The 54,976-nt window shown below is 65.5% G+C and carries 54 protein-coding genes (2 of these 54 only partly in view); 36 read left to right on the forward strand and 18 right to left on the reverse strand.

Features of this window, described 5'->3' with window-relative positions:
* Both ACYVHH_RS12850 and metG read right to left on the reverse strand, forming a co-directional pair.
* Nucleotides 1-313: the 5' portion of a YoaK family protein gene (locus tag ACYVHH_RS12850; RefSeq protein ID WP_460565568.1), read on the reverse strand. It extends 431 nt beyond the left edge of the window; the window shows 313 of its 744 coding nt (coding positions 1-313); the start codon lies at nt 311-313; its stop codon lies off the left edge, out of view.
* A gap of 12 nt (nt 314-325) precedes the next feature.
* Nucleotides 326-2,431, reverse strand: a complete 2,106-nt coding sequence (gene metG, locus ACYVHH_RS12855; RefSeq protein WP_460565569.1) for a methionine--tRNA ligase — start codon at nt 2,429-2,431, stop codon at nt 326-328.
* 114 nt (nt 2,432-2,545) lie between these two features.
* Here metG and apbC point away from each other — a divergent pair, with 114 nt between their 5' ends.
* Nucleotides 2,546-3,637, forward strand: a complete 1,092-nt coding sequence (gene apbC / locus ACYVHH_RS12860; RefSeq protein ID WP_460565570.1) for an iron-sulfur cluster carrier protein ApbC — start codon at nt 2,546-2,548, stop codon at nt 3,635-3,637.
* A 17-nt stretch (nt 3,638-3,654) separates the two neighbouring features.
* A complete protein-coding gene (locus tag ACYVHH_RS12865) occupies nt 3,655-4,092 on the forward strand; it encodes a PACE efflux transporter (RefSeq protein ID WP_460565571.1) in 438 nt (145 codons plus the stop codon).
* Nucleotides 4,093-4,103: 11 nt separating this feature from the next.
* Here ACYVHH_RS12865 and ACYVHH_RS12870 read toward each other — a convergent pair whose 3' ends face one another.
* A complete protein-coding gene (locus ACYVHH_RS12870) occupies nt 4,104-5,726 on the reverse strand; it encodes a benzoate-CoA ligase family protein (protein WP_460565572.1) in 1,623 nt (540 codons plus the stop codon).
* 34 nt (nt 5,727-5,760) lie between these two features.
* Nucleotides 5,761-7,335, reverse strand: a complete 1,575-nt coding sequence (locus tag ACYVHH_RS12875) for a 3,4-dehydroadipyl-CoA semialdehyde dehydrogenase (protein WP_460565573.1) — start codon at nt 7,333-7,335, stop codon at nt 5,761-5,763.
* A gap of 190 nt (nt 7,336-7,525) precedes the next feature.
* On the opposite strand from ACYVHH_RS12875, the gene ACYVHH_RS12880 reads away from it, so the two are divergent.
* The 11 genes from ACYVHH_RS12880 (at nt 7,526) to ACYVHH_RS12930 (ending at nt 20,050) form a co-directional block, all read left to right on the forward strand.
* Entirely contained in the window at nt 7,526-8,449 is a 924-nt protein-coding gene (locus ACYVHH_RS12880) for a helix-turn-helix transcriptional regulator (RefSeq protein WP_460565662.1), read from the forward strand.
* 131 nt (nt 8,450-8,580) lie between these two features.
* Entirely contained in the window at nt 8,581-10,242 is a 1,662-nt protein-coding gene (gene boxC, locus ACYVHH_RS12885; protein ID WP_460565574.1) for a 2,3-epoxybenzoyl-CoA dihydrolase, read from the forward strand.
* 91 nt (nt 10,243-10,333) lie between these two features.
* Nucleotides 10,334-11,761 carry a benzoyl-CoA 2,3-epoxidase subunit BoxB gene (boxB, locus tag ACYVHH_RS12890; protein WP_460565575.1) on the forward strand — a complete coding sequence of 476 codons (1,428 nt, stop codon included), beginning with the start codon at nt 10,334-10,336 and terminating at the stop codon, nt 11,759-11,761.
* On the forward strand, nt 11,761-13,053 hold the full coding sequence (gene boxA / locus ACYVHH_RS12895) for a benzoyl-CoA 2,3-epoxidase subunit BoxA (RefSeq protein ID WP_460565576.1): 1,293 nt from the start codon (nt 11,761-11,763) through the stop codon (nt 13,051-13,053). The genes boxB and boxA overlap by 1 nt, the downstream gene beginning before the upstream one ends.
* 89 nt (nt 13,054-13,142) lie before the next feature.
* Nucleotides 13,143-13,406 (forward strand): helix-turn-helix domain-containing protein, encoded by a 264-nt coding sequence (locus tag ACYVHH_RS12900; RefSeq protein ID WP_460565577.1) that lies wholly within the window; start codon nt 13,143-13,145, stop codon nt 13,404-13,406.
* Nucleotides 13,403-14,752, forward strand: a complete 1,350-nt coding sequence (locus ACYVHH_RS12905) for a type II toxin-antitoxin system HipA family toxin (protein ID WP_460565578.1) — start codon at nt 13,403-13,405, stop codon at nt 14,750-14,752. Before ACYVHH_RS12900 ends, ACYVHH_RS12905 begins: the two co-directional genes overlap by 4 nt.
* A 160-nt stretch (nt 14,753-14,912) precedes the next feature.
* Complete coding sequence (locus ACYVHH_RS12910) at nt 14,913-15,854, forward strand: patatin-like phospholipase family protein (protein ID WP_460565579.1); 942 nt, start codon at nt 14,913-14,915, stop codon at nt 15,852-15,854.
* A gap of 187 nt (nt 15,855-16,041) precedes the next feature.
* On the forward strand, nt 16,042-16,653 hold the full coding sequence (locus tag ACYVHH_RS12915; RefSeq protein ID WP_460565580.1) for a DUF3305 domain-containing protein: 612 nt from the start codon (nt 16,042-16,044) through the stop codon (nt 16,651-16,653).
* On the forward strand, nt 16,646-17,311 hold the full coding sequence (locus ACYVHH_RS12920; RefSeq protein ID WP_460565581.1) for a DUF3306 domain-containing protein: 666 nt from the start codon (nt 16,646-16,648) through the stop codon (nt 17,309-17,311). Before ACYVHH_RS12915 ends, ACYVHH_RS12920 begins: the two co-directional genes overlap by 8 nt.
* 29 nt (nt 17,312-17,340) lie before the next feature.
* The gene (locus tag ACYVHH_RS12925) at nt 17,341-19,413 is read left to right on the forward strand and encodes a 4Fe-4S binding protein (RefSeq protein ID WP_460565663.1); all 2,073 of its coding nucleotides are present in this window, start codon (nt 17,341-17,343) and stop codon (nt 19,411-19,413) included.
* 13 nt (nt 19,414-19,426) lie between these two features.
* Nucleotides 19,427-20,050, forward strand: coding sequence for a TorD/DmsD family molecular chaperone (locus tag ACYVHH_RS12930; protein WP_460565582.1), 624 nt, complete (start codon nt 19,427-19,429; stop codon nt 20,048-20,050).
* A 601-nt stretch (nt 20,051-20,651) separates the two neighbouring features.
* Here ACYVHH_RS12930 and ACYVHH_RS12935 read toward each other — a convergent pair.
* Together ACYVHH_RS12935 and ACYVHH_RS12940 are read right to left on the reverse strand one after the other, a co-directional pair.
* Nucleotides 20,652-22,817 carry a sensor histidine kinase gene (locus ACYVHH_RS12935; protein WP_460565583.1) on the reverse strand — a complete coding sequence of 722 codons (2,166 nt, stop codon included), beginning with the start codon at nt 22,815-22,817 and terminating at the stop codon, nt 20,652-20,654.
* Nucleotides 22,814-24,244, reverse strand: coding sequence for a sigma-54-dependent transcriptional regulator (locus ACYVHH_RS12940; RefSeq protein ID WP_460565584.1), 1,431 nt, complete (start codon nt 24,242-24,244; stop codon nt 22,814-22,816). The genes ACYVHH_RS12935 and ACYVHH_RS12940 overlap by 4 nt, the downstream gene beginning before the upstream one ends.
* Nucleotides 24,245-24,654: 410 nt before the next feature.
* On the opposite strand from ACYVHH_RS12940, the gene ACYVHH_RS12945 reads away from it, so the two are divergent.
* From ACYVHH_RS12945 to ACYVHH_RS12970, 6 genes are all read left to right on the forward strand, one after another.
* Nucleotides 24,655-24,876: a formate dehydrogenase gene (locus ACYVHH_RS12945; protein ID WP_460565585.1), complete on the forward strand. Its 222-nt coding sequence runs from the start codon at nt 24,655-24,657 to the stop codon at nt 24,874-24,876.
* Between the two features lie 73 nt (nt 24,877-24,949).
* On the forward strand, nt 24,950-27,919 hold the full coding sequence (locus ACYVHH_RS12950) for a formate dehydrogenase subunit alpha (RefSeq protein WP_460565586.1): 2,970 nt from the start codon (nt 24,950-24,952) through the stop codon (nt 27,917-27,919).
* Between the two features lie 12 nt (nt 27,920-27,931).
* The gene (gene fdh3B, locus ACYVHH_RS12955) at nt 27,932-28,537 is read left to right on the forward strand and encodes a formate dehydrogenase FDH3 subunit beta (RefSeq protein WP_460565587.1); all 606 of its coding nucleotides are present in this window, start codon (nt 27,932-27,934) and stop codon (nt 28,535-28,537) included.
* A 2-nt stretch (nt 28,538-28,539) separates the two neighbouring features.
* The gene (locus ACYVHH_RS12960) at nt 28,540-28,791 is read left to right on the forward strand and encodes a hypothetical protein (protein WP_460565588.1); all 252 of its coding nucleotides are present in this window, start codon (nt 28,540-28,542) and stop codon (nt 28,789-28,791) included.
* Nucleotides 28,792-28,801: 10 nt separating this feature from the next.
* Nucleotides 28,802-29,992, forward strand: coding sequence for a formate dehydrogenase subunit gamma (locus ACYVHH_RS12965; RefSeq protein WP_460565589.1), 1,191 nt, complete (start codon nt 28,802-28,804; stop codon nt 29,990-29,992).
* 7 nt (nt 29,993-29,999) lie between these two features.
* The gene (locus tag ACYVHH_RS12970) at nt 30,000-30,896 is read left to right on the forward strand and encodes a formate dehydrogenase accessory sulfurtransferase FdhD (protein WP_460565590.1); all 897 of its coding nucleotides are present in this window, start codon (nt 30,000-30,002) and stop codon (nt 30,894-30,896) included.
* Between the two features lie 25 nt (nt 30,897-30,921).
* Here ACYVHH_RS12970 and ACYVHH_RS12975 read toward each other — a convergent pair whose 3' ends face one another.
* Complete coding sequence (locus tag ACYVHH_RS12975) at nt 30,922-32,268, reverse strand: glutamine synthetase family protein (protein ID WP_460565591.1); 1,347 nt, start codon at nt 32,266-32,268, stop codon at nt 30,922-30,924.
* 112 nt (nt 32,269-32,380) lie between these two features.
* On the opposite strand from ACYVHH_RS12975, the gene upp reads away from it, so the two are divergent.
* Genes upp through ACYVHH_RS12990 form a run of 3 tightly spaced genes read left to right on the forward strand, consistent with a single transcriptional unit; the run spans nt 32,381 to nt 35,973 of the window.
* Complete coding sequence (upp, locus tag ACYVHH_RS12980; RefSeq protein ID WP_460565593.1) at nt 32,381-33,013, forward strand: uracil phosphoribosyltransferase; 633 nt, start codon at nt 32,381-32,383, stop codon at nt 33,011-33,013.
* A gap of 30 nt (nt 33,014-33,043) precedes the next feature.
* A complete protein-coding gene (locus tag ACYVHH_RS12985; RefSeq protein ID WP_460565594.1) occupies nt 33,044-35,584 on the forward strand; it encodes an ABC transporter permease in 2,541 nt (846 codons plus the stop codon).
* Nucleotides 35,581-35,973 carry a group II truncated hemoglobin gene (locus ACYVHH_RS12990; RefSeq protein ID WP_460565595.1) on the forward strand — a complete coding sequence of 131 codons (393 nt, stop codon included), beginning with the start codon at nt 35,581-35,583 and terminating at the stop codon, nt 35,971-35,973. The genes ACYVHH_RS12985 and ACYVHH_RS12990 overlap by 4 nt, the downstream gene beginning before the upstream one ends.
* 28 nt (nt 35,974-36,001) lie before the next feature.
* On the opposite strand, the gene ACYVHH_RS12995 is transcribed toward ACYVHH_RS12990, so the two are convergent.
* Nucleotides 36,002-36,679 carry a Smr/MutS family protein gene (locus ACYVHH_RS12995; protein WP_460565596.1) on the reverse strand — a complete coding sequence of 226 codons (678 nt, stop codon included), beginning with the start codon at nt 36,677-36,679 and terminating at the stop codon, nt 36,002-36,004.
* 62 nt (nt 36,680-36,741) lie between these two features.
* Nucleotides 36,742-37,416, reverse strand: coding sequence for a RadC family protein (gene radC, locus ACYVHH_RS13000; protein WP_460565664.1), 675 nt, complete (start codon nt 37,414-37,416; stop codon nt 36,742-36,744).
* Between the two features lie 72 nt (nt 37,417-37,488).
* On the opposite strand from radC, the gene ACYVHH_RS13005 reads away from it, so the two are divergent.
* Genes ACYVHH_RS13005 through serS form a run of 3 tightly spaced genes read left to right on the forward strand, consistent with a single transcriptional unit; the run spans nt 37,489 to nt 40,252 of the window.
* A complete protein-coding gene (locus ACYVHH_RS13005) occupies nt 37,489-37,935 on the forward strand; it encodes an FKBP-type peptidyl-prolyl cis-trans isomerase (protein WP_460565597.1) in 447 nt (148 codons plus the stop codon).
* A complete protein-coding gene (ispH, locus tag ACYVHH_RS13010) occupies nt 37,935-38,885 on the forward strand; it encodes a 4-hydroxy-3-methylbut-2-enyl diphosphate reductase (protein WP_460565598.1) in 951 nt (316 codons plus the stop codon). Before ACYVHH_RS13005 ends, ispH begins: the two co-directional genes overlap by 1 nt.
* A gap of 44 nt (nt 38,886-38,929) precedes the next feature.
* Nucleotides 38,930-40,252 (forward strand): serine--tRNA ligase, encoded by a 1,323-nt coding sequence (serS, locus tag ACYVHH_RS13015; RefSeq protein WP_460565599.1) that lies wholly within the window; start codon nt 38,930-38,932, stop codon nt 40,250-40,252.
* Between the two features lie 43 nt (nt 40,253-40,295).
* Here the strand turns inward: serS and gloA are convergent, their stop codons facing one another.
* The 7 genes from gloA to ACYVHH_RS13050 all read right to left on the reverse strand — a co-directional run bounded on the left by gloA (nt 40,296) and on the right by ACYVHH_RS13050 (nt 45,661).
* Nucleotides 40,296-40,709 (reverse strand): lactoylglutathione lyase, encoded by a 414-nt coding sequence (gene gloA / locus ACYVHH_RS13020; RefSeq protein WP_460565600.1) that lies wholly within the window; start codon nt 40,707-40,709, stop codon nt 40,296-40,298.
* Nucleotides 40,710-40,714: 5 nt separating this feature from the next.
* Nucleotides 40,715-41,260 carry a PaaI family thioesterase gene (locus ACYVHH_RS13025; protein WP_460565601.1) on the reverse strand — a complete coding sequence of 182 codons (546 nt, stop codon included), beginning with the start codon at nt 41,258-41,260 and terminating at the stop codon, nt 40,715-40,717.
* Nucleotides 41,257-41,706, reverse strand: a complete 450-nt coding sequence (gene nrdR, locus ACYVHH_RS13030) for a transcriptional regulator NrdR (protein ID WP_460565602.1) — start codon at nt 41,704-41,706, stop codon at nt 41,257-41,259. Before nrdR ends, ACYVHH_RS13025 begins: the two co-directional genes overlap by 4 nt.
* A 39-nt stretch (nt 41,707-41,745) precedes the next feature.
* The gene (gene glyA, locus ACYVHH_RS13035; RefSeq protein ID WP_460565603.1) at nt 41,746-42,990 is read right to left on the reverse strand and encodes a serine hydroxymethyltransferase; all 1,245 of its coding nucleotides are present in this window, start codon (nt 42,988-42,990) and stop codon (nt 41,746-41,748) included.
* 175 nt (nt 42,991-43,165) lie between these two features.
* A complete protein-coding gene (locus ACYVHH_RS13040) occupies nt 43,166-44,032 on the reverse strand; it encodes a transglycosylase SLT domain-containing protein (RefSeq protein ID WP_460565604.1) in 867 nt (288 codons plus the stop codon).
* A 529-nt stretch (nt 44,033-44,561) separates the two neighbouring features.
* Nucleotides 44,562-44,996: a DUF1841 family protein gene (locus tag ACYVHH_RS13045; RefSeq protein WP_460565605.1), complete on the reverse strand. Its 435-nt coding sequence runs from the start codon at nt 44,994-44,996 to the stop codon at nt 44,562-44,564.
* 26 nt (nt 44,997-45,022) lie between these two features.
* The gene (locus tag ACYVHH_RS13050; protein WP_460565606.1) at nt 45,023-45,661 is read right to left on the reverse strand and encodes a trimeric intracellular cation channel family protein; all 639 of its coding nucleotides are present in this window, start codon (nt 45,659-45,661) and stop codon (nt 45,023-45,025) included.
* Between the two features lie 65 nt (nt 45,662-45,726).
* Here ACYVHH_RS13050 and ACYVHH_RS13055 point away from each other — a divergent pair, with 65 nt between their 5' ends.
* The 3 genes from ACYVHH_RS13055 (at nt 45,727) to ACYVHH_RS13065 (ending at nt 47,687) form a co-directional block, all read left to right on the forward strand.
* Nucleotides 45,727-46,485, forward strand: a complete 759-nt coding sequence (locus ACYVHH_RS13055) for a sulfite exporter TauE/SafE family protein (RefSeq protein ID WP_460565665.1) — start codon at nt 45,727-45,729, stop codon at nt 46,483-46,485.
* 55 nt (nt 46,486-46,540) lie between these two features.
* Nucleotides 46,541-47,158 (forward strand): nucleotide-binding protein, encoded by a 618-nt coding sequence (locus tag ACYVHH_RS13060; RefSeq protein WP_460565607.1) that lies wholly within the window; start codon nt 46,541-46,543, stop codon nt 47,156-47,158.
* 73 nt (nt 47,159-47,231) lie between these two features.
* Entirely contained in the window at nt 47,232-47,687 is a 456-nt protein-coding gene (locus ACYVHH_RS13065) for a MaoC family dehydratase (protein ID WP_460565608.1), read from the forward strand.
* Nucleotides 47,688-47,699: 12 nt separating this feature from the next.
* Here ACYVHH_RS13065 and trmL read toward each other — a convergent pair whose 3' ends face one another.
* Nucleotides 47,700-48,161 (reverse strand): tRNA (uridine(34)/cytosine(34)/5-carboxymethylaminomethyluridine(34)-2'-O)-methyltransferase TrmL, encoded by a 462-nt coding sequence (gene trmL, locus ACYVHH_RS13070; protein WP_460565609.1) that lies wholly within the window; start codon nt 48,159-48,161, stop codon nt 47,700-47,702.
* Between the two features lie 10 nt (nt 48,162-48,171).
* Nucleotides 48,172-48,894, reverse strand: a complete 723-nt coding sequence (locus ACYVHH_RS13075) for a ComF family protein (protein ID WP_460565611.1) — start codon at nt 48,892-48,894, stop codon at nt 48,172-48,174.
* Between the two features lie 46 nt (nt 48,895-48,940).
* Between ACYVHH_RS13075 and ACYVHH_RS13080 the strand changes: the two genes are divergently transcribed.
* From ACYVHH_RS13080 to ACYVHH_RS13115, 8 genes are all read left to right on the forward strand, one after another.
* Nucleotides 48,941-49,870, forward strand: coding sequence for a class I SAM-dependent methyltransferase (locus ACYVHH_RS13080; protein ID WP_460565612.1), 930 nt, complete (start codon nt 48,941-48,943; stop codon nt 49,868-49,870).
* 134 nt (nt 49,871-50,004) lie between these two features.
* Nucleotides 50,005-50,487 carry a DUF2244 domain-containing protein gene (locus ACYVHH_RS13085; protein ID WP_460565613.1) on the forward strand — a complete coding sequence of 161 codons (483 nt, stop codon included), beginning with the start codon at nt 50,005-50,007 and terminating at the stop codon, nt 50,485-50,487.
* Nucleotides 50,488-50,600: 113 nt separating this feature from the next.
* Nucleotides 50,601-51,800, forward strand: coding sequence for a cytochrome c oxidase subunit II (gene coxB / locus ACYVHH_RS13090; RefSeq protein ID WP_460565614.1), 1,200 nt, complete (start codon nt 50,601-50,603; stop codon nt 51,798-51,800).
* A 35-nt stretch (nt 51,801-51,835) separates the two neighbouring features.
* Complete coding sequence (ctaD, locus tag ACYVHH_RS13095; protein ID WP_460565615.1) at nt 51,836-53,446, forward strand: cytochrome c oxidase subunit I; 1,611 nt, start codon at nt 51,836-51,838, stop codon at nt 53,444-53,446.
* 11 nt (nt 53,447-53,457) lie between these two features.
* On the forward strand, nt 53,458-53,568 hold the full coding sequence (locus tag ACYVHH_RS13100) for a cytochrome oxidase small assembly protein (RefSeq protein WP_460565616.1): 111 nt from the start codon (nt 53,458-53,460) through the stop codon (nt 53,566-53,568).
* Nucleotides 53,569-53,579: 11 nt separating this feature from the next.
* Entirely contained in the window at nt 53,580-54,191 is a 612-nt protein-coding gene (locus ACYVHH_RS13105; protein ID WP_460565617.1) for a cytochrome c oxidase assembly protein, read from the forward strand.
* Entirely contained in the window at nt 54,188-54,394 is a 207-nt protein-coding gene (locus tag ACYVHH_RS13110; protein ID WP_460565618.1) for a DUF2970 domain-containing protein, read from the forward strand. Before ACYVHH_RS13105 ends, ACYVHH_RS13110 begins: the two co-directional genes overlap by 4 nt.
* Nucleotides 54,395-54,462: 68 nt before the next feature.
* Nucleotides 54,463-54,976 carry the 5' portion of a cytochrome c oxidase subunit 3 gene (locus ACYVHH_RS13115; RefSeq protein ID WP_460565619.1) on the forward strand. The gene runs 368 nt beyond the window's last position, so only the first 514 of its 882 coding nucleotides appear in the window; it begins with the start codon at nt 54,463-54,465; the stop codon falls past the right edge of the window.

Below are 54,976 nucleotides of genomic sequence, written 5' to 3' on the forward strand. Positions count from 1 at the left end.
TCAGCAGTGGCAGGCCAAAGGCGCTTTGCAGCGAATGGCGCAACCCCCAGTTGACCATCCAGGCGGTGGTCATGGCTCCGGCCAGGAAGGCCAGCAACGAGCCCATGCCAGCGATGGCCAGCGTCCAGTGGCCGAGCACGATCTGGTCGGCCACCGAAGAGACCACCCCCGTCATGTGCGAGGTGTACTGCCCCGCCGCCAGGAACCCGCCCGCGTTGGCGGCACCAGCCACGAAGGCCAGCGTGAGCCCCAGGCGCACGTTCGCCTGCTGCGTGCGTTGCACGTCAACCCAGCCGCGAAGCTCCGGGTGCACGCCGCCGTCCGCTCAGTGGATGCGCATGCCTGGCTGTGCGCCAGGCCAGGGGTGCAGCACATAGATGCCGGGCTGGGCTTTTTCGTCGGCATGGCTGGCGGCCAGCACCATGCCTTCGCTCACGCCAAACTTCATCTTGCGCGGCGCCAGGTTGGCCACCATCACCGTGAGTTTGCCAACCAGGTCTTCGGGCTTGTACATGCTGGCAATGCCGCTGAACACATTGCGCGTGCGGCCTTCGCCCACGTCCAGCGTCAGGCGCAGCAGCTTGGTGGAGCCTTCCACCGGCTCGCAGGCCTCGATGCGGGCAATGCGCAGGTCCACCTTGGCAAAGTCGTCGATGGAGATGGTGGGAGCGATCTCTTCGCCGCCGGGCACGGTTTTCTCGGGTTCGGGTGCCGCGGGCGGCTCGAACAGGGCCTCCAGCAGCTTGATGTCCACCCGCTGCATGAGGTGCTGGTACGCGCCGATGGCGTGGCCCGCGCCCAGCGGCGTGGCGGCGTTGACGTAGTTGAGCGGCTCGCACTGCAGGAAGGCTTCGACCTGTGCGGCCAGCGCGGGCAGCACGGGCTTGAGCAGGGCGGTGAGCACACGGAACGATTCGATGCACACCGTGCACACGTCTTGCAGGCGGGCGTCCATGCCCTCTTGCTTGGCCAGTTCCCAAGGCTTGTTCTGGTCCACGTACTCGTTCACGCGGTCGGCCAGGGCCATGGTTTCGCGGATGGCCTTGCCGTATTCGCGTTCGGCCAGCAGTTCGGCCACGCCGGGCACGGCGGTCTGCAGGTGGTCGAGCAGGGCCTCACCGTCGGCCGAGATGGTGCCCAGCTTGCCGCCAAAGCGCTTGGCAATGAAGCCCGCCGCCCGCGAAGCGATGTTGATGTACTTGCCGACCAGGTCGCTGTTGACGCGGGCGACGAAGTCTTCGGGGTTGAAGTCCACGTCTTCCACGCGGCTGTTGAGCTTGGCGGCCAGGTAGTAGCGCAGCCACTCGGGGTTCATGCCCAGACCCAGGTATTTGAGAGGGTCCAGGCCGGTGCCGCGGCTCTTGCTCATCTTCTCGCCGCCGTTGACGGTGATGAAGCCGTGCACGTTGACCTGGCTGGGCGTCTTGCGGCCGCTGAACTGCAGCATGGCGGGCCAGAACAGGGTGTGGAAGTAGGTGATGTCCTTGCCGATGAAGTGCACCTGCTCCACCGCCGGGTCGGCGACGAACTCATCGTAGGACTGCGTGGTGCGCGAGGCTTCATGCCAATGGTTGGCGGCCTGGCCCTTGGCGAAGTGGTTCTTCAGGCTGGCCAGGTAACCGATGGGGGCGTCCAGCCAGACGTAGAAGTACTTGCCGGGCGCGTCGGGAATCTCGATGCCGAAGTAGGGCGCATCGCGAGAAATGTCCCAGTCGCCCAGGCCGCCATTGCCTTCTTCGTCCTTGGTGAACCATTCCTTGATCTTGTTGAGCACCTCGGGCTGCAGGCGGCCGGGCTCGGCGGTCCAGTTCTCCAGGAACTCGATGCAGCGCGGGTCGCTGAGCTTGAAGAAGTAGTGCTCGGATGTGCGCAGCACTGGCGTGGCGCCGGACAGGGCGGAGTAGGGGTTCTTCAGCTCGGTGGGGGCGTAGACCGCGCCGCAGCTTTCGCAGGAGTCACCGTACTGGTCCTTGGCGCCGCACTTCGGGCATTCGCCCTTGATGAAGCGGTCGGGCAGGAACATGTTCTTCTCGGGGTCGAAGAACTGCTCGATGGTTTTGGTGCTGATCAGGCCGTTGGCCTTGAGGTCGAGGTAGATGCGCTGGGCCAGCTCGTGGTTCTCGGGGCCGTCGGTGCTGTGCCAGTTGTCGAACTTCACGTGGAAGCCTTCCAGGTACTGGGCACGCCCGGCGGCAATGTCGGCCACGAACTGCTGCGGCGTCTTGCCGGCCTTTTCAGCGGCGATCATGATGGGCGCGCCATGGGCGTCGTCGGCGCCAACGAAGTGCACCTCGTGCCCGTGCATGCGCTGCATGCGCACCCAGATGTCGGCCTGGATGTACTCCATGATGTGGCCGATATGGAAGTTGCCGTTGGCGTAAGGCAGAGCGGTGGTGACGAAGAAACGGCGTTGTGCGGAGCGCGTGGTCATGTGGTGGGTCCTGACAGGCAAGCCCTCGATTTTAATGAGGGCACTGTGCCCGTGCGCGCCAGACGGTAGACTTCGCAGCCAACACCTACACATAACTGCGGAGTTCCACACCAAATGGCCGTTGACCAACAGGCGCTGCTGCAGGCGCTGCAAACCGTGCAAGACCCGAACACGGGCAAGGATTTCGTTTCCACCAAGGCGCTGAAGAACCTGCAGGTTCACGACGGCGACGTGTCGTTTGACGTGGAGCTGGGCTACCCCGCCAAGAGCCAGCTGCCGGGGCTGCGCAAGGCGCTGATCGCCGCCGCCAAGGGCGTGGCCGGGGTGGAAAACGTCTCGGTCAACCTGTCCGTCAAGATCCTGGCCCATGCGGTGCAGCGCGGCGTGCAGCTGCTGCCGAACGTGAAGAACATCATTGCCGTGGCGTCTGGCAAGGGCGGCGTGGGCAAGAGTACCACCGCCGTCAACCTGGCGCTGGCGCTGGCCGCCGAGGGTGCCAGCGTGGGCATTCTGGACGCCGACATCTACGGCCCCAGCCAGCCGATGATGATGGGCATCGAAGGCCGCCCCGAGAGCGTGGACGGCCAGACCATGGAGCCGCTGGAGAACTACGGCGTGCAGGTCATTTCCATCGGTTTCCTGGTGGACAAGGACGAGGCCATGATCTGGCGCGGCCCCATGGCCACGCAGGCGCTGGAGCAGTTGCTGCGCCAGACCAACTGGAAGGACCTGGACTACCTGATCGTGGACATGCCGCCGGGCACCGGCGACATCCAGCTGACGCTGAGCCAGCGCGTGCCCATGACGGGCGCGGTGATCGTGACCACGCCGCAGGACATCGCCCTGCTGGACGCGCGCAAGGGCATCAAGATGTTCGAGAAGGTGGGCGTGCCCATCCTGGGCATTGTGGAGAACATGGCCGTGCATGTGTGTTCCAACTGCGGCCACGTGGAGCACATCTTCGGCGCCGAGGGCGGCAAGCGGATGGCAGCCGAGTTCGACATGGCCTACCTGGGCGCGCTGCCCTTGAACCTGCAGATCCGCGAGCAGGCCGACAACGGCCGCCCGACCGTGGTGGCCGATCCGGATGGCGAAATCGCAGGCATCTACAAGGCTGTGGCGCGCCAGGTGGCCATCACCGTGGCAGCCAAGGCCAAGGACTTCACCTCCAAGTTCCCATCGATCAAGATCAGCAAGGACACCTGATTTCCCGGAACGGCGCGATGGCTTTGACCCCACGCACCCGCCGCGTTTTGCAGGCGGTGCTTTACGAAACCTTTGCTGTGGCCTTCGTGGCCCCGGTGCTGGCGCTGGTGTTTGGCGAGCCGGGCTGGTCGGCCATCGCCTTGTCGCTCACCATGTCGGGCATTGCGCTGGCGTGGAACTATGTGTTCAACGGGCTGTTCGAGCAGTGGGAGCGCCGCCAGACCGTGAAGGGGCGCTCATGGCAGCGCCGGGCGGTGCACGGCATTGGGTTCGAGGGCGGCTTGGCCCTCATCCTGGTGCCGGTGATGGCCTGGTGGCTGGGCATATCCTGGTGGGCCGCGTTCGTGGCCGACCTGGGCATCCTGCTGTTCTTCCTGGTCTACACCGTGGCCTTCACCTGGACGTTCGACAAGGTGTTCGGCCTGCCCCAGTCCGCGCTGCCGCAGGCGGACTGAGGCTGCTCCGCTCAGCGCTGGGCTTCCAGGTCGCGCAGCCGGAAGCGCTGGATCTTGCCCGTGGCGGTCTTGGGCAGTTCGCTCACGAACTCGATGAAGCGCGGGTACTTGTAGGGCGCCAGCCGCTCTTTCACGAAGGCTTTCACTTCTTCCTCGGTCAAGGCCTGGCCAGCTTTGAGCACGATGAAGGCCTTGGTCTTGACCAGACCGTCGCTGTCGGTCTTGCCGATGACGGCAGCCTCCAGCACAGCAGGGTGCTGCACCAGCGTGGCCTCCACCTCGAACGGTGACACGTAGATGCCGCTGACCTTGAGCATGTCGTCGTTGCGGCCCGCGTAGGTGTAATAGCCTTCGGCGTCACGGGTGTACTTGTCGCCGCTCTTGGTCCAGGCGCCCTGGAAGGTGTCGCGCGACTTTTCGCGGTTGTGCCAGTACATCAGCGCGGCGCTGGGGCCTTTGATGAACAGGTCGCCAATGTCGATGGAGCCGTCGGCATTCGGGGGCACGGGCAGCCCGTCTTCGCCCCGGATCTCCACCTCATAGCCCGGCACGGGCTTGCCGGACGTGCCATAGCGCACGTCACCTGGGCGGTTCGACAGGAAGATGTGCAGCATTTCGGTGGAGCCGATGCCGTCGATGATCTCGCAGCCGAAGCGGGCGGTCCAGCGTTCACCGATGTCGCGCGGCAGCGCCTCACCGGCGGACGAGCACAGGCGCAGCGCCACGTCGGCACGCGCGGGCAGGTCAGGCTGGGCCAACATGCCCCCATAGCCCGTGGGGGCGCCGTAGAACACGGTGGGGCGGCGCCCAGCCAGCTGGGGCGTTTTGCCCGTCAGGCGCTGGAACACGGCCTGTGGCGTGGGCCGCTCGGCCATCAGCACCACACTGGCGCCCACGCTCAGCGGGAAGGTGAGCGCATTGCCCAGCCCGTAGGCGAAGAAGAGCTTGGCGGCGGAGAAGACGGTGTCGTTTTCGGTCAGGCCGAGCACGGGCTTGCCATACAGCTCGGCCGTCCAGTACAGGTTGCCCTGGGTGTGCACCGTGCCCTTGGGGCGGCCGGTGGAGCCTGACGAGTACAGCCAGAATGCAGCTTCGTCTGCCTGGGTGGCGGCGGGCTGGGCGGCGGGGCCCTGTGCGCCGAGCACTGTGCGCAGATCGTGCATGGCGGGGCCGTCATCGTTGCCCGCTTGGGCGGCCGCTGTGCCGGGGCGGGAAATGACGATATGCCGCACTTCGTGGTGGCCCTGGTTCAGTGCGTCCTGCAAGGTGGGCAGCAGCGCTTCAGACACCAGCGCCGCCTGTGCACGGCTGTTTTGCAGCATGTAGGCGTAGTCCTGCGACGTCAGCAGGGTGTTGAGCGCCACCGGCACCACACCGGCGTAAAGGGCACCCAGGAAGCTCACCACCCAGTCGTTGCAGTCGTGCATGAGCAGCAGCACGCGTTCCTCGCGCCGCACGCCCAGCGACTGCAGGGCCGAGGCCATGCGCCGCACCTGGTCGGCCAGCTGGCCGTAGGTGAGCGTTCCCTGGTCGTCGATGAGTGCAAGGCGCTCGGCACGATCGGCATTGCAGCGGATCAGGTGCTGGGCGAAGTTGAATTCGGCGGGTGGCGCGGAAGGCTGTGCATTTTTCATGGTGTCTCCTCTGAGGGTGTCCGGCGCGGTGTGCTCAGTATTTCAGCAAGGCCGCCTGGCTGGCAAGCTGGTCCAGCGCGGCGCTGCTGGCCTGCACGGCGCTGCGGCGGTGGTAGAAGTTCAGCGCGCGCAAGCCGCCCAGCTCCTCGCCGCCGCCAGCGCGGCCCGGGCCGCCGTGCAGCGACTGCGGCATCACGTTGCCGTGGCCGGTTTGCAGGCTGGCCACGTCGGGGCTGATGGCGTGCACCCGGCCATGGCTGGAGCCCAGCTCTGCCGCCGCCTGGGCAATGAAGGCCGGGTCTGCGCTGTAGACCGACACGACGAGCGAGCCTTCGCCACGGCGGATGAGTTCATACGCCTCTTCAATGCTGTCGTAGGTCATCAGGGTGGCCACGGGGCCGAAAACCTCCACCTCGTGCAGCACCTTTGCGCTGGCAGGCGTGCGCGTGCCCAGCAGGGTGGGGCCCACGCAGGCGGCGACGGCGGGGTCGGCATCCACCAGGGCGTGGCTGGCGCCGTCGTGCAGCACCTCGGCCTCGGCACGCAGGCGGGCAATCCCTTCCAGCACGCCGGCGTGCTGCTCGCGGCTCACCAGCGCGCCCATGCGCACCGATTCGTTGCGCGGGTTGCCCACGGTCACCTTGGCCAGCTTGGCGCCAATGGCCTGCGCGGCTGCGTCGTACAGCGCGCGCGGCACCATCACGCGGCGGATGGCGGTGCACTTCTGCCCGGCTTTCACGGTCATCTCTCGGGTTACCTCGTTCACCAGCAGCTGGAAAGCCTCGCTGTCGGCGGCGGCTTGCGGGTCCAGCAGGGCGGTGTTCAGGCTGTCGGCTTCGATGTTGCAGCGCACCGAGCGCTCTGCCACGGCGGGGTGGGAGCGGATGATGCGCGCCGTCTCGGCGGAGCCAGTGAAGGAAACCACGTCAAACGGTTCCAGCGCATCCATCAGGCCTGCGGACGAGCCGCACACTACCGACAGCGCGCCTGCGGGCAGGACGCCCGCGTCCACCACGTCCTGCACCATGCGTTGGGTGAGCCAGGCCGTGGCGGTGGCGGGCTTGACGATAACCGGCACGCCCGACAACAGCGCGGGGGCGGCCTTTTCCCACAAGCCCCAGGACGGGAAGTTGAAGGCGTTGATGAACAGCGCCACGCCCTGCGTGGGGGTGAGGATGTGCTGCGTCTGGAACAGCGGGTCCTTGCCCATGCGGATGCGTTCGCCATCCAGCAGCACGCGCGCGTCGCCCAGCGCGTCCCCCTGCTTGGCGTACACGCCAATGGTGTAGATGGCGCCGTCGATGTCCACCGCCGAGTCCTTGGCGGTGGTGCCGGAGTTGGCGGTGGCGATCTCGTAATAGGCGTCGCGGTTCTTTTGCAGTACCTGTGCCACGGCCTGCAGCAGGGCGGCACGCTCCTTGTAGGTGAGGGCACGCAGCGCCTTGCCGCCTTGCTCACGCGCGAAGCGGAAGCCTTCCTTCAGGTCCAGCCCCTGGCTGGAGACGCGCGCCAGCTCGGTGCCGAGCACGGGGTCGAAAAGCGGTGTGCCAGCGCCGCCGCCGGTTTGCCAGCGGCCGCCAAGGTGGTTGGGTAGCAGTGGAGTGCTCATGGTCATCGATGAATAAGGGCTGTCCGGACTGGTCAGGGGTTGCCAATGGCGGTATAAATGCACTATCGTGCGTGCCATGGAGTATGCACTAAAGTGCATGTTTGTGGTGCCCTGAGATATCAGGGATTTCCCCGAGGGCCTGGCCCCGATCATCTAGAGAAACCGAAGAATGAATGTCATGGAGACTGCCATGGAGCCGGTGAACGCCAGCCTTGGTGCGGCGGATGCGGCCGAGGGAGATGGGCAGCGCAACACTTTTCTGGTGGCGCTGGGCGAGCGTGTGCGCACTCTGCGTTCGCGCAAAGGCATGACGCGCAAGGCTGTCGCGCTGGCGGCCGATGTGTCCGAGCGCCATTTGGCGAACCTGGAATACGGTTCGGGCAACGCTTCCATATTGGTATTGCTGCAGGTGTCACGGGCACTGCAATGTTCGCTGGCCGAGCTGCTGGGCGACGTCACCACGTCCTCGCCCGAATGGCTGCTCATCCGCGAGTTGTTGCAGGGGCGTGACGAGGCCGACCTGCGCCGCGCACGTGTGCAGCTGGTGGAGTTGTTCGGCAGCAGCGGCGTGGACGTGCAGGGCAAAGGTGCCCGTGTGGCGCTCATTGGCTTGCGCGGGGCGGGTAAATCAACGCTTGGGCAGCGCCTGGCAGATGACCTGGGTTACCCCTTCATCGAGTTGAGCCGCGAGATCGAGCAGTTCGCGGGTTGCAGCATCAGCGAGATCCACAACCTCTACGGTGCCAACGCCTACCGCCGCTACGAGCGCCGTGCGCTGGAAGAAGCCATCCAGATCTACCCTGAGGTGGTGATTGCCACGCCTGGCGGCCTGGTGTCGGACTCGGCCAACTTCAACCTGCTGCTGCAGCACTGCACCACGGTGTGGCTGAAGGCGGATGCGGCAGACCACATGTCGCGTGTGGCGGCGCAGGGGGACATGCGTCCCATGGCGGCCAGCCGCGAGGCCATGGAGGACCTCAAACGGATTCTGGAAGGGCGTTCCGCCTTCTATTCGAAGGCGGACCTGTCCATCGACACCAGTGCTCAGCCAGTGGAAGAAAGCTTCCTGTTGCTGCGGCAAAAAGTACGCGCCCTGCTCAAGCAGCCGGTCTGAATCAGGGTAAATACCGAGTCAAATGCACTAAAATGCATTTGACTGCAGAATAATGCCTGCGCTATGATTCGTTCACTGCTGCACTATAGTGCATTCAATGAACCCCGAACCGCCTGACAGAGGAGCCTGACATGAGCCAGAACCCGCGCGTTGACTACCAGACGCACCCGTCCAAGTACCAGCACATCCAGCTGTCTTTCGACGGCGAGATCGCGACCCTGTCGCTCAACATCAATGAAGACGGCGGCCTGCGCCCCGGCTACAAGCTCAAGCTCAACAGCTACGACCTGGGCGTGGACATCGAACTGCACGACGCGCTGCAGCGCATCCGCTTCGAGCATCCCGAGGTCAAGTCCGTGGTGGTGACCAGCCTGCGCGACCGCGTGTTCTGTTCTGGCGCCAACATCTTCATGCTGGGCCTGTCCAGCCACGGCTGGAAGGTGAATTTCTGCAAATTCACCAACGAGACCCGCAACGGCATTGAAGATTCTTCCCAGCACTCCGGCCTGAAGTTCGTGGCGGCACTCAACGGCGCCTGCGCTGGCGGTGGTTACGAACTGGCCCTGGCCTGCGACGAAATCATCCTGGTGGATGACCGTTCCAGCGCCGTGAGCCTGCCTGAAGTGCCCCTGCTGGGCGTGCTGCCCGGCACCGGCGGCCTGACCCGCGTGACCGACAAGCGCCACGTGCGCCATGACCTGGCAGACATCTTCTGCACCAGCGTGGAAGGCGTGCGCGGCCAAAAGGCTGTTGACTGGCGTCTGGTGGACGCGGTGGCCAAGCCCGCGCAGTTCCAGCAAGCCGTGCGTGACCGCGCCCAGACGCTGGCCGCAGGCAGCCGCCGCCCCGGCACCGGTGCCCGTGGTGTGGAGCTGACCCCGCTGCAGCGCAGCTTCGACGGCGACAGCGTTACTTACAGCCACGTGAAGGTGGAAGTCGACCGCACCAAGCGCATCGCTACCTTCACCGTCAAGGCCCCCACCTCTGCTCAGCCGACCGACATCGCCGGCATCGAAGCCGCTGGCGCCCAGTGGTGGCCCCTGCTGATGGTGCGTGAACTTGACGACGCCATCCTGCACATGCGCACCAATGAGCTGGACATCGGCACCTGGCAACTCAAGACCGAAGGTGACGCCGCCGCCGTGCTGGCTGCCGACGCCACCATGCTGGCCCACAAGGACCACTGGTTCGTCAACGAGACCATCGGTCACCTGCGCCGCACGCTGGCCCGCCTGGACGTGTCCTCGCGCAGCCTGTTCGCCCTGGTGGAGCCGGGCTCCTGCTTTGCGGGCACCCTGGCCGAGCTGGCCTTCTGTGCCGACCGTACCTACATGCTGGTGCTGCCCGACGAGCCCGAGAAGCAGCCCACCCTGCAGTTGGACGAGTTCAACTTCGGTTTCTTCCCGATGGTCAACGGCCAGTCGCGTCTGCAGCGCCGCTTCTACGAGGAAGCCGGCCCCATGGAAGCCGCCCGTGGCGCCATCGGCCAGGCGCTGGACGGCGACGCCGCCCTTAAGCTGGGCCTGGTGACTGCCGCCCCTGACGACATCGACTGGGCTGACGAAATCCGCCTGGCGCTGGAAGAGCGCGCCGCCATGTCGCCCGACGCGCTGACCGGCCTGGAAGCCAACCTGCGCTTCGCCCAGAAGGAAAACATGTTCACCCGTATCTTCGGCCGTCTGACCGCGTGGCAGAACTGGATCTTCCAGCGCCCCAACGCCGTGGGCGACAAAGGTGCCCTGAAGGTGTACGGCAAAGGCGACAAGGCCCAGTTCGACTGGAACCGCGTCTAAAACCATTAACTCGTTGTGCGGTGGGTTTCCCGGTGGAGCCAGCCGCAACCGAACGGCAGTCCACCGAGCAAGCATCCGCAGGAGCAAAAACATGTCGAGCATCAACTACAGCGAGAAGATTCCCAACAACGTCAACCTCAGCGAAGACCGCACGCTGCAGCGCGCGCTGGAGCACTGGCAGCCCAACTACCTGCAATGGTGGCAGGACATGGGCCCCGAAGGCTCGCAGAACTTCGACGTGTACCTGCGCACCGCCGTCAGCGTGGACCCGCAGGGCTGGGCGCAGTTCGGCCACGTCAAGATGCCCGACTACCGCTGGGGCATCTTCCTCAACCCCGCTGAGGAAGGCCGCAAGATCCACTTCGGTGACCACATCGGCGAAGCCGCATGGCAAGATGTGCCTGGCGAACACCGCGCCAACCTGCGCCGCATCATCGTCACGCAGGGCGACACCGAACCCGCGTCCGTGGAGCAGCAGCGCCACCTGGGCCTGACCGCGCCCAGCCAGTACGACCTGCGCAACCTGTTCCAGGTGAACGTGGAAGAAGGCCGCCACCTGTGGGCCATGGTGTACCTGCTGCACAAGTACTTCGGCAAGGACGGCCGTGAAGAAGCCGAAGCCCTGCTTGAGCGCAACAGCGGCAACGCCGACAACCCGCGCATCCTGCAGGCCTTCAACGAGAAGACGCCCGACTGGCTGAGCTTCTTCATGTTCACCTACTTCACCGACCGCGACGGCAAGTTCCAGCTGTGCGCGCTGGCCGAGTCGAGCTTCGATCCCCTGGCCCGCACCACCAAGTTCATGCTGACCGAAGAGGCGCACCACATGTTCGTGGGCGAATCCGGCGTGGGCCGCGTCATCCAGCGCACCGTGGACGCGATGAACCAGTTCAAGACCGACGACGTGGGCAAGCTGCGTGCGGCAGGCGTGATCGACCTGCCCACCATCCAGCGCTACCTGAACTTCCACTTCAGCGTCACCATCGACCTGTTCGGTGCCGACCAGTCGTCCAACGCCGCCACCTTCTACAGCTCCGGCCTGAAGGGCCGCTACGAAGAAGGCAAGCGCACCGACGACCACGTGCTCAAGGGCCAGACCTACAAGATCCTGGACGTGCAGAACGGCCAGCTCGTCGAGAAGGACGTGCCCATGCTCAACGCCCTGAACGAAGTGCTGCGCGACGACTACATCAAGGACTCCGTGGGTGGCGTGGAGCGCTGGAACCGCATCATCGAAAAGGCCGGCATCCCCTTCAAGCTGAAGGTGCCGCACAAGGCCTTCCACCGCAACATCGGTACCCTTGCTGGCGTCAAGGTCAGCCCCGAAGGCCGGGTGGTCAGCGACCACGAATGGAATCAGAATGTCGAGCAGTGGCTGCCGACCGATGAAGACCGCGCCTACGTGGGCAGCCTCATGGGCCGAGTGGTCGAGCCGGGCAAGTTCGCCAACTGGATTGCTCCGCCGGTCATGGGCATCAACCGCCAGCCTGTCAACTTCGAATACGTCCGGTTCAACTGATGAGCACCGAAGCCGTCCTGATCCAGCAGCATCTGATCGACCCCGAGATCTGCATCCGCTGCAACACCTGCGAGGCCACCTGCCCGGTGCAGGCGATCACGCACGATTCGCGCAACTACGTGGTGGATGCCGAGAAGTGCAACCTGTGCATGGCCTGCGTGCCGCCGTGCCCGACGGGCTCGATCGACAACTGGCGCACCATGCCGCGCGTCAAGGCGTACAGCGTGGAAGAGCAGCTGGGTTGGGACGAGCTGCCCGCAGCGCTGTCTGACGATGAGTTGCAGGCCATGGGCGGTGCGCCCGAGGCCGCGCAGCTGGCTGATGCGGTGGTGCAGGCTGCGTCTGCAACGGCAGCCGCCACGCTGGCCTCGGCTGGCGCGGGCGAAGCACCGTTCAACAGTGCAGCCTATGGCGCCACCGTGCCGCCGTGGTCCGCCGCGCATCCTTATGTCAACCTCTACGGCCCCAAGGCGCCCACCACGGCCACCGTCGTGGGCAACTTCCAGGTCAGCGAGGCGGGCACGTCGAGCGAGACGCACCACATCGTGCTGGACTTTGGCGCCATGCCTTTCCCAGTGCTCGAAGGCCAGTCGCTGGGCATTGTGCCGCCGGGGGTGGACGCCAACGGCAAGCCGCATCACGCACGCCAGTATTCCATTGCCAGCCCGCGCAACGGTGAGCGGCCCGGCTACAACAACGTGTCGGTCACGGTCAAGCGCGTGGTGGAAGATCACCAGGGCCAGCCCGTGCGCGGCGTGTGTTCCAACTACCTGTGCGACCTGAAGGTGGGCGACACGGTGCAGGTGATCGGGCCGTTTGGCGCATCGTTCCTGATGCCCAACCACCCGCGCTCCAACATCGTGATGATCTGCACCGGCACCGGCAGCGCACCCATGCGCGCCATGACCGAGTGGCGCCGCCGCCTGCGTGCCAGCGGCAAGTTCGAAAGCGGCAAGCTCATGCTGTTCTTCGGCGCCCGCACGCAGCAGGAACTGCCTTACTTCGGCCCGCTGCAGAAGCTGCCCAAGGACTTCATCGACATCAACCTGGCCTTCAGCCGCACGCCCGGCGCCCCCAAGCGCTACGTGCAGGACCTGATGCGCGAGCGCGCTGCCGATCTGGTCGAGCTGCTGAAGGACGCCAACACCTGCATCTACGTCTGCGGACTCAAGAGCATGGAAGAGGGCGTGGTGCTGGCGCTGCGCGACGTGGCGCAGCAGGCCGGGCTGGACTGGGACACACTGGGTGCGGCACTCAAGAAGGAAGGCCGCCTGCACCTGGAGACCTACTGAGCTGCAACCTGGCGGGGGTACTTGAGTTTTTGTGTCCCAAGGGCTACACTATGAGTCATGAAAGACCATTTTGACGCCCGAGGGCTACATTGACGACGCTGTCCGACGTTGCTGAGATGCTCAGAAGTGCCCGACGTGAAGCGGGGCTGAGCCAGGATGAACTTGCCCAGCGGGCGGGTGTTGCCCGCACCACTGTGGCGCGGATGGAAAACCTGGCCAAGGGCGACATGAGCGTGTCTGCACTGGTGCGCTTGCTTGAAGCCGCTGGCTACGACCTGAGGTTGGTGAAACCCGGTCACGTGCGCACGGTCGAGGACATCCTCGCCGAGCAGCGCCGGGGTGATGCCGCATGAGGCTTGATGTTCAGGTCAGTGGCAAGACCGTTGCCCAGCTTTACCGGGAGCGCGACGAGTATGTCCTCAAGTATTTACCAAGCGCCGGTCCGGCGGATTTCGTCAGCCTGACCATGCCCGTGCGGCAGGAGCCCTGGCGTTGGCCGCGCGACCTGCACCCGTTCTTTCGTCAGAACCTGCCCGAAGGCTATTTGCTGAACATCATTCGCGAGGAGTTCGGACCACTGCTCGATGGCACGGATCTGACTTTGCTGGCAGTTGTTGGCGGCTCAGGCATCGGCCGGGTCACGGTCACACCCGAAGGGGGCAAAGCTGGTGTAGAGATGGAGCCCCTGCAGGTTGATAGCCTGCTGACGGCAGAGAACACCGCAGGGCACTTCGCAACACTGGTGCGCCGCTATGCCCGTGCGGCGATTTCTGGCATGGTGCCCAAGTTCATCGCACCCGAAGAAACACCCGGTGAGTCCCTGGGTCCGCTGGGTAAACCTACCTTGCGCACCAGCCGCCACATCATCAAGGGCTCGGACGACAGCACACCCTACCTAGGCTTCAACGAGTTCTACAGCATGCGCGTGCTGGAGCGGCTGAATGTTGTGCCGGTGGCCCGTACCCGCATGTCTGATGATGGCCGGGTGCTGGTGGTGGATCGCTTTGACGTGGACGAGCATGGCACGCCCACGCATGGGCTGGAGGATGCCTGCGGGCTGCTCGGCCTGCCTCCGCACGAAAAATACGCCACTACCACTGAAAAAGTGCTCAACGCTGCGCGTGCTTACTTTCGGCCAGCGCAGGTGCGTGTTCAGTTGGAACGATTTGGCTGGCATGTGCTGACCAACTATGTGGTGCGCAACGCGGACTGCCACGCCAAGAACATCGCCTTGTACTACACCCAGCTCACCGACGTGGGCTTCACGCCGGTTTTTGACATCGTGACAACCCAGGCCTACCCGCGTTACGCGAGCAACCCGCCAGGCCTGTCTATAGACGGCCGACAAACCTGGGCGGCGGGCAAAGCACTGCAGCGCTTCTTCATCGCCCGGCTGGGCATTGCGCCGCGGCACTACGCCGAGATGGTAGAGCGCCTGTGTGAGTCGGCAGTGCAGGTAGGTGAAGAGGTGATGGATGCCGCAAGGAATGAGCCGCGCTGGCGCCCAGTTGCCAAGCAGATGGTGCATGCGTGGAATGAAGGCATGGCGTCGCTGCGCGACCCGAAGAAGTCCGTGGCATTCAAGGGCTTGGATACCGCTATTGCCGCAGCCGGTTTTTCCGCCCCAGAACCGCCAGAACCAACCCGTGTAACCATCGGCCGGTCTGAGCTGCTTGCGCCGCAGCGGCGCAAGCGGTAGTACCTTCCATGCTGCGTGTCGCGGAAGCCTAAGCACACCGCACGCCATTCTTTGTGATGTTTGGTCTCGCCAGCTGTGTGGCACGGCACACAGTGCTTAAACTGCCGGTTTCAGTTGAGGGTCTGCAGGCATCTTGCTGCGGAATCAAGGAGGTCGGCTGATGTTTGATCGCGCCCAGTTAGAGGCATTTTCCGTCGGCTTGCAGCACGGCTCCGTGAATATGAGCGCGGGCATTCCGCCGTTTCCGACCTCACAGGCTTGGGCAGGTCTGTCTACGCTGGCTCTGGCCGGTGGAGGCAATCGTTGCTGGTGGCAGGCAGGCGCAATCAGTCGTCTGCTTGAGGCTGGATGGCCGTTACCAAAACAATGGGTCGGCACGAGTGCTGGCGCAGCGATCGCTGCAGCCTGCCTGACGACAGGTCCTGAGGCTGCTTTGGCTGCATGTCGGGAGCTATATGGCCAGACCAATCGTATCTTCGATTGGCGTGGCTTGCGCCGTGGTCGCCTCAAGTTCGCACATCAGAGTGTCTATCCGGCGTGGCTAGACGCCTTCGTAAACGAGAAAACCTTCGGTCAATTGCGTACCTGTGGAGCGTCTCTACAGGTAGCAGTTACACGCCCTTCGCGGCTACTCGGCCTGGTTGGTAGCGTCGCGGTTGGAACGGTCGCCTATTTGGTGGACAAGAAGATTTGGCACAGCATCCACCCACGCCTACCTGGCCGCTTAGGGCTACGCCAAGAGTTTATTGATCTCACGCTATGCGGTAGCGCCTCTGACGCACATAGCGTGCTGTTGGCTGCGGCTGCACCTCCGCCAATCATGCCTGCCGTCCGACTCACGGGTGGCTACGCATTCGACGGTGGTTATACCGACAATGCGCCGATACCTGATCAGACTCAGGCTGAGCGCATTGGCACGTTGGTAATGTTGACACGCCACTATCCGACACGCCCACCACTGTTCCGCTTCCACGACCGCCTGTATTGGCAACCGAGTCGACCAGTACCGGTTTCGACCTGGGACTGCACTAAACGGGCGACGGTCGATACAGCGTTCCGGCTTGGTTACGACGATGCCCACGCCATGTTGACAAGAATCTGATCGGCATCACACGGATGCGTGGTAATGAGTTGTCAAGGTGCCATTTCCAGTATCTGGGTCAGACACGTATTCCGGGGCATGCCCTTTTGCTTATTGAGGGTATTCCCGCGCCCCCTGACGCGAGGGCCGGTTTGCGACAAATTGTCGCAACGCATGCCTTACATTGCGGCCTGTGATGGCCCAACATATGAACGAGACAACCAACCCCGCGCGCCCCGCCATCGAGGTGGGTGTGGTCATGCGCCGCGAGCCGGTCACCGGCCCCATGAGCCGTTGGCAGCGCTGGCGTTGGGTGTTGGCAGATGTGGTGCCCCAGCAAGACCTGCCCCCCTTGCCGCCCAATGTGCATGCGGGCGAGGCCGTGGCCCTGGAACCCGCCGAAGGTGAAGCCAGCGCGGGCACCAGCCACTGGCTGTTTCCCCGCCTGCCCGTCACCCTCTACCGCGACGACGCCGAGGGCTACTACCTGAACCTGGCATCGCCCAGCCCTTGCTTCTGGGTGATGTGGCGCCTGGCGGAAGAGGGGGGTGAAGAGGCCCTGCCCGAACCGCAGGTGGTGACGCTGAGCTACCACGACGCGGGCCGCTGGCTGGACGCCCAGGAGCGCGTGGACCAGGTCCCCGCACCCGGGCCGGTGGTGGAGTGGCTCGCCGCCTTCGTGCAAGCCCATTACGTGCCCGAACCCAAGCGCCGCAAGCGCCCCGACAGCTTTCAGCCGTTGACCGACCGTTTCGGCAACCCCGCCAGCATCAGCACCGGCAAGACGCGTGGCCGCCCTGAAGGAGAGCGCGGTGAGTGACAAGGCACCCGAACGCGACGACGACGCGGGCTTCTTTGGCCGCTGGTCGCGCCGCAAGGCGCAGGTGCGCACCGGCCAGGCCGTGCCTGCCGAGCCGCCCCGACAGGTCGTGCCCGTTGTGTCCGCGCCGTTGACGGGTGAAGCGGCCATCGCTCCTGCTGTCAGCCGCCCGGTCGTGCAGCCATTGCCGCCAGAGGTGCCTGCGCCCTCGGACAAACACCCCGCCCGGCGTGCCGATGAGGCGGTGGCCGAGCCGCCACCGGCGCTATCGCTTGACGACGTGAAGGCACTCACGCCGGAAGCCGACTTCAGCCCCTTTGTTGCCCGCGAGGTGTCGCCCGAAGTGCGCAACGCCGCCATGCGCAAGCTCTTCGCCGACCCGAAGTTCAACGTCATGGATGGGCTGGACATCTACATCGACGACTACTCGCAGCCCGACCCGCTGCCACCAGCGCTGGCCCGCCAATTGGTCAGTGCGCAGTTCATGAAGCTCTTTGACGAGCCGCAGGAACCGAAAGACCCGCCCCAACCGGCACAGACCACAGAACCCCAGGCCGCCAGCCAACCGCCCGCAGCCACGAGCGAAGCCGAAGCCCGTGACAAGGCCGAACCCGCGCCGCAGGCAGCCGACGACAGCCCGACCCCCAAGACACCATGACCACCCTGATCTGCAACTGCAACCGCACCATGCCGCTGGACGGCGAGGCCCTGGGCCGTGCGCTGGGCGAGCCACTCACTGTGCACACCACCCTGTGTCGTCGCGAGGCACCTGCCTTCCAGCGCGCCACCCGCAGTGCCGACGACCTGGTGGTGGCCTGCACCCAGGAATCGCGCCTGTTCAATGAACTGTCCGAACAGACCGAAGGGGCCGTGCCGCTGGACGTGCGCCCCATCCGCTTCGTCAACATCCGCGAAACGGGCGGCTGGAGCCGTGACGCCGCGCAGGCCACGCCCAAGATGGCAGCCCTGCTGGCAGCGGCCCGCCTGCCCGACCCGGACCCGGTGCCCACGGTGACCTACCGCAGTAGCGGCAGGTTGCTCATCATCGGCCCGTTGGAGCGTGCCGAAGCCTTGGCTGCGCGCCTGGACGATGTGCTGGACGTGAGCCTGTTCGCCACGGGCGGCGCGGGCCGCCAGGAACGCCGTTACCCTGTGCTGGCGGGGCAGTTGCAACAGGTCACGGGCTGGCTCGGGGCCTTCCAGGTGCGCTGGGCGCAGAACAACCCCATCGCGCTGGACCTGTGCACCCGCTGCAACGCTTGCGTGGCAGCCTGTCCGGAAGGCGCGATCGGCCTGGACTACCAGATCGACATGGACGCCTGCCGGTCCCACCGCGACTGCGTGCGCGTTTGCGAGGCGCCCGGTGCCATCGACTTCCAGCGCGAGGCCGCAGCACAGGATGAAGCTTTTGACCTGGTGCTGGACCTGCGCGAGCAGCGCGCGTTCACTCAGCACGCGCTGCCGCAGGGCTACCTGCACCTGCCGCCGCAGGCGGGCGCCGACGCGCAACTCGCCGCGCTCCTGCAACTGCGCGAGCTGGTGGGCGAGTTCGAAAAACCCCGTTTCTTTCAGTACAAGCAACGCTTGTGCGCTCATGGCCGCAACGAACAGGTGGGCTGCCGTGCCTGTGTGGATGTGTGTTCCGCGTCCGCCATCAGCAGTCAGGTGGAGCGTCAGCAGATTCACGTCAACCCCAACCTGTGCGTGGGTTGCGGTGCCTGCACCACCGTGTGCCCCAGCGGTGCGTTGAGCTACGCCTACCCGGCTGCTCCCTACCAGGGCAGCAAACTGCGCACGCTGCTGCAAACGTACACCAAGGCAGGCGGGCGTGACGCTGTGTTGCTGATCCACAGCCAAGGGGCAGGACAACGCCTGATCGACGACTGGGGTCGTGCCGCACAGCTCGACAAGACCCTGCGCGGCATTCCAGCGCGCGTGTTGCCGGTGGCCGTGTGGCACACCGCCAGCCTGGGGCTGGACGTATGGCTGAGCGCCATTGCCCAAGGGGCCAGCCAGGTGTGGCTGCTCACCACCGACGAGGAAGCGCCCGACTATCTGCGCGCCCTGCAAGAGCAGATGGCCGTGGGCCAGGCGCTACTCAGCGGGCTGGGTTACACGGGCGAGCACCTGCGCATTCTGCAGGCGCGGGACGCGCGCGACATTCCCCTGCTGGACGCTGCCGCCCGGGTCGCGCCCGCGCAGTCCGTGAAAACGCCCGCCAGCTTTGGTGTGCAGGCCGACAAGCGCGCCACGCTGGAACTGGCCATTGAACACCTGATGCAGCAGGCCCCCGTCAGCGCCTTGCCCGAGGCCATCGGCCTGCCTGCGGCAGGTTCACCGCTGGGCACAGTGGTGGTCAACCGCGACGCCTGCACCCTGTGCCTGAGCTGCGTGAGCGCCTGCCCCGCCAACGCCCTGCAGGACAACCCCAACCAGCCGCAGCTGCGCTTTGTTGAAAAGAACTGCGTGCAGTGCGGCCTGTGCGTCAAGACCTGCCCGGAAGATGCGCTGCAACTGCAGTCGCGCCTGTTGCTGACGGCAGAGCGCCGCCAGCCGCGTGTGGTCAACGAGCAGCCGCCTTATGCTTGCATCCGTTGCGGCAAGCCCTTTGGCACGCTCAAGGGTGTGGAGGCGATGCTGGCGCGCCTCTCGGGCCATGCCATGTTCCAGGGTGCGGCTGCCGAGCGCCTGAAGATGTGCGGCGACTGCCGTGTGATCGACATCCACACCAGCAGCGAAACCAAGATCACCGACCTGTGAACGGCGAAACACCATGAACCCAGACATTCCCGTGCGTTCCAGCCTGGACGAAGAAACCGCCCGTGCCGAGGTCTATGGCCTGCTGGCCGCCTTGTACTACGCCCCGCCCGGTGGGGAACTGCTGTCCCAACTGCGTGTGGCGGCCACCGAAGCCCCTGCGGCAGGCGGCTTCCTCGAAGATTCCTGGCGCGCCCTGGTGGCCCAGGCCCGTGAGCTGGGCGACGAGGCAGTGAGCGACGAGTTCCACACCCTGTTCGGCGGGGTAGGCAAGCCAGAGGTGTACGTGTTTGCGTCGCACTACCTGAGTGGCTTCCTCAACGAAAAGCCGCTGGCCGCTCTGCGTTCCGATCTGGCCGAGCTGGGCCTGGGGCGTGACGAACAGATGCCCGAGACCGAGGACCACATCGCCTACCTGTGCGAGGTGATGCGTTTTCTCATTGCCGGGGACGATGTGACCGTGTCCAACCTGGCGCAGCAGCAGGCCTTTTTTGCCAAGCACCTGCAGCCCTGGGTGATGGCGATGTGCGACGCCGTTGCCGCTCACCCGCGTGCGCGCTTCTACGCGGCGTTGGCAGAGTTCACCCGTGCCTTCATGAGCGTGGAAGTGCAAGGGTTTGACATGTTGGATTCGCAGTAGGGCTGTTCTCTTGCTGTTTTCGCCAGGTGTTGGTGGCCAAGGCGTGTGCGCCCAGGGGCTGGCGCTTCAACGAGGCGGCCGGTGCATAGCACCGGCTCCCCTGCGATGCTCGATGCCGTGGCTACGCGGCGGAACTCACTGCGCGCTTGCAGCGCTCCGTTCGGACAGCCGCCGCAAGCTAGATAACGAAGCGCGCTAAAGCGCGCAGCCACGGCATCTGCGCTTCTCGGCACCTCGTAAGGCGCGCCAGCCCCTGGGCGCACACGCCTTGGCAGAGATATTGTTGGCACGCCACCGGTTGCGCTCCACCATCTTGGTTGGCTGCGGCAGGCCTGGCCCTGTGGGAGCGATTTCTGTGGCGGCTGTGGCCGCCTGTCTGGGGCCGGGCGCGCGTTAGCGCGCTTCGTAACTGACTTGCGGCGGCTGTCTGAACGCAGTGAGCGAAGCGAACGAAGTGAGTTCCGCCGCACCGGCCCCAGGCGGGTGGACGCAGCGGAGTCGGCGCCTCGGCGCCGACCGCCACAGTATGAGCCCCCGCAGGGCCAGGCCTGCCGCAGCAAGCGAGGTCAACGACAACAACGGACAGGCAGCCAGCAGAAGCTCAACCCAACCGCCCAGGCCGTCCATCCCCCGTGCCCGCCTGACTCGCCTCAGGCACGCGCGGCTCCGTCAGCAACCGCACACGGAATGCCGCTCCAGGGCCATCCGTGCGGTTGTCAGCCTCCAGCCGGCCACCATAGCGCTCCACCAGCCCCAGGCTGATCCACAGTCCCAGCCCATTCCCGTCGTTCTTCGTCGTGAAGAACGGCGTGAACAAGCGCTCGCGCACTTGCGGACTCAAGCCCGGGCCACGGTCCTGCACCTCCAGCACAGCACCCTGCGGTTCACCTGCTTCGTCCAGCCAGTCACGCGTCAGCAGGCGCAGCTCGCCGCCCTCCGGCATGGCCTGGATCGCGTTGATCATCAGGTTGATCACCACCTGCTGCAACTCCTGCCGGTTGCAGCCCACAGGTGCAGTGGCCTGCCAGTCCTGCTTCACATTCACTCGGCGCTGCTGCAGCAAGTGCGCCACCAGCACCAGGCAGTCGGCCGCCACACGGTTCAGGTCCAGCGCGTCCACATAGCCCGCAAACTCGGTGGGCCGCGCGTACTGCAGCAGCTGCGTCACGATCAGCCGCATGCGTTCCACCTGCTCGTCCAGCAGCTTCATCTCGGCACGCACCGGGGCGGTCTGCTCGCCCAGCGTCTCTCGGATCAGGTCCAGGTTGCCCTGGATCACCGCGATCGGGTTGTTGATCTCGTGCGCAATGCTGGCCGTGAGCTGCCCGATGGCCGCCAGCTTCTCGGACTTCACCAGCTGCTGCTGCGCCAGCCGCAGCGAGGCGTTGCTTTCTTCCAGCTCCTGTGTGCGCTCGGCCACCTTGCGGTCCAGCGTCAAGCCCCATTCGCGCAGGCGGCGGGTGTTGTCGTCCACCACGTCCAGCAGGTGGTCCAGGTGGTTGGCCAGGGCACCCAGTTCGTCGCGCGCGGTCACCTCGCCCACACGGGCCTGTGCCTCGCCGTTCTCCACGCGCAGCATGGTCTGGTTCATCTGCTCCACGGGCTTGAAGATGCTGCGCGCCCAGCGCACCGAAAACACCGCCGCCAGCGCCATCACCGCCAGGAAGATCAACCCCATCACCGCCAGCATGCCGTAGCGCACCCAGCGGAAGGGCTGTTCCAGAAAGCCCACGTACAACATGCCGATGCGGTCGCCGTGCGCGTCCAGCAGCGGCTCGTAGGCGCTCACGTACCAGTCATTGACGACGAAGGCGCGGTCCAGCCAGGTCTGCCCGCGTGCCAGCACCGCTTCGCGTACCGATTGCGACACCCGCGTGCCAATGGCGCGCTGGTCCTGGAACAGCCGCACGTTGGTGGTGATGCGAACATCCTCCAGGAACAGCGTGGCCGTGCCCTGGCTGCCAAAGGGCAGCGAGCCCTCGGGGTAGACGATGCGGTTGATGTGGTCGATGAAATCCAGGTTCTGGTTGAGCAGCAGCCCGCCGTGCAGGGTGGCCCACTGGCGCCCCTGTGCGTCCAGCACGGGCAGGCTGGCCAGCATGACCATCGCGCGGTCCTCCACGGTGCGGCTGGTGGGGGTGGCGTTGCGGGTGCTCACCAGCGGAATGCCCAGGCGGTGTTCCAGGTGCGGTGCCAGCTTCTGCAGTGCCGCCGTGTGCAGCAGCACCAGGCGTGCGGCATTCCTGTTGTCTGTGCCGGCCTGCGCGGGTGGCGGTGTGGTCAGTGTGAGGGCTTCCATGCTGTAGCCCCGCTTGGGTGAGCGTCCAGCCTGGCGCGGCCCGCGCTCCAGCACCAGGAAGTCCAGCCCCAGCCGCTCGCGTTCGCCCGACAGCATCTGGTCAATGGCCTTGGCGGCGCGCGAGATGTCTGGGGTGTCGGCGCTGGCGCCCGACCCTGGCGGCAGCGGCAGGACCAGCCGGCCTGCACCGGCCGGCAAGCCTTGCAGCGCCCGGTGCAGCGCGTGCGAAGTGGCCACCGCGTGGGTGCCGGAGCCCACTTCGTTCATGACCTGGTTGAAGTAGCCGCTGGCCACGGCCAGGTCTGAACGGATCTTGGTGATCAGCAGCCGGTCGTAGGCCACGTTGGCCCAGGTCAGCAAGGCCAGCACCAGCAGCGGAAACACCACCGCCAGCGGCAGCAGCGCCATGGCCAGCAGCTTGTTGCGAACGGAACCGGCAATCCAGGCCGGCGTTTTCCACAAGGTCATGTCAGGCCTGCTTCGGTGCGGCCGCCCTGGCCCCATTCGGCCACGCGCCGCTCCAGTGTGCGGCGCGACACCCCCAGAAGCTGCGCGGCCCGGGTCTTGTCTCCCTGCACCGACTCCAGCACCGCCAGAATGTGCTGCTTCTCCAGCGTCTGCAGGTCGGTCGGCCGGCCCGCGGCCAGGCCTGGCGGCGAACTGGGCATGGCAGGGTAGAGCGCCGACACGTTCAGCTTGCCCAGGATCAGCGACCGCTCCACCAGGTTGCGCAGCTCGCGCACGTTGCCAGGCCAGGCGTACTCCTGCAGGAAGCGCAGCTCATCCTCCGTCACGTCGATCGGGTCCACGCCCAACGCCGGCGCCAGCTCCAGGGTGAAGTGGCGCAGCAGGTCAACAATGTCCTCCTTGTGTTCGCGCAGGGGCTCCAGCGCGATGTCCACCACCTGCAGGCGGTAGTACAGGTCGGCGCGAAAGCGCCCGGCCGCCACCTCGTCGCTGAGCCGCCGGTTGGTGGCCGCAACGATGCGCACATCCACAGGCAACAGCTGCTGGCTGCCCACGGGGCGTATCTGCAGTTCTTCAATGGCGCGCAGCAGGGTGGCCTGCACCGGCAAGGGCAGCTCGGCCACCTCGTCGAAGAACAGTGTGCCGCCCTGGGCGTAGTAAAAAAGCCCGTCGCGCGCGTGTGTCTGCCCCTGGCTGCTGTGGCGGGCGTGGCCGAACAGCTCCATCGCCATGTCGTCGGGCGAAAGCGCCGCGCAGTTCACCGGCACAAAGGGCCCGCTGGCGCGCGGGCTGCGGGCGTGCAGCTCCCTGGCCACCAGTTCCTTGCCCGTGCCGGATTCACCTTGCACCAGCACCGTGCTGGGCATGGGGGCTATGCGCTCGATGGCCTCGCGCAGGCGCGACGTGGCCTGCGAGCGGCCCACCAGCACCGAGCCCTGCTGGCGCGGCAGCCGCGCGTTGCGGCGCAGCACGTGGTTCTCGCGGCGCAACTGGGCGCGTTCGTGGCACTGCTTGATGGCGTTGAGGATCTGCGGAATGCGGAAAGGCTTGAGGATGAAGTCCGACGCGCCTGCTCGCAACGCTTCGATGGCGGTGTCCAGATCGGCGAATGCCGTGATCAGGATCACCTCGCCGCTGTAGCCCTGGTCTCGCAGTTCCTTGAGCCAGACCACCCCGCTCTTGCCAGGCAGGGAGATGTCCAGGATCACCAGATCGATGCGCTGCGAACGCATCCATTCGGCACCTTCCTCTGCGCTGTCGGTGCTTGCGACGAAGCGGCAGCGCGGCGCCAGCACCTTGATGAGGAAATTGCGCATGCCCTGTTCGTCGTCCACCACCAGGATCGACCAATGGGGCCACCCGTCGGCGGTGGCCGGTGGCGCGGACGCAGGAAACAGCGCCGAGGGGGAGGAAAGGGAGGTGTTCACCCGCTGGGATTCTACGGAAATTCCTTAATTAATTAGTTGGGTATTAAGTCTTTTGAGGGGTGAAAAACCCTGCCGCATGACGGTGTTGCGGCGCAGGAAGGTGCGACAACTTGTCGCCGACAGAATGACAAAGCGACGCAGATTCCGGAGGGTTCACAGATGCCCGGGAGAGCTTCCTTCTGCACCTCTGTTTTTATATAAGTGACTGCTTTTGGTCCGGCTCTTGCTTGCGAAAAAACCGCTCTGACAAATCCTGCAAACCAGCGCTCAACACCAATCGATTCCTTGCGGCGGCGGTAGGTGTGTACTCGCTTGCACGAGTGTGTTCGCGACGCTACAGTCCCTTATGAACAAAGCCCACAAGTCCACCTTGCGGGCGCATTCGATCGCAGTTTCCAGGAGACATTCGCATGAGCCAGCAGACCCCTTCCTCCCAGCAGGGCTTGAGCCGCCGCCGCTGGTTTGCCGGTGCGGGCACCGTGGGTGCCGTGGCCGCAGTGGCGGCCGTTGCCCCGGTCGGCACCGTAGCGACTTCACAAGCACAGCCTGAGGCCAAGCCGTCGCCCGAGCGGGGCGGTGGCTACACGCTGTCCGAGCACGTCAAGCGCTACTACCAGACAACCCGCGTCTGACGCGAGAGGGCCTTGCCCCTGCCTCCCTATTCCCAGTGATCCTTTCATGCCCTGCGGGGCGAGGTGAACTCACATGTTGTTGACCAAGAAAACATCCTCCAGCACGAGTCCTTCCCGGCCACAGGCAGGCGCAGGTTTCGTGAACAGCCTGCGGCGCGGCTTCACGCACGCGCTGCCCACCATGGACCGCCGCGCCTTCCTACGGCGTTCCGGCCTTGGCGTGGGGGTGGGGCTGGCCGCCTCGCAGCTCACGCTGGTGAAGAAGGCCAAGGCCGCGTCCGGCGGTTCCATCGACGGCACCGGCAAGATCGAAGTCAAGCGCACCGTCTGCACGCACTGCTCGGTGGGCTGCGCGATCGATGCCGTGGTGGAAAACGGCGTCTGGACCCGGCAGGAGCCGGTGTTCGACTCGCCCATCAACCTGGGCGCCCACTGCGCCAAGGGTGCTTCCATTCGCGAGCACGGCCACGGCGAATACCGCCTGCGCTACCCCATGAAGCTGGTCAACGGCAAGTACCAGCGTATCGGCTGGGACCAGGCGCTCGACGAGATCACCGCCCGCATGAAGGAGCTGCGCGAGGCCAGCGGCCCTGACAGCGTGTACTTCGTGGGTTCGTCCAAGCACAGCAACGAGCAGGCCTACCTGCTGCGCAAGTTCGTCAGCTTCTGGGGCACCAACAACTGCGACCACCAGGCGCGCATCTGTCACTCCACCACGGTGGCCGGCGTGGCCAACACCTGGGGTTACGGGGCCATGACCAACTCGTACAACGACATGCAGAACAGCAAGGTCGCTCTGTACATCGGCTCCAACGCCGCCGAGGCGCACCCTGTGTCCATGCTGCACATGCTGCACGCCAAGGAAACGGGCTGCAAGATGATCGTGGTGGACCCGCGCTTCACCCGCACGGCCGCCAAGGCCGACGAGTACGTGCGCATCCGCTCCGGCACCGACATCCCCTTCCTGTTCGGCCTGCTGTACCACATCTTCAAGAACGGCTGGGAAGACAAGAAGTACATCAACGACCGCGTGTACGGCATGGATGCCGTCAAGGCTGACGTGCTGGCCAAGTGGACGCCCGACAAGGTGGAAGAGGCCTGCGGCGTCAAGGAAGAGCAGATGTTGCGCGTGGCGCACATGCTGCACCAGAACAGTCCCGGCACCATCGTCTGGTGCATGGGTCAGACGCAGCACACCATCGGCAACGCCATGGTGCGTGCCTCGTGCATCCTGCAGCTTGCCCTGGGCAATGTGGGCAAGAGCGGTGGCGGCACCAACATCTTCCGTGGCCACGACAACGTGCAGGGCGCCACCGACGTGGGCCCCAACCCCGACTCGCTGCCCGGCTACTACGGTCTGGCCGCAGGTTCGTGGAAGCACTTCGCCGCCACCTGGGGCGTGGACTACGACTGGATCAAGGGCAAGTACGCCGAGGGCATGATGGAAAAGCCCGGCATCACCGTGTCCCGCTGGATCGACGGTGTGCTGGAAAACAAGGAGGCCGTGGACCAGGGTTCCAACATCCGTGGCATGTTCTTCTGGGGCCATGCGCCCAACTCGCAGACGCGCGGTCTGGAGATGAAGCGCGCCATGGACAAGCTGGACCTGCTGGTGGTGGTCGATCCCTACCCGTCGGCTACCGCCGCCATGGCGGCCATGCCCGGCAAGCCTGAGGACCTCAACCCCAACCGTGCCGTCTACCTGCTGCCCGCAGCCACCCAGTTCGAAACCAGCGGTTCCTGTACCGCGTCCAACCGCTCCATCCAGTGGCGCGACAAGGTGATCGAACCTCTGTGGGAAAGCCGCACCGACCACATGATCATGTACCAGTTCGCACAGAAGCTTGGCTTCGACAAGGAACTGGTCAAGAACTACGGCATGCAGAAGGTCAAGGGCATGGACGAGCCCGTGCCCGAGGACATCCTGCGCGAGATCAACAAGTCCGTCTGGACCATTGGTTACACCGGCCACAGCCCCGAGCGCCTGAAGGCCCACATGCGTCACATGAACGCCTTCGATGTGAAGACGCTCAAGTGCAAGGGCCAGGTGGTGGACAAGGAAACCGGCTACGACATGACCGGTGACTACTTCGGCCTGCCGTGGCCCTGCTACGGCACGCCCGAGATGAAGCACCCGGGTTCCCCCAACCTGTACGACACCTCCAAGCACGTGATGGACGGCGGCGGCAACTTCCGCGCCAACTTCGGTGTCGAGAAGGACGGCGTCAGCCTGCTGGCGGCCGACGGCTCGCACTCCGTGGGCGCCGAGATCACCACGGGCTACCCCGAGCTGACCGACGAACTGCTCAAGAAGCTGGGCTGGTGGGACGAACTCACCGACGCCGAAAAGGCCAAGGCTGAGGGCAAGAACTGGAAGACCGATTCGAGCGGCGGCATGATCCGCGTTTTCATGAAGCACGGTTGCCACCCGTTCGGCAACGCCAAGGCGCGCGCCGTGGTCTGGAACTTCCCCGACCCCATCCCGCAGCACCGCGAGCCCATCTATGGCACCCGTCCGGATCTGGTGGCCAAGTACCCCAGCCACGACGACCAGAAGAACCGCTGGCGCCTGCCCATCCTCTACAAGACGCTGCAGCAGAAGAACGTGGACGACAAGGTCTACGAGAAGTACCCGCTGATCATGACGTCTGGCCGCCTGGTGGAGTACGAGGGTGGTGGCGAGGAAACCCGCTCCAACCCCTGGCTGGCGGAACTGCAGCAGGAGATGTTCGTCGAGATCAACCCCGCCGCGGCCGCGCAGCGTGGCATCCGCAACGGCGAGCGCGTGTGGGTGAGCACGCCCACCGGTGCACGCATCAACGTGCAGGCGCTGGTGACCGAGCGCGTGGGCCCGGACACCGTGTTCCTGCCCTTCCACTTCTCCGGCCGCTGGCAGGGCGTGGACATGAAGGCGCACTACCCGGAAGGCGCTGCGCCCATCGTGCGCGGCGAGGCGGTCAACACCGCCACCACCTATGGTTACGACATCGTGACCATGATGCAAGAAACCAAGACCACCATCTGCAACGTGGAAAAAGCGTAAGGAGACACAGACATGGCAAGAATGAAATTCATCTGTGACGCCGAGCGCTGCATCGAGTGCAACGGCTGCGTCACCGCCTGCAAGAACGAGCACGAGGTGCCCTGGGGCGTCAACCGCCGCCGCGTGGTCACCATCAACGACGGTGTGCCGGGCGAAAAATCCATCTCGGTGGCGTGCATGCACTGCTCCGACGCGCCCTGCATGGCCGTGTGCCCGGTGCAGTGCTTCTACCGCACCGACGAAGGCGTGGTGCTGCACGACAAGGACGTGTGCATTGGCTGCGGCTACTGCAGCTACGCCTGCCCGTTCGGTGCGCCGCAGTTCCCATCGCAAGGCACCTTCGGTGTGCGCGGCAAGATGGACAAGTGCACCTTCTGTGCCGGCGGCCCCGAGGCCAACGGCAGCCAGGCCGAGTTCGAGAAATACGGCCGCAACCGCCTGGCCGAGGGCAAGCTGCCCGCCTGTGCCGAGATGTGTTCCACCAAGGCCCTGCTGGCAGGTGACGGTGATGTGGTCGCCGACATCTTCCGCACCCGCGTGGTCCAGCGCGGCAAGGGTGCCGAGGTCTGGGGCTGGGGCACCGCCTACGGCAGCCAGTCTTCCGCGAAAGGAGCCTGAACATGATGCGCCAACGCACTTTCATCGCCGTGTCGGCCGCCGTGGCAGCCTTGCTGCTGGGCGCCTGTGGCGAAAAGCCCCAGGGCATGGGCGGCATCAAGTCCGACAGCCCGCCGCACACCGGCGTGGGCGCCAGCCAGTACGCTGCGCCCGGCTGGAAGGCCGGCGACCAGGACGCCTGGCAGCAGCAGCTGCGCGCACGCGCCCAGTACGGGCAGAACGAATACAACCGTACTGCTGCCAAACAGCAGTGAGGAGACAAGCATGACAGGCTCTCTGTCCCTCAGCAGTGCAAGGCGCTGGCTGGCGGGTGGCTGCATGGCCGCCTGCTTCGCCCTGGCCGCGCCGCTGGCGTTGGCTCAGGCCGCGCCCGCGCCCGCAGCCGCTGCGCCCGCAGCAGGCATCCAGCATGGCAACATCCTGGAAATCACCGACGCAGCCACCCAGCCCGGCTACGCCGAGCAAACTAACGCCGAGCGCGCCAAGGTGCAACCCGGCAACAACGCGCCCGTGTGGCGCCAGGTGGGGCAGGGCACCACAGGCGTGACCAACTTCCCGTACGCGGAATACGGCACGCTGATCCAGCCCTTCGTGCAGTACCCCGGTTCGGCCTACACCAACGCGGGCGAGGCCTGGCGGCAGGTGCGCAACCAGGTGATCCTGCCTTATGGCGGCGCGCTCATGCTGATCGTGCTGGTGGCCATTGCGCTTTTCTACTTCAAGAAGGGCACCTTGCAGCTTCACGGCAAGGAAACGGGTCGCCTGATCGAGCGTTTCACCTACTTCGAGCGCGCGGCGCACTGGGTCAACGCCATTGCGTTCGTGGCACTGGCGGTGTCGGGCATCGTCATGGCGTTCGGGCAGTACTTCATCCTGCCGGTCATCGGCACCACGCTGTTCGGCTGGCTCACCTACGCGCTCAAGAACATCCACAACTTCACCGGGCCGCTGTTTGCCGTGTCGCTGGTGGTGGTCATCGTCACTTTCGTGAAGGACAACCTGCCGCGCAAGGAAGACATCACCTGGCTGCTCAAGGGCGGTGGCCTGCTGGGGGGGCACGAAGTCCCGTCGCACCGCTTCAACGCCGGTGAAAAGGTGCTGTTCTGGGGCGGTGTGTTCCTGTTCGGCCTGGTGGTGGTCGGCTCCGGCCTGGTGCTGGACAAGGTCATTCCCGGCCTGGCCTACCTGCGCGCCGACATGCAGATCGCCCACATGATCCATGCGACCGCCGCGGTCATCATGATGGTCATGTTCATGGGTCACATCTACATGGGTACCATCGGCATGCAAGGGGCCTACAAGGCCATGAAGACCGGCTACGTTGATGAAACCTGGGCCAAGGAGCACCACGAGCTCTGGCACGACGACATCAAGGCCGGCAAGATCCCAGCCCAGCGCAGCGCGCCAGCTTCCTCCGGCGCCGCGGTGGTGCCGGGTGCCTCCGCCAAAGCCTGACCACACCATGCTGTTGACCGAACCCTGCCTCCACGTGCTCGAACAAGGGCTGCACCGCCAGCCCCTGCCGAGGCTCACGCGCGCCAGTGCCCCGCTGACGCGCGAGGTGGCGGTGGTCAACGAGTTTGGCGAGCGTCGCACTACCTCCATTCCGGCCGAGCGTGACCTCACCGTCTACGTGGACAAGCGCGAGCTGGTCACGCTGATGACGCTGGGCGCTCATCCCGAATGGCTGGTGCTGGGCTACCTGCGCAACCAGCGGCTGGTCGATTCCGTGCACGACATCGAGTCCATCACCGTGGACTGGGACGTGGGCGCCGCTTCGGTCAAGACGCGCCATGGCATTGACGCCATCGAGGAGCGCACCTCGCGCCGCGTGGTCACCACTGGCTGCGGGCAGGGCAGTGTGTTCGGCGGTTTGATGGACGACGTGGACCGTATCCGCCTGTCGCCCGAGGCCACGCTGCGCCAGTCCGAGCTGTACCAGGTGGTCAAGGCCATCCGCGAGCAGGAGTCGGTTTACAAGGCATCTGGCTCGGTGCACGGCTGCGCGCTGTTCCGCGGTGCCGAGATGCTGCTGTTCGTGGAGGACGTGGGCCGCCACAACGCGGTGGACACGATCGCCGGGTGGATGTGGCTGCAGGACCCCGCCGCCATGGATGGCGCAGACAAGGTCTTCTACACCACGGGCCGCCTGACGAGCGAGATGGTCATCAAGGCCGCTCAGATGGGTGTGCCGGTGGTGGTGTCGCGCAGCGGCACCACGCAGATGGGCCTGGAGGTGGCAGATCGCGTGGGGCTGTGCACCATCGGGCGCGCCACCAACCAACGTTTCCTTTGTTTCACGCACCCCCAGCGGCTGGTGCACGACGTGGAACTGCAGCGCCCCCTGCACGCTGTCTGACGTTCCCAGACCCGGCAGTGGCCGGTCAAACCATTTCCAGGTAGCGTGCCAGTTCCCAGTCCGTCACAGCCTGGCTGAAGCGCCGCCATTCCCAGCGCCGCGTCTGCACGAAGTGGTCCACGAAGGCTTCTCCCAGCAGCTCGCGCGCCAACTCTGAGTGGTCCATGGCGTCCGTGGCCTCGGCCAGGGTACGCGGCAGGCGTTCCCCATCTTCGCCCCCAGGTGGCGTGGCGTCCCCCGGCTCAAGCTTGTGCTCAATCCCGTACAGGCCCGAGGCAATGGCCGCCGCCAGGATCAGGTAGGGGTTGGCATCGGCGCCCGGCGTGCGCGTTTCCAGCCGTTGCGAACGTGCGCTGCCCGGCACCACGCGCAGCGAGGCGTTGCGGTTGTCCACGGCCCAGTTGGCGCGCACGGGGGCCAGCATGCCGTCCACCAGGCGCTTGTAGCTGTTGACGAAGGGCGCGTACACCGCAAACAGGTGGGGCAGGGCGTGCAACTGCCCGGCAATGTAGTGCCGCATGGTGGCGCTGATGCCCTGCGGCGCGCTGGCGTCGTGGAACAGGTTGGTGCCGTCTTTCCAAACGCTCTGGTGCAGGTGCTGGCCGCAACCACCGTAGGCGGGCGACCATTTCGCCATGAAGGTGCTCAGCAACCCGTGGGGGCGGCCAATCTCGCGCACGGACTGCTTGAACAAGGCCGCGCGGTCGGCCATCTGCAGGGCTTCGCCATAGCGCAGCGCCACTTCAAAGTTGCCCGGCCCCGCTTCGGTGTGCAGCGCTTCAATGGGCACGTCAATCTCGGGCAGCCAGGTGAAAAGCTGGTCCACAAAGGCTTTCTGGGCGTCAATGCGGAACGGCGAATAGTTGTTGATGGCCTGCGTGGCAGTCTCCAGCTTGCGGTAGCCTTTTTCGCGCACGCTGCGCTCGGTTTCCGCCAGTACAAACCATTCGTACTCCACGCCCACCTGCACGCTCAGCCCCATGCTCGCTGCCTTGGCCAGCACACGTTTGAGCACCTGGCGAGGGCAGATGGGCAGGGGCTGGCCTTGGGCGTCCAGGTGTTCGCCCAGCAGCACCCAGCGGTGGTCGTCCCAGGGCAGGCGGCGTGCGGTGGCCGGGTCCAGCCGCAGGCCGATTTCGCCCAGGCCCGTGTGCAGCCCGGCAAAGTCCACGCCGCTGCTGTACAGGTCGTCGGCCACATCCCAGCCGAACACGGCGCTGGCAATGGTGCCGCCGTGGGCCAGCAGGTCGGCCATCTTCTCGCCAGAAAGGCTCTTGCCCCGGCACACGCCGTCAATGTCTGTGACGAAAAAGCGCGCGTGGGAAGACTGGCGCAGGGCGCTGTGCAGGGTGGTCGGGTCAATCGGGTTCATGGTGCCATTGTGGCCTTGGCGCCGCTGCCCCACGGTGCCACTGCCGTTACCGCAGACGGTGCCTGTGGGATACTGCGGCCATCCATTACCCCCGTTTTATTACCGTTCAGCCATGAGCCGAGACGTACACATCATCGATCACCCCCTGGTCCAGCACAAGCTCACCCTGATGCGCCAGAAGGACACCAGCACCAAGAGCTTCCGCCAGCTTGCGCAAGAGATCAGCACCCTGCTGGCCTATGAGATCACGCGCGACATGCCCATGCAGGAGATCGAGATCGAGACGCCGCTGGAGAAGATGAAATCCCGCGTCATCGACGGCAAGAAAATCGTGCTGGCCTCCATCCTGCGCGCGGGCAACGGCTTCCTCGACGGCATGCTGCAGGTGCTGCCCAGCGCGCGCGTGGGGCACATCGGCCTGTACCGCGACCCCGACACCCTGCAGCCCGTGGAGTACTACTTCAAGATGCCGCAAGGGATGGAAGAGCGTGACGTGATCGTGCTCGACCCCATGCTGGCCACTGGCAACTCCGCCGTGGCCGCGGTGGACCGCCTCAAGCGCAGCAACCCGCGCTCGCTGCGCTTTGCCTGCCTGGTGGCCTGCCCCGAAGGCGTCAAGAACTTCCACGACCACCACCCCGACGTGCCCATCTACACCCCGGCGGTGGACCGTGGCCTCAACGAGCACGGCTACATCGTTCCCGGTCTGGGCGACGCGGGCGATCGTATCTTCGGTACCAAGTAAGGTTGCCGTCTTTGCGCTAACCTTGGGCGCATGACGGCCACTTCCGCAGCAACCTCTCCCTCGTTCTGGACCATCGGCTGGCGCGCCCTGTGGCGCGACTGGCGCGCGGGTGAACTGCGCGTGCTGGTGCTGGCCGTGGCACTGGCGGTGGCCGCGCTGACGGCGGTGGGCTTCTTTGCCGACCGCCTGCAAAACGGCCTGGAGCGCGACGCTCGCCAGCTCATCGGCGGTGACGCCGTGCTGCGCAGCGACCAGCCGCCGCCCCCGGCCTTCGAGGCTCAAGCCAAGGCCCTGGGGCTGGCCACCACTGCGAACGTCAGCTTTCCCACCATGGGCCGCGCAGACGATGCCCAAGGAGGCACCGCGCGCCTGGTGGCGCTGAAGGCGGTGCAGGCGGGCTACCCCTTGCGCGGCCGCCTGAGTGTGGCCAGCGCGCCCGACGCGCCTGATGCACCGACCGACGACATCCCGCCACCTGGGACGGCCTGGGTGGATGCACCGCTGCTGTCCGCCCTGGACCTGAAGGTGGGCGACCCGCTGTGGCTGGGCGATCGCCAGTTCCGCATTGACCGCGTCATCGTCATCGAACCCGACCGGGGTGCAGGCTTCATGAGCTTTGCGCCGCGCGTGATGATCAACGCGCAGGACCTGCCTGCCACCGGGCTGGTGCAACCCGCCAGCCGCTTGAGCTACCGCCTGGCCGTGGCGGGTGACGAGCCCGCTGTCAAACGTTACATCCAGTGGGCCGAGGCCGAACTCAAGCGGCCAGAGGTGCGTGGCATACGGCTTGAATCCCTGGAAGGCGGCCGCCCCGAGATGCAGCAGACCCTGGCGCGGGCCGAGAAATTCCTCAACCTGGTAGCGCTGCTGGCCGCCTTGCTGAGCGCCGTGGCGGTGGGTATTGCCGCTCGCGTCTATGCCGCGCGCCACCTCGACGACTGCGCCATGCTGCGCGTGCTGGGCCTGTCGCAGGGCACCATGGCGCGTGCGTACACCTTCTCGTTCGTTGTCGTGGGGTTGCTGGCAGGGGTGCTGGGCGTTGCCCTGGGCTACGCGGTGCATCACGGTTTCGTCATCCTGCTGGCAGGCCTCGTCAAAACGGCCATGCCAGCGCCCAGCGTGTGGCCTGCGTTGTTCGGCCTGGGCGTGGGGCTCACGCTCATGCTCGCGTTTGGCCTGCCGCCCGTGCTGCAGCTTGCACGTGTGCCGGCCCTGCGCGTCATCCGCCGCGACATGGGCAACCTCAAGCCCGCCTCGCTGGCGGTGCTGGGGCTGGGCACTGCTGGCTTTGCCGCCTTGCTGCTGGCGGCCAGTCGCGACCTCACGTTGGGCCTCATCGCCGTGGGGGGCTTTGCTGGCGCAGCGGCGTTGTTTGCACTGGTCAGCTATCTGGCCGTGCGCCTGCTGCGTGCCTGGGTCAACGAGTCCACGGCGCCGCGCTGGCTGCGCCTGGCCACGCGCCAGCTCTCCGCGCGCCCGGCCTACGCCGTGGTTCAGGTGAGTGCTTTGTCCATCGGCCTGCTGGCGCTGGTGCTGCTTGTGCTGCTGCGTACCGATCTCATCAGCAGCTGGCAGCAAGCTACGCCGCCCGACGCGCCCAACCGTTTCGTCATCAACATCCAGCCCGAGCAGGCCGAGCCCTTCCAGGCCACCCTTAAGGCGCAGGGCGTGGCGCATTACGACTGGTACCCCATGATCCGGGGGCGGCTGGTGGCGGTCAATGGCCGCGCCGTCGTGCCCGAGGACTTCCAGGGTGACCGCGCCCAGCGCCTGGTGGACCGCGAATTCAACCTGTCCCACAGCGCGCAGGCGCCTGCGCACAACCCCGTCGTGGGCGGGCGCTGGACGGACAACGAAGCAGGCGCCATCAGCATTGAAGAAGGGCTGGCCGAGACCCTGGGCCTGCACCTGGGCGACCGCCTCACCTTCGACGTGGCGGGCATGCCCATCGAATCCACCATCACCAGCCTGCGCAAGGTGGACTGGGGTTCCATGCACGTCAACTTCTTTGCCATGTACCCGGTGGACCAGATGCCCGGCGTGCCCACCACGTTCATCAGCGCCTACCGCGCGCCTGATACCCCCGGGTTCGACAACACCCTGGTGCGCCAGTACCCCAACATCACCAACGTGGACATGAGCAGCACCATTGCCCAGGTGCAGCGCGTGCTGGACCAGGTCATCCGCGCGGTGGAGTTCCTGTTTGCCTTCACCCTGGCGGCAGGCCTGGTGGTGCTGTTCGCCGCGCTCACCGCCACGCGCAGCGAGCGTGAGCGTGAATTCGCCATCCTGCGCGCCGTGGGCGCGCAGTCCAGCCTGCTGCGCCAGGTGCAGCGTGCCGAGCTGGCCGGGGTGGGGGTGCTGGCGGGCTTCCTGGCGTCCGTCGTGGCCGTGGCCGTGGGCTGGGCTTTGGCCCGCTATGCCTTCGAATTCCAGTGGAACGCCGCCCCGTGGGTGCCCCTGGCGGGCGCCGTAGCAGGGGCGGTTCTGGCTCTGGCTGCAGGCTGGTGGGGCCTGCGCGGGGTGCTGCGCACGCCCGTGGTACAAACCCTGCGCCAAACTGCTGAATGATGAACACCCCTGCTACCCCCTTCGAATGGATAGGCGGCGAGCCCGCCGTGCGTGTCCTGGTGGACCGCTTCTACGACCTGATGGACCTGGAGCCCGGCTACCGCGAATTGCGCGCCAGTCATGGCGCCGCGCTGGACGACGCGCGCCAGAAGCTCTTCTGGTTCCTGTGCGGCTGGCTGGGTGGCCCTCAGCACTACCAGGACCGCTTTGGCCACCCGCGCCTGCGCATGCGCCACATGCCTTTCAAGATCGGCTTACAGGAGCGCGACCAGTGGCTGGCCTGCATGGACCAGGCCATGCGTGAAACCCAGGTGCCCGCCGACTTGCGCGAGCGATTGAAGCAGAGCTTTTTCCAGACCGCGGACTGGATGCGCAACACCCCGGCCTGAATCTCCCTGTCCAGTCGGGCAAGGTGCCTCAGCCGCCTTGCCCGGGCAAGTGCCTGATGGAAGGGCGCAGCAACACCACCAGCGCCCCCGCGCCACCTTCGGCGGGCCGTGCCTGCACAAAGGCCATCACCTCGTTCTTCTGCACCAGCCAGCTGTGCACGCGGCCCTTGAGCACGGGCGTCTTGCCGGGCGAGCCCAAACCCTTGCCGTGTACCACGCGCACGCAGCGCAGGCCTTTCTTGTGGGCTTCGCGCACAAAGGTGGCCAGGGCCGTGCGTGCCTCGTCGGTCCGCAGGCCATGCAGGTCGATCTCGGCCTGCAGGCTCCAGTCACCCTGACGCAGCTTGCGCACCACGTCCGGGCCCAGGCCGGGGCGGCGAAAGCTCAGGTGCTCGTCGGTGAGCAGCAGGGTCTCGGCGTCAAAGGCATCGCTCAGGGCCTCCTGCATCACGGCCTGTTCGTCGCGTTGCCGTTGCTGCGGTATGGGCAGCGGCGCGGCCAACGGCAGGGTATGCCTGCCATGGTGGGGCAGGCGCTTCACGGCGCCCACCGCACGCTCAAAGAGTTGCTTGTCGTGGTGCAGGCGGCGTTGCGCCTCCTGCTGGGCGGCCTCCTCGGCGGCACGCCGGGCAGCCTGCTCTGCCGCCTGGGCGGCCATCGCCTTCTTCAGCGTCTTCAGGTCGGACAAGCTGCGCACTTTCGTCATGCCCGGGATTGTCGCGCAGGCGGCCCCCTGCCGTGGTGGGTGGGGGGAATGGTTGCAGCTCGCTACACCAGGCCCATTTCGGCCATGGACCGGGCAGAGCCCGCCGTCACCACAAAGTGGTCCAGCACGCGCACGTCCACCAGTGCCAGCGCCGACTTCAGGGTCTGCGTCAGCGTCTGGTCGGCGCGGGAAGGTTCCGCCACGCCGCTGGGGTGGTTGTGGGCCAGCACCACAGCGGCGGCGTTATGGTGCAAGGCGCGCAGCACCACCTCGCGCGGATATACCGAGGTCTGTGCCAGCGTCCCCCTGAAGAGTTCTTCCAGTGCCAGCAGGCGGTGCTGGCTGTCCAGGAAGAGCACGGCGAACACCTCGTGCGGTTTGTGCCCCAGGTGCAGCTGCAGGTAGTGCGCCACGGCGGCGGGCGAGTCGAACAGCGCACGCTCCTTCAGCTCCTGCGCCAGGGCGCGGCGTGCCAGTTCCACCACGGCCATCAGTTCGGCACGCTTGGCCGGGCCTAGGCCCTTTACGGTTTTCAGGGCATCGGCGCCGCTGTGCAGCAGGCCCGCCACGCCGCCAAAACGGTCCACCAGCTCCTGGGCAAGCATCACCACGTTTTTGCCCTGCACACCCGTGCGCAGCAGCAGGGCCAGCAGTTCGGCGTCGCTCAGGGCGGCGGGGCCGCGCTGCAGCAGTTTCTCTCGCGGGCGCGCGTCGGCGGGCAGCCCTTTGAGCGGCATGGCCGGGGTGTTCATGCGTGTTCCTCCCTTTTCCTACAATGGGGTTTTTGTATCACCGCGCTGTCTCACGCCATGCCCCAGGTCGAATCCGGCTCCTTTCTCACGTTGCACTACCGCCTCTCCGGGCCGGACGGGCGCGATTTCATCAACACCTTCGAAGCCCAACCCGCCACGCTCAGCCTGGGCGGGGGCGAACTGTCGCCCGCCATCGAGCAGCGCCTCATTGGCCTGGAAGAGGGCACGCACACGGTGATCGAGCTGGCCGCTGGCGAGGCCTTTGGCGAACGCCAGCCCGACATGGTCCAGTGGGTGGCGCGCAAGCTGCTCAACCAGCTGGGCGACCCGCACGAGCAATACGCGGCGGGCGACGTGGTGCAGTTCCCCACGCCTGACGGCCTGGGCAGCTACGCCGGCGCCGTGCGCGAGGTACGTGAGGACGGCGCTGTGCTGTTCGACTTCAATCACCCGCTGGCGGGCCAGCCGGTGCGGTTCGAGGTCCAGATCATCGGAGTGCTGTGATGAGCGCCTTGAACAGCGCCGTGCAGGAAGTCCTTCTGGCCGAGCCGCGCGGCTTTTGCGCCGGGGTGGACCGCGCCATCGAGATCGTCGAGCGCGCGCTGGAAAAGTTCGGCCGCCCCATCTATGTGCGGCACGAAATCGTGCACAACACCCATGTGGTCAACGACCTCAAGGCCCGCGGCGCCATCTTCATCGAAGAGCTTGACGAGGTGCCCGCCGGTGCCACGCTGGTGTTCAGCGCCCACGGTGTGAGCCAGGCCATCCAGCGTGAGGCCGAACGGCGCGGTTTCCGCATCTTCGACGCCACCTGCCCGCTGGTCAGCAAGGTCCACGTCGAAGTGGCCAAGCTGCACAAGGAAGGCTACGAATTCATCATGATCGGCCACAAGGGCCACCCCGAGGTCGAAGGCACCATGGGCCAGCTCGACAGTGGCATTCACCTGGTGGAAGACGTGGCCGACGTGGCCCGGGTGCAGCCCGCCCAGACCGACAAGCTCGCCGTGGTCACGCAGACCACGCTGAGCGTGGACGACGCCGCCGAGATCACCGCCGCCGTCAAGGCGCGCTTCCCCCAGATCCGCGAGCCCAAGCAGCAGGACATCTGCTACGCCACCCAGAACCGGCAAGACGCCGTCAAGCTGATGAGCCGGCAGGTGGACGCCGTGGTGGTGGTGGGAAGCCCCACCAGCTCCAACACCAACCGCCTGCGCGAACTGGCCGAGCGCCTGGGCGTGCCCGCACACATGGTGGAAGACGCCTCGGAACTGCGCGACGAATGGTTCACTGGCCGCACCCGTGTGGGGGTGACGGCAGGTGCATCGGCCCCCGAAGACCTGGTGCAGGGCGTGGTGCAGCGGCTCAAGGCGCTGGGTGCGGTTTCGGTGCGCAGCCTCGACGGCGTGCGCGAAACCACCAAGTTTCCGCTGCCCAAGGGCCTCAAGGCCGAGTGAGAGGCTGAGGCGTTGCACGGTCACCCTCTAAAATCGGGTGCATCATGCTAGACATCACCCTCCTGCGCAAAGACCTCGACGCCGTCGTCGCGCGCCTCCAGACCCGCAAGAACCCCCAGCCCTTCCTCGACGTGGAGGCCTTCCAGTCGCTCGAAAACGAGCGCAAGGCCCTGCAGGTCAAGACGGAAGAGCTTCAGGCCCGCCGCAACAGCCTGTCCAAGCAGATCGGCATGCTCAAGGGCAAGGGCCAGCACGCCGAGGCCGAAGCCGTCATGGCCGAGGTCGGTGAGATCAAGGGCACGCTGGAGGCCTCTGCCGCGCGGCTCGACCAGATCCAGTCCGAACTGCAGACCCTGCTGCTGGCCGTGCCCAACCTGCCGCACGAAAGCGTGCCGGTGGGTGCCGACGAGCACGGCAACGTGGAACTGCGCCGCTGGGCACCGCAAGGCGGTCTGGGTGCCAACCCGCCCGAGCTGGGCTTCACGCCCAAAGACCACGTCGAGCTGGCCGAGCCCCTGGGACTGGACTTCGAGACCGCCGCCAAGCTCAGCGGTTCGCGCTTTGTGGTCATGAAGGGCAAAGTGGCGCGCCTGCACCGCGCGCTCGCCCAGTTCATGCTCGACCTGCAGACCCAGGAGCACGGCTACACCGAGTGCTACACCCCCTACATCGTCAACGCCGACACACTTCGCGGCACCGGCCAGCTGCCCAAGTTCGAGGCCGACCTGTTCGCCGCCAAGAAGGGCGGCCAGGAGGGTGACAGCGAGTCGGCGATGTACCTCATTCCCACCAGCGAGGTGACGCTGACCAACTTCGTGCGTGACGAAATCGTGGCCGAGGCCGATCTGCCCATCAAGCTCACCGCGCATACACCGTGCTTCCGGTCTGAAGCTGGTTCCGCCGGACGCGACACGCGTGGCCTGATCCGCCAGCACCAGTTCGACAAGGTCGAGATGGTGCAGATCGTCCACCCCGAAAAGAGCTACGAGGCGCTGGAGGACATGACCCGCCACGCCGAGGCCGTGCTGCAAAAGCTCGGCCTGCCTTACCGCGTGCTGGCCCTGTGCACGGGCGACATGGGTTTTGGCGCCACCCGCACGCACGATCTGGAGGTGTGGCTGCCCGCGCAGAACACCTACCGCGAGATCAGCTCGGTGAGCAACTGCGAGGCCTTCCAGGCGCGACGCCTGCAGGCCCGCTTCAAGAACGCCCAGGGTAAGAACGAGCTGGTGCATACCCTCAACGGCTCTGGCCTGGCCGTGGGCCGCGCGCTGGTGGCCGTGCTCGAAAACTACCAGAACGCCGACGGCAGCATCACGGTGCCGGCGGCCCTGCGCCCCTACCTGGGCGGGGCGGAAACGCTCTGAGTTTCACGCGTGGCGGGGTGTGCCCCCGCCGCGTGCTCTTCGGTCAGCGCAGACCGGCTCCGGCTGCTTCGGCGTCGCGCTGGATCAGTTCGATCTTGTAGCCATCAGGGTCCGTCACAAAGGCAATCACCGTCGTGCCGCCTTTCACGGGGCCAGCCTCGCGCGTCACGTTGCCGCCAGCGGCCTTGATCTTCTCGCAGGCGGCGTAGGCATCAGGCACGCCCAGGGCGATGTGCCCGTAGGCAGTGCCCATCTCGTACTGCTCCACGCCCCAGTTGTAGGTCAGCTCGATCTCGGCCTGGCCAGGGTTGCCGCCGTCAAAGCCCAGAAACGCCAGGGAGTATTTGTACTCGGGGTTCTCGGACGTGCGCAGCAGCGTCATGCCGAGCACCTTGGTGTAGAAATCGATGGAGCGCTGGAGGTTGCCAACGCGCAGCATGGTGTGAAGGATTCGCATGCGCGTTATTGTGCGCGCATCTCGAAAACCAGGCAGGTCGTGGTGGCGTGAGCGTAGAGCGTGCCGTCCGGTCCCACCAGTTGGGCATCTGCCGTGGCGAGCTGGCGCCCGCAGTGGATGACCTTGCCGATGGCGCGCACGCGTTGTACCTTGGGTGTGAGCGCGCGCACGATGTTCACGCTCAGTTCGGCCGTGGTGTAGGCGCGGCCCACGGGCATCTTGGTGTGCACCGCGCAGCCCAGGGCCGAATCCAGCAGCGTGGCAAACCAGCCGCCGTGCACCGTGCCCATGGGGTTGAAGTGCTGCGGCCCGGGCGTGCCCTGGAACACCGCCTGCCCGTCAGCAACGTCCACCAGCAGAAAGTCCAGCGTGCGTGCAATGGGCGGGTAGGGCAGTTCGCCGTGTATCACCCCCTGCATGATTTCCAGCCCATTGCGCCCCGCCAGTTGCTGCGGGGTGGCAATGCCTGGGCCGGGGCCCGCCGCCAGGCGCTGCTGTACAGCCGCTTCGCGCGAGAGCCACTCGTCCAAAGTTGAAGTGGGCGCGTTCACTTGCGCACCTCGTCCACCAGAGCGCGGAATTCGTCGATGTCCTCGAAGCTGCGGTACACGCTGGCAAAACGTATGTAGGCCACCTTGTCCAGTTTCTTCAGCTCGCGCATCACCAGCTCGCCAATGCGGTGGCTGGCCACCTCGCGCGCGCCCTGGTTCAGCAGCTTTTCCTCGATGCGCTCCACGGCGGCGTCCACCTGCTCGGTGCTCACCGGGCGCTTGCGCAGGGCCAGGGTCAGGCTGCCGCGCAGCTTCGACGGGTCGTATTCGATGCGCCGCCCGTCCTTCTTCACAACCACCGGGAAGGTTACCTCTGGGCGTTCGTAGGTCGTGAAGCGCTTGTCGCAAGCGCCACAGCGCCGCCTGCGGCGGACAAAATCGCCTTCTTCGGAGATCCGGGTCTCCACCACCTGGGTGTCGGCGTGGCCGCAAAAAGGACACTTCATAGGCAAAAAAATGCCCCGGGCAAGGCCGGGGCAGTCTCGTCAGCGGTAGACCGGGAAACGTGCGGTCAAGGCAGCCACCTTGGCGCGCACGGCTTCAATGTTGGCCGGGTCGCGCGGGTTGTCCAGCACGTCGGCAATCAGGTTGGCGGTCAGGCGGGCTTCCTCGTCCTTGAAGCCGCGCGTCGTCATCGCCGGGGTGCCCACGCGGATGCCGCTGGTCACCATCGGCTTCTCGGGGTCGTTCGGGATGGCGTTCTTGTTGATGGTCATGTGGGCGCTGCCCAGCACGGCCTCGGCTTCCTTGCCGGTGATGCCCTTGGCACGCAGGTCCACCAGCATCACGTGGCTTTCGGTGCGGCCGCTCACAATGCGCAGGCCACGCTGGGTCAGCGTCTCGGCCACGATCTGGGCGTTCTTCACCACCTGCTGCTGGTAGGCCTTGAACTCGGGCGTCAGCGCTTCCTTGAAAGCCACGGCCTTGGCTGCGATCACGTGCATCAGCGGGCCGCCCTGCAGGCCGGGGAAGATGGCGCTGTTGATGGCCTTCTCGTGTTCGGCCTTCATGAGGATGATGCCACCGCGCGGGCCGCGCAGGCTCTTGTGGGTGGTGGAGGTCACCACGTCGGCAAACGGCACGGGGTTGGGGTACACGCCCGCGGCGATCAGGCCTGCGTAGTGGGCCATGTCCACCATGAAGATGGCGCCGATTTCCTTGGCCACCTTGGCAAAGCGCTCGAAGTCGATGCGCAGGCTGTAGGCCGACGCGCCCGCCACGATCAGCTTGGGGCGGTGTTCACGCGCCTTGGCTTCCATCGCGTCGTAGTCGATCTCTTCCTTTTCGTTCAGGCCGTAGGACACGACGTTGAACCACTTGCCAGACATGTTCAGCGGCATGCCGTGGGTCAGGTGGCCGCCTTCGGCCAGGCTCATGCCCATGATGGTGTCGCCAGGCTTGAGGAAGGCCAGGAACACGGCCTCGTTGGCGGAGGCGCCGCAGTGTGGCTGTACGTTGGCGGCGTCGGCACCAAACAGCTGCTTCAGGCGGTCAATGGCCAGCTGCTCGGCCACGTCCACGTATTCGCAACCGCCGTAGTAGCGCTTGCCCGGGTAGCCTTCGGCGTATTTGTTGGTGAGCTGCGAGCCCTGCGCCGCCATCACGGCCGGCGAGGCGTAGTTTTCACTGGCGATCAGCTCGATGTGGTGTTCCTGGCGTGCGTTCTCGGCCTGAATGGCGGCAAACAGCTCGGGATCGGCTTGTTCAACGAGGATGGAGCGGTCGTACATGGCAGTCCTGGATAGAGTGGATTCCCTGTGCGGTGACAAGGGCTGCCCAGGCGAACGGCTTGGCACCCCGCAGCTGGCTGCGACGGCGGTGCGCTTCCCCGTGGTGGCCCACGTCAGCTCGGGTGGCCGGTGGGGCCGCCCGGCCTATCGCCAGTTGCGCACGGGGTGGATTTTATCAGGAGGCGCTGGGACCGGGCTGGCCCAGGGATTTCGGGGAGGCTTCAGCCTCCAGCTCGTTGTCGCCGGGCAGGTTGGGCATCAGGGGCACCGTCGTGGACGGCGTGCTGCGCCGCTGGAAAGCGTTGAAGGCGACGCGCTGGCCCTGTGCCACGCGTTGCAGGCGCTCGTGCTCGGACATCACCTTGTCCACGTAGTCCGCGCCGTCGGAGGTGACGGCACCGACATACAGCTTCAGGCCGCCTTCCACGGAACCGGCACGGCGAATCGTTTCCTGCAGAACCTGCACGCCAACGCGCAGGTTGGTCACCGGGTCGAATGCCGCAAGGTTGCCGCCGAAGTCTTCGTACTTGTCCGTGTGCACCCGGGTCATCACCTGCATCAGGCCTTGCGCGCCCACTGGGCTTGCCGCGAAGGGGTTGAAGCGCGACTCGATGGCCATGACAGCCAGGATCAGGGTCGGGTCAATGCCCGTGCGTGAGCCAATGGCGTAGGCCTCGGCCACAAGCGCGCTCAGCGGTTCGGGTGCGACGCGGTACTTGCGGCTCAGCCAGTCTGCCACCTGTGCCTGCGCCTTGGGCAGTTCACCGGGGTTTGCAGCGGTCACTCGCTCCACCGCAGACGGGTCCACGGGGATGGTCTGCCCGGCGATCTGGCGCTCCATGAGCCAGCCGAACAGCTGGCGTTCGGCTTGGTCACGCAGGTCTGGCCGGGTCACGAAAAGGGTGACACCCACGGCCAGCACGAGTCCCAGCAGGGCCATGCTGTTGCGGGTGGTGGCAACGAAGCCGCGCACCACATCGTCCATGATGGTCAGGACGGTGCGGGCGATGCCGGGTTGCCTTGAAATGGTCGGCGCTGTCATAGCACGCTCCTTTCTATGCACACACACGAAATGCCCGCGCATGACGCGGGCCGTGGGTGCCTGGATTGGGGGTCGCCATTGAAAACCTAGGCAGGTCATCAACTTAGCCGGGTTCGGCAGCGTCCTAGGGCTAACCCTAGGGTTCGAGTTGGCGCGAATGGTAGGGGCATCTACATTCATCGTCAATACTTTTAAATCGTCTTTTTATTCTATTAAACGTATATTGAGAGCGATTGCAGAGTGCAGCCAGGGACGTTCCGGCCGACGAATTTCGTTCAATGGGGTGCCGGAGATCGATTGAAAATTTGAGCTTGCGCAGGTGAGTGCTGCGGGGGTACAGTGAAGCCGTTCGCGATGAACGCGAACAAACGCCCGCCACTCGGTTGCCCCTTGTGGCCCGGCGTCCAAATGGGAGCAATCTCTTGCTCCCAGGCTGGCGTGACATCGAACTCCGCCCGCCTGAGAACGGTCTGGGTTTTGGCCCACCGTAAAGCCCTGGCGGGTTCAGCCCGCCGGGGCTTTTATGCTTTCAGTCGCGTGTGGCGGCACGGCGCACTTGGTCTATGTAAGCCTGGCCGTCCGGCGGGCGGCCGCTGCGCTGGCTCTCCCACAGCATGCGCCCCAGGCATTCCATGACTTCGTGGTGGGCGTCGTGCAGCGAATCCTTCCGTGCCGCCAGCAGTTCCACCGCCTGCCGGATGCCCGGCGGCTGGTCAATGGAGCATTGTTCGCTGATGCTCAGGTGCATTGACAGGTGAAGGAAGGGGTTGTCTCGGGCATCGCCGGGTTCGTGCATCCGGCGCAGGGCCTCGTCCACATCGGACAGGTCGGCGTGGTACTCGGGGTGGCGCTGGATCCACTCGCTGGCCAGGATTTCGATGGCCTCCATCGGTTGCTGGTTCACCGTCTTGGTGTAAACCGAGCAGAAAAAGCGCCGCACATCGGCTTGAGAGGGTGTGAACATGGTGTGTATTGTCCTTTGGCGGGGTTTCACACCCGCCAGGGCGGCAGTTCCCAGTTGCGCCACACGGCCAGCGCACGCAGCCCGGCCGTGATCGCAATGCATATCAGCAAGGCCTGGCTGGCCGAGCCGCTGAGGTTCCACCAGCCGATGTAGGCCCAGCCGCCGGCGAATGCACAGATGGCATAGGGTTTGTGGTCGTGGAAGGCCCGGGGAATCTCGTTGCAGACCATGTCGCGCAGCACGCCCCCGAAGACGCCCGTCACCACGCCCATGAACACCGCCACCAGGGCAGGGGTGCCCGCATGCAGCGCCTTGCTGACGCCCGTGGCGGCGAACAGGCCCAGGCCGAGCGTGTCGGGCCACAGCATGGCGCGTTCCGTGGGGTCGAAATGCCGGTTCCGCATGAACAGCATGGCTGCCAGGCAAAGCAGCATCAGCGTCCACAGCCAGTAAACGTGTTCCACCCAGAAAAAGGGGCGCAGGTCCAGCAGCAGGTCGCGCAGCGTGCCGCCGCCAAATGCGGCCAGGAAAGTGACGGTGAAAACCCCCACGGCATCCAGCCGCTTGCGGGCTGCCGCCAGCAGCCCCGACAGGGCAAACGCCAGCGTGGCCGCCACTTCAACGGCAACGCGCAGCGACTCTGTCCATTGACCTATCTGGTTCATATGAACGAGATTGTCGCCGCAAGGCATGCGGGGTGAGCGGTCTGGCAGCGGTTACCATCGCGCCGGTGAACTTCGCGCCCATCACCGACCCCTGGTTTTATGCCGTCTCCGTGCCTGCCGTGCTGTTGCTGGGTATCAGCAAAAGCGGTTTCGGGGCGGGTTTTGGCTCCCTGGCCGTGCCCATGATGGCGCTGGCGGTCACCGTTCCGCAGGCGGCGGCCATTCTGATGCCTCTGCTGTTGGTGATGGACCTGCTGGGCGTGGCGGCTTTCCGCAAGGATTTCGATGCCCGCCTGCTGCGTTTCATGATCCCCTGTGCGCTGGTGGGCACGGTGATCGGCACGCTGCTCTTCAGGCTGGTGGATGCCAGGGTGGTGGCTGGTGTGGTGGGCGGGCTGACCTTGCTGTTCCTTGCGCAGCGCCTGTTGTTTCCTCCTCGCCCGGATGCGCCCCCGCCGCCGCGCTGGCTGGGCGCCGTGCTGGTTGCCACGTCCGGTTTCACCAGTTTCGTGGCCCACGCTGGCGGGCCGCCGGTCAATGCCTATGTCATCCCGCTCAGGCTCAAGCCCGTGGTGTTCACAGCCACCATGGCGGTGCTCTTTTTCGTGGTCAACCTGAGCAAGTGGATTCCGTATGCGTGGCTGGGTCTGCTGGACTGGCGCAATTTCGCCACCTCCCTGGTGCTGCTGCCGTTGGCCCCGCTGGGGGTGTGGGTCGGCGTGAGCCTGGCGCGGCGTATCCAGCCAAAGCTTTTCTACCGCATGGTCTACCTGGGCATGTTCCTGACGGGGGTGAAACTCGTCTGGGACGCCCTGTTGGGCTGACGGGCACCACCGCAGCGGCCTTGCTACCATACTGCCACGCAAGGAGGGTACACAGATGACCATCATTGTTGTCGCCAACCCCAAGGGCGGGGTGGGCAAGTCCACGCTGGCCACCAATGCCGCTGGCTACCTGGCCAAGCGGGGGCACGCTGTCATGCTGGGCGACGCCGATCGTCAGCAGTCTTCCGGCACGTGGTTGTCGCTGCGCCCGGCCCAGGCCAGGCCTATTGCGGGCTGGGACGCTTCGGGCGACGAGGTGCTCAAGCCGCCGCGTGGAACCACGCACGTGGTGTTGGACACGCCAGCCGGTTTGCATGGACGCCATTTGAAGGAGGTGCTGCGCCGAGCGGACAAGCTCCTGATCCCCTTGCAGCCCAGCATTTTTGACATTTACGCCACCCGCGCGTTCCTGGACGAGCTGCAGGAACGCCGGAAGACGTCGGCGCTGGACATTGGCGTGGTGGGCATGCGGGTGGACGCACGCACCATTGCCGCAGACAAGCTGCAGGAGTTCGTCGGCGGTCTGGGCTTGCCAGTGCTGGGGCATTTGCGCGACACGCAGAACTACATCCACCTGGCGGCGCGCGGCTTGTCATTGTTTGACGTGCAGCCTGCCCGCGTGGCCAGGGACCTGGAGCAGTGGGAGCCCATTTGCGCCTGGCTGGAGCGTTGACGCTGCGTGTTTGCCGCCCGGCTTGTCGCGGGCTGGACAGCCGGGGCGGCCGCCCGTGCCTAAAGTGCGGGCCATGAAGACCTTCGACACCTTGCATGACCTGGCAGCTTGCGCGGGCCAGACCGTGGCCGTCAGTGACTGGCATACCGTCACCCAGGAGCAGATCGACCTGTTTGCCCAGGCCACCGGCGACCACCAATGGATACATGTGGACCCCGAGCGTGCCAGGTCCGGGCCCTTTGGCGCCACCATCGCCCACGGGTTCCTGACGCTTTCTCTCGTGCCCAGGCTGCTCGAGTCGTCACTGGTGGTGACCGAGGCCCGCATGGGCGTCAACTACGGCTTGAACCGCGTCCGCTTCACTGCGCCGGTTCCGGTGGGCAGCCGCCTGCGCGGGCATTTCATGCTGCAGGCCGCCCAAGCGCTGCCCGGCAATGGCTGGCAGTTCACCTGGACGGTCACCGTGGAGTGCGAGGGTGCAGGCAAGCCTGCGTGCGTGGCGGAGTTTCTTGCCCGCCTCTACCCCTGAAGGCCTTGTGAATCAGGCGAAGCCCTGCTGACGCCACGCTTCGTAGACCACGACCGCTACCGCGTTGGAGAGGTTGAGGCTGCGCTGGCCAGGGCGCATGGGCAGGCGGAGCTGCTGCTCTGGAGCGAAGGTCTCGCGCAGAGCCTGGGGCAGGCCGCTTGTCTCCGAGCCGAACACCAGCCAGTCCCCCGGTTGGAAGGTCACGTCGTGAACGGTGCGCTGGCCACGTGTCGTCATCGCGAAACAGCGCCGGGGGGCAGGTTTCTCCTGCACCAGGAAACTGCCCCAATCTGCGTGACGGCGCACCTCGGCGTATTCGTGGTAATCCAGACCGGCACGGCGCATGTGCTTGTCGTCCATGGAAAAGCCGAGCGGCTCCACCAGGTGCAGCGTGCAGCCGGTGTTGGCGCACAGCCGGATGACGTTGCCGGTGTTCGGCGGAATTTCGGGGTGGACGAGGACGATGTGAAACATGGGTCGGCGATTATTCCACGGCACCTGGCGCCGGGGTGCGTGCGAACACCAGGCCGCTGACCGTTGCGGCTCCTGCTTCACGCAGCACGAGCGCGGCCGCCTGCAGGGTGGCCCCCGTGGTCATCACATCATCCACCAGCAGCACGTGCCGTCCAGCCACGGCACTGCGGCGACCGGGAGAGCACTGCAATGCCTGGCGGGCGTTGGCGAGCCGCTGTTCCCGTGGCAGGGTGTGCTGGAGCCGGGCGTCTGCTTCGCGCTCCAGCAGGTCGGGCCACGCCACGGCCTTTGAACTCGAGGCGGCGCGCAGCCCCTTTACCAGTTCCCAGGCCTGGTTGTAGCCCCGTTCGCGCAGCCGAGCAGGTGTCAGCGGCACGGGCGCGATGAGGTCGGCCTCGTCCAGCAGCGTCCGGGCCTCGGGTGTTTCCAGCATCCAGCCAGCCAGTTCACGGGCCCAGGCCGGTTGCCCCTGGAACTTGAACCGGGCGACGATGTCCACCCAGGGGTAGGAGTAGGTCACGCGCGCATGACAGTTCTCCAGTGGGGTCAACGGCGCCTCCTGGCAACGCACGCAGCGCAGCAGCCCGGGGGCAAGGGGCAGCGCGCAGCCTGGGCAGCGCGACTGCGCGCTGCCAAGCCGCTGCATGCACATATCGCAGACGCGGCTGGAAGGCCAGCGGCTGCACACCGCGCAGACGGAGGGCCAATGCAGGCGGCTGGGCAGGATGCGCATCGGATGAATATACTGCCCGGTTCCCTTTTCTCCTTGCCTGCGCCCCATGGATCACCCCCTTGCCCACAACGCCGCCATCGTGCCAGGCCTCGATCCGGTGGCCTCGGGGCGCTGGCGCGCCATGTCGCGCCAGGGCAGCCCGTGGCTGCACGAGGAAGTCGGTGGCCGGATGGTCGATCGCCTGGGCTGGTTCAAGCAGGTGCCGCAGGACTGGCTGGACTGGTCGCCGCTGCTTGGCGGCCTGGCCACGCACAGGCGTCTGCGGGACGTTTATCCGGATGCGGGCGTCTGGATCGCGGGCGATCAGGCGGCGCAGGCGGCGAAGTTGCTCGGGCGCAGAGGCGGTGCGCGCGCTGCCATGCGGCAGCCGTTCAAGTGGTGGGCGTCGGCGCCCAGGGTGTTGGCCGATGGGGAGGCTGCAGAGCTTGCCGAGATGGTCTGGGCCAACATGGCGCTTCACCTGACCCACGACCCGCGCAGTCTGCTGCAGCGCTGGCGCCAGCTCTTGCGCGTGGGGGGCTTCCTGATGTTCTCCAGCCTGGGGCCGGACACGCTGCGCGAGGTGCGCGCGGTGTACGCCCAGAAAGGCTGGCACCCGCCGGCCCATGCGCTGACCGACATGCACGACTGGGGCGACATGCTGGTCGAAACCGGCTTTGCCGAGCCGGTGATGGACATGGAACGCCTGACGCTGACCTATCCCAACGCAGAGCGGTTGTTGCAGGACTTGCGCGACTGGGGCCGCAATCTCCACACCGAGCGGCCGCGCGGCCTGCTTGGAAGAGGCCATCGCCAGGCTCTGGTGGATGCCCTGGAGAGTGGCTTGCCACGCACTGGGGAAGGGCTTTTGTCGGTCACTGTCGAGGTGGTGTACGGACACGCCTTCAAGGCAGCGCCCAAGGTCAAGGTAGCGCCATCAAGCACCGTCTCCGTGGACGACATGCGCGCCATGCTGCGCGGAGGCGGCGCGAGGTAAGCACCTGCCATCCGCGCCCGCCAGGATTCCTGTGAAAGCGCGGCTACAATTGACATAGATCAAGGTTTTTGGGGTCTGGTCCCCTCCTGTCCGGCCGTTCTGACGGCGACCGGCTCCCTGATGGTGCGTTGTCCGTGACGTCTTTGCACACGACTTTCCGGTTCGCAACGGTGTCCCCCGCTGGGGTGGAATGGTTGTTCAAGCGCAACTGTTCGCTCACTCCCGTGCAAATGGGGATCACCTACGCGTGCCTGTGTGGTGTCTCGCTGTCCGTAGCAGGTTTCTTCTGGTGGAGCGGCGCGCCTCTGGTGCTGCCCTTCGCGGCAATCGAGCTGCTGGCGGTGGGTGTGGCGTTTTTGCTGTATGCCAGGCATGCGGCAGACCGTGAACGCATCTTTCTGGGGGCGGGCCGTCTGGTGGTGGAGTGGGAGTGTGCCGGCAAGATCAGGCGCGAGGAATTCGCGAGGGACTTTGTGCAGGTGGCGCCAACTGCTCTGGCAGATGCGCTGATCGAGGTGCGAGGGGGCGGGCGTCATGCCAGCGTGGGGCGCTACACCCGCGCCGAATTGCGGTCTGCCCTGGCACAGGAGATCCGTCTCGCGTTGCGGGTAGCCTGACCTTACCCCGGTTGTCTCTAGGGATAGTCCGGGTTACTGGATGGTCTGAAAGTTTGGTGTAATTGGCGTTGATATAAATCAATGCTTATATTTGAGGCAAAAAAGTGAGCACGATGAAAAAAACAGGTCACTCTGTACATCAGCGATGGGCGTCTGCCAAGACGGCCATCGGTGCGCTGGTCGCCAGCAGCGCCGCATGGCTGTCCCCGGCTGCCCACGCCGTCAACGATCTGCCGGGCGGCCCCAAGGTCAACGGGCTCAACTTCCAGCCGGCGGCCACCCGCATCGCTGAAGAGCTGCACGGCCTGCACTGGTTCATGCTGGCGCTGTGCGCCGTCATCTTCGTGCTGGTGTTCGGTGTGATGTTCTATTCCATCGTCAAGCACCGCAAGGCTGCTGGCCACAAGGCGCAGGAACTGCCCGAACCCCTGTGGGTGGAACTTGGCTGGACCATCGTGCCGCTGCTGATCGTCATCGGCATGGCGCTGCCCGCCACCAAGGTGGTGGTGGCCCAGAAGGACACCACCAACAGCGACCTCACCATCAAGGCCACCGGCATGCAGTGGAAGTGGGGTTACGACTACCTCAAGGGCGAAGGCGAAGGCATCGGCATCGTCTCCACGCTCGACAACGCCCAGCGTGTCATGTCCAACAGCGGCAAGCCCGAGCCTGGCGTGGACGACTACCTGCTGAAGGTGGACAACCCCCTGGTGGTGCCCGTGGGCAAGAAGGTGCGCATCATCACCACTGCCACCGACGTCATCCACGCCTGGATGGTGCCGGCTTTCGGCGTGAAGCAGGATGCCATCCCCGGTTTCGTGCGTGACGCCTGGTTCCGTGCTGAGAAGACCGGCGACTTCTACGGCCAGTGCGCCGAGCTGTGCGGCAAGGAGCACGCCTACATGCCCATCCACGTGAAGGTGGTGACCGCCGAGCAGTACACCGCCTGGGTGGAAGAGCAGAAGAAACTGATGGCCGCCAAGGCCGACGATCCGAGCAAGGTCTGGACGCTGTCCGACATGATCAAGCGTGGCGAGTCCGTGTACGCAGCCAACTGTGCTGCCTGCCACCAGGCCAACGGCAAGGGCGCTGGCCCGATCAAGGCGCTCGATGGCTCCACCATCGTGACCAACGCAGACCACAAAGTCATGCTCGACGTGCTCCTCAACGGCGCAGCTGGCGGTGCCATGCCTGCCTGGAAGCAGCTGTCGGACACCGAAATCGCTGCTGTCATGACGTACACGAAGAACAGCTGGTCCAACAAGACCGATCAGATCGTTCAACCGGCGCAAGTGCTGGCCGAGCGCAAGTGACCACGGACAGATCTTGAAATAAAGAGGATATCGACATGAGTGCAGTTCTTGATCACCACGACGCGCACGATCACCACCACGCTCCGACGGGGTGGCGCCGCTGGGTGTTCGCCACCAACCACAAGGACATCGGTACGCTGTACCTGCTGTTCAGCTTTGCCATGCTGATCTTCGGCGGCGTGCTGGCCCTGGGCATCCGTGCTGAACTCTTCCAGCCCGGCCTGCAACTGGTCAACCCCGAGCTGTTCAACCAGTTCACCACCATGCACGGCCTCATCATGGTGTTCGGCGCCATCATGCCGGCCTTCGTGGGTTACGCGAACTGGATGATCCCGCTGCAGATCGGCGCGTCCGACATGGCATTCGCGCGGATGAATAACTTCAGCTTCTGGCTGATGATTCCCGCTGCCATCATCCTGGCGCTGGGCTTCTTCATGCCGGGTGGCGCACCCGCCGCCGGCTGGACGCTGTACGCGCCGCTGACGCTGCAGATGGGCCCCTCCATGGATGCCGCGATCTTCGCGATGCACATCCTGGGTGCTTCCTCCATCATGGGCTCGATCAACATCATCGTGACCATCCTGAACATGCGCGCTCCCGGCATGACGCTGATGAAGATGCCCATGTTCTGCTGGACCTGGCTGATCACCGCCTACCTGCTGATCGCCGTGATCCCCGTGCTGGCTGGCGCCATCACGATGACGCTGACAGACCGCCACTTCGGCACCAGCTTCTTCAACCCCGCTGGCGGCGGTGACCCGGTGATGTACCAACACATCTTCTGGTTCTTCGGCCACCCCGAGGTGTACATCCTGATCCTGCCGGCTTTCGGTATCGTCAGCCAGATCATCCCGGCGTTTGCCCGCAAGAAGCTGTTCGGCTATACCTCCATGGTCTACGCCACCGCTTCCATCGCCATCCTGTCCTTCATCGTGTGGGCCCACCACATGTACACCACCGGCATGCCGGTGACGGGTCAGCTGTTCTTCATGTACGCGACCATGCTGATCGCCGTGCCGACGGGTGTGAAGGTGTTCAACTGGATCGCCACGATGTGGAAGGGCTCGATGACCTTCGAGACCCCGATGCTGTGGGCCGTGGGCTTCATCTTCGTGTTCACCATGGGTGGCTTCACGGGCCTGATCCTGTCGATGGCGCCTATCGACCAGAACCTGCATGACACCTACTACGTGGTGGCCCACTTCCACTACACCATGGTGGCTGGCTCGCTGTTCGCCCTGTTTGGCGGTTTCTATTACTGGGCGCCCAAGTGGAGCGGCGTCATGTACAACGAAACGCTGGGCAAGGCGCACTTCTGGCTCTCGCTGATCTTCTTCAACGTGACCTTCTTCCCGCAGCACTTCCTGGGTCTGGCCGGCATGCCCCGCCGCTACGCCGACTATCCCATGCAGTTCGCTGACTTCAACATGCTGTCGTCCATCGGCGCATTCGGTTTCGGCTTGATGCAGGTCTTCTTCTTCCTGTTCATCGTGGTGCCGGTGATGCGTGGCCGTGGTGAAAAGGCTCCCCAGAAACCCTGGGAAGCTGCCGAAGGTCTGGAGTGGGAAGTGCCGTCCCCGGCCCCCCACCACACCTTTGAGAACCCGCCCAAGCTGGACGCCACGGCGACCAAGGTGATCGGTTGATGAGCGTGGCCATGACTCCCGAGCAACGCAAGAAGAATGTCCGCCTGGCGCTGATCCTGGCGTCGGTGGCCCTCGTCTTCATGGGCGGGTTCATGGTCAGGATGATTTACTTCGGGCGTTGACCGCAAGCGATATGGGCCTGCGCAAAGAAAACCTACGCATGACGGGCAAGCTGGTGGTGATTGCCGCCGGCATGTTCGCCTTCGGGTACGCCCTCGTGCCGATCTACCGAGCCATCTGTGAGGTGACCGGGCTGAACATCCTGGCCCTGGCAGAGCGTGAGGTTCCCGGTGTGAAGGGCAAGATGCCTGCGAACACCCAGGTGGATACGTCCAGGCTGGTAACGGTGGAGTTCGACACGAACGTGCGCGGCCCCTGGGACTTCAAGCCCGTGGTCCGTTCCCTGCAGGTGCATCCCGGTGAGTTGACCACCGTGATGTACCAGTTCCAGAACATCCAGAACCGCACGATGTCCGCTCAGGCGATCCCGAGCTACGCGCCGCGGCAGGCGGCGAGTCATTTCAACAAGCTGGAGTGTTTCTGTTTCTCGCAGTACACGCTGGCGCCGGGCGAGAAGAAGGAGTGGCCGGTGGCTTTTGTCATCGACCCGCGCTTGCCCAAGGACGTGACGACGATCACGCTGTCATACACCTTCTTTGAGGTTGGCATGCAGACCCCGATGCCCCCGCAGGCCAAGGCTGGCGAGGGTGCCGTGAAGGAGGCCGCCGGTGGGGCGGGCGTATGACACGACAGGGTCCGCAGGGGCGGTCCTCCGTGTGGAGGACAGTGAAGGCCGTGCTCTGGAGTTTCCTGGGTATACGCCGGCGCAAGGACTTCCACGAGGATGTCTCGCAGCTCAAGCCCTTGCACCTCATGGTGGCAGGCGTGATCCTGACCTTCGTGTTCGTCATCGGTCTGATGGTATTGGTGAATGTGGTGGCAGGGTGAGCGCTCGGCGCGGCATCCCTGTCCGGTCAAGGTTTTGAATTCATAAGCGAAAGCAAATAGGAGTGAGCATGTCAGCAACAACGCACGGCACGACGCCTTACTACTTTGTGCCGGGACTGTCCCGGCACCCGGTCCTCGCGTCGATGGGCCTGTTCTTCGTGATCCTGGGCGCAGGTCAGTGGGTCAATGGCGCCAGCTGGGGCCCGTACTCGGTGGCCTTCGGTCTGGCATGGTGGCTGATCGTCCTGTACCAGTGGTTCCGTGACGCGGTGACCGAGAGCGAAGGTGGCCTGTATGGCCGCAAGATCGACATCTCCTACCGCTGGAGCATGAGCTGGTTCATCTTCTCCGAGGTGATGTTCTTCGGCGCCTTCTTTGCCGCGCTGTGGTGGGCCCGTGCCCACTCGGTGCCTGCCCTGGGCAACATCGAGAACGCGTTGATCTGGCCCGACTTCCAGGCCGTGTGGCCGAGCATGCAGGCGGGCGCCACCGCGTCGCCCGCAGGCATCGTCGAGCCCTTCCAGACGATGGGCCCGTTCTGGCTGCCCACCATCAACACGGCGCTGCTGCTGTCTTCTGGCG

The sequence above is a fragment of the Hydrogenophaga aquatica genome (assembly GCF_054780915.1).

Excerpts from the sequence above, each read along its gene's own strand:
- metG (WP_460565569.1), bottom strand. The coding sequence starts at position 2,431 with ATGACCACGCGCTCCGCACAACGCCGTTTCTTCGTCACCACCGCTCTG.
- apbC (WP_460565570.1), top strand. The coding sequence starts at position 2,546 with ATGGCCGTTGACCAACAGGCGCTGCTGCAGGCGCTGCAAACCGTGCAA.
- ACYVHH_RS12865 (WP_460565571.1), top strand. The coding sequence starts at position 3,655 with ATGGCTTTGACCCCACGCACCCGCCGCGTTTTGCAGGCGGTGCTTTAC.
- ACYVHH_RS12870 (WP_460565572.1), bottom strand. The coding sequence starts at position 5,726 with ATGAAAAATGCACAGCCTTCCGCGCCACCCGCCGAATTCAACTTCGCC.
- ACYVHH_RS12875 (WP_460565573.1), bottom strand. The coding sequence starts at position 7,335 with ATGAGCACTCCACTGCTACCCAACCACCTTGGCGGCCGCTGGCAAACC.
- ACYVHH_RS12880 (WP_460565662.1), top strand. The coding sequence starts at position 7,526 with ATGGAGCCGGTGAACGCCAGCCTTGGTGCGGCGGATGCGGCCGAGGGA.
- boxC (WP_460565574.1), top strand. The coding sequence starts at position 8,581 with ATGAGCCAGAACCCGCGCGTTGACTACCAGACGCACCCGTCCAAGTAC.
- boxB (WP_460565575.1), top strand. The coding sequence starts at position 10,334 with ATGTCGAGCATCAACTACAGCGAGAAGATTCCCAACAACGTCAACCTC.
- boxA (WP_460565576.1), top strand. The coding sequence starts at position 11,761 with ATGAGCACCGAAGCCGTCCTGATCCAGCAGCATCTGATCGACCCCGAG.
- ACYVHH_RS12905 (WP_460565578.1), top strand. The coding sequence starts at position 13,403 with ATGAGGCTTGATGTTCAGGTCAGTGGCAAGACCGTTGCCCAGCTTTAC.
- ACYVHH_RS12910 (WP_460565579.1), top strand. The coding sequence starts at position 14,913 with ATGTTTGATCGCGCCCAGTTAGAGGCATTTTCCGTCGGCTTGCAGCAC.
- ACYVHH_RS12915 (WP_460565580.1), top strand. The coding sequence starts at position 16,042 with ATGAACGAGACAACCAACCCCGCGCGCCCCGCCATCGAGGTGGGTGTG.
- ACYVHH_RS12925 (WP_460565663.1), top strand. The coding sequence starts at position 17,341 with ATGCCGCTGGACGGCGAGGCCCTGGGCCGTGCGCTGGGCGAGCCACTC.
- ACYVHH_RS12930 (WP_460565582.1), top strand. The coding sequence starts at position 19,427 with ATGAACCCAGACATTCCCGTGCGTTCCAGCCTGGACGAAGAAACCGCC.
- ACYVHH_RS12935 (WP_460565583.1), bottom strand. The coding sequence starts at position 22,817 with ATGACCTTGTGGAAAACGCCGGCCTGGATTGCCGGTTCCGTTCGCAAC.
- ACYVHH_RS12945 (WP_460565585.1), top strand. The coding sequence starts at position 24,655 with ATGAGCCAGCAGACCCCTTCCTCCCAGCAGGGCTTGAGCCGCCGCCGC.
- ACYVHH_RS12950 (WP_460565586.1), top strand. The coding sequence starts at position 24,950 with ATGTTGTTGACCAAGAAAACATCCTCCAGCACGAGTCCTTCCCGGCCA.
- fdh3B (WP_460565587.1), top strand. The coding sequence starts at position 27,932 with ATGGCAAGAATGAAATTCATCTGTGACGCCGAGCGCTGCATCGAGTGC.
- ACYVHH_RS12960 (WP_460565588.1), top strand. The coding sequence starts at position 28,540 with ATGATGCGCCAACGCACTTTCATCGCCGTGTCGGCCGCCGTGGCAGCC.
- ACYVHH_RS12965 (WP_460565589.1), top strand. The coding sequence starts at position 28,802 with ATGACAGGCTCTCTGTCCCTCAGCAGTGCAAGGCGCTGGCTGGCGGGT.
- ACYVHH_RS12970 (WP_460565590.1), top strand. The coding sequence starts at position 30,000 with ATGCTGTTGACCGAACCCTGCCTCCACGTGCTCGAACAAGGGCTGCAC.
- ACYVHH_RS12975 (WP_460565591.1), bottom strand. The coding sequence starts at position 32,268 with ATGAACCCGATTGACCCGACCACCCTGCACAGCGCCCTGCGCCAGTCT.
- upp (WP_460565593.1), top strand. The coding sequence starts at position 32,381 with ATGAGCCGAGACGTACACATCATCGATCACCCCCTGGTCCAGCACAAG.
- ACYVHH_RS12985 (WP_460565594.1), top strand. The coding sequence starts at position 33,044 with ATGACGGCCACTTCCGCAGCAACCTCTCCCTCGTTCTGGACCATCGGC.
- ACYVHH_RS12990 (WP_460565595.1), top strand. The coding sequence starts at position 35,581 with ATGATGAACACCCCTGCTACCCCCTTCGAATGGATAGGCGGCGAGCCC.
- ACYVHH_RS12995 (WP_460565596.1), bottom strand. The coding sequence starts at position 36,679 with ATGACGAAAGTGCGCAGCTTGTCCGACCTGAAGACGCTGAAGAAGGCG.
- radC (WP_460565664.1), bottom strand. The coding sequence starts at position 37,416 with ATGCCGCTCAAAGGGCTGCCCGCCGACGCGCGCCCGCGAGAGAAACTG.
- ACYVHH_RS13005 (WP_460565597.1), top strand. The coding sequence starts at position 37,489 with ATGCCCCAGGTCGAATCCGGCTCCTTTCTCACGTTGCACTACCGCCTC.
- ispH (WP_460565598.1), top strand. The coding sequence starts at position 37,935 with ATGAGCGCCTTGAACAGCGCCGTGCAGGAAGTCCTTCTGGCCGAGCCG.
- serS (WP_460565599.1), top strand. The coding sequence starts at position 38,930 with ATGCTAGACATCACCCTCCTGCGCAAAGACCTCGACGCCGTCGTCGCG.
- gloA (WP_460565600.1), bottom strand. The coding sequence starts at position 40,709 with ATGCGAATCCTTCACACCATGCTGCGCGTTGGCAACCTCCAGCGCTCC.
- nrdR (WP_460565602.1), bottom strand. The coding sequence starts at position 41,706 with ATGAAGTGTCCTTTTTGCGGCCACGCCGACACCCAGGTGGTGGAGACC.
- glyA (WP_460565603.1), bottom strand. The coding sequence starts at position 42,990 with ATGTACGACCGCTCCATCCTCGTTGAACAAGCCGATCCCGAGCTGTTT.
- ACYVHH_RS13040 (WP_460565604.1), bottom strand. The coding sequence starts at position 44,032 with ATGACAGCGCCGACCATTTCAAGGCAACCCGGCATCGCCCGCACCGTC.
- ACYVHH_RS13045 (WP_460565605.1), bottom strand. The coding sequence starts at position 44,996 with ATGTTCACACCCTCTCAAGCCGATGTGCGGCGCTTTTTCTGCTCGGTT.
- ACYVHH_RS13050 (WP_460565606.1), bottom strand. The coding sequence starts at position 45,661 with ATGAACCAGATAGGTCAATGGACAGAGTCGCTGCGCGTTGCCGTTGAA.
- ACYVHH_RS13060 (WP_460565607.1), top strand. The coding sequence starts at position 46,541 with ATGACCATCATTGTTGTCGCCAACCCCAAGGGCGGGGTGGGCAAGTCC.
- ACYVHH_RS13065 (WP_460565608.1), top strand. The coding sequence starts at position 47,232 with ATGAAGACCTTCGACACCTTGCATGACCTGGCAGCTTGCGCGGGCCAG.
- trmL (WP_460565609.1), bottom strand. The coding sequence starts at position 48,161 with ATGTTTCACATCGTCCTCGTCCACCCCGAAATTCCGCCGAACACCGGC.
- ACYVHH_RS13075 (WP_460565611.1), bottom strand. The coding sequence starts at position 48,894 with ATGCGCATCCTGCCCAGCCGCCTGCATTGGCCCTCCGTCTGCGCGGTG.
- ACYVHH_RS13080 (WP_460565612.1), top strand. The coding sequence starts at position 48,941 with ATGGATCACCCCCTTGCCCACAACGCCGCCATCGTGCCAGGCCTCGAT.
- coxB (WP_460565614.1), top strand. The coding sequence starts at position 50,601 with ATGAAAAAAACAGGTCACTCTGTACATCAGCGATGGGCGTCTGCCAAG.
- ctaD (WP_460565615.1), top strand. The coding sequence starts at position 51,836 with ATGAGTGCAGTTCTTGATCACCACGACGCGCACGATCACCACCACGCT.
- ACYVHH_RS13100 (WP_460565616.1), top strand. The coding sequence starts at position 53,458 with ATGACTCCCGAGCAACGCAAGAAGAATGTCCGCCTGGCGCTGATCCTG.
- ACYVHH_RS13105 (WP_460565617.1), top strand. The coding sequence starts at position 53,580 with ATGGGCCTGCGCAAAGAAAACCTACGCATGACGGGCAAGCTGGTGGTG.
- ACYVHH_RS13110 (WP_460565618.1), top strand. The coding sequence starts at position 54,188 with ATGACACGACAGGGTCCGCAGGGGCGGTCCTCCGTGTGGAGGACAGTG.